Source organism: Denitromonas halophila (genome assembly GCF_007625155.1).
Classification (GTDB): domain Bacteria; phylum Pseudomonadota; class Gammaproteobacteria; order Burkholderiales; family Rhodocyclaceae; genus Nitrogeniibacter; species Nitrogeniibacter halophilus.
In genome coordinates, this window is sequence record NZ_VMNK01000001.1 from 55,301 (window position 1) to 112,971 (window position 57,671).

Consider the following 57,671-nt stretch of genomic DNA (forward strand, 5'->3'; position numbering starts at 1 on the left):
TATTGATGGCCGAAGGGCTCACGCGCGTATCGCTCACCGTCGATGGTGTCGAAGTGGTGGAGACGGCGCTGCGCGAAACCGACACCGGTCTGGAGATCGACCTCGGCGAGCGCGATACCGCGCTGGTCGAGGTGGTCACGCAGATCAATCCCTCGGCCAACACCGAGCTGTCGGGCCTGTATCACTCGGGCGGCGGGCTGTACACACAGTGCGAGGCGGAGGGTTTTCGCCGCATCACCTGCTTCCCCGACCGGCCGGATGTGATGGCGCGCTTCACCGTCACGCTGGAGGCCGACATGGCCGCTTTCCCGGTGCTGCTGTCGAACGGCAACCTGGTGGATTCGGGTGATCTGGATGGTGGCCGCCACTTTGCCATCTGGGAAGATCCCTTCCCCAAGCCGAGCTATCTGTTTGCGCTGGTGGCGGGCGATCTGGAGGTGCTCGAGCGTACCGAAAAGACCCGCTCTGGCCGCGAGGTGCTGCTGCAGGTGTGGGTGGAAGATGGCAATCTTGACCGCGCCGATCACGCCATGGATTCGTTGGTGCATTCGATGCGTTGGGACGAGAAGACCTTTGGTCTGGAACTCGATCTCGACCGCTACATGATCGTCGCCGTCAGCGACTTCAACATGGGCGCGATGGAGAACAAGGGCCTCAACATCTTCAACGCCAAGTTCGTCCTCGCCAAACCCGATACCGCCACCGATGTGGACTACGAGCACATCGAGAGCGTGGTCGCGCATGAATACTTCCACAACTGGACCGGCAACCGCGTCACCTGCCAGGACTGGTTCCAGCTCACGCTGAAAGAAGGCCTTACCGTCTTCCGCGACCAGCAGTTCTCCGCTGACATGCTGGCCGCCGCCGGGGGTGAGTCGGCACGCGCGGTCAAGCGCATCGAGGACGTACGCGTGCTGCGCACCGCCCAGTTCCCCGAAGACGCCGGCCCCATGGCGCATCCGATCCGGCCCGACCAGTATCAGGCCATCGACAATTTCTACACCGCGACGGTGTATGAGAAGGGCGCCGAGGTCATCCGCATGCTGCATACGCTGCTCGGCGCCGAAGGCTTCCGCAACGGCATGGATCTGTATTTCAGCTACCACGATGGTCAGGCCGTGACCTGCGACGACTTCGTCGAAGCCATGTCCGAAGCCAACGGCGTCGATCTCGACCAGTTCATGCGCTGGTACAGCCAGCGCGGCACGCCGCGTCTGCTGGCCGAGGGGCGCTACGACGCCGCCGCGCGTCAATACACGCTCACGCTCACCCAGCAGCGACCCGATGGCGACGAGGCGCTGCACATGCCGGTGGCGCTGGGCCTGATCGGCCCGGACGGCGCCGATCTGCCGCTGATGCTGGCGGGCGACACGGCCGCGAGCCCGACGACGCGCGTGGTCGAACTCAAAGACACCACCACCACGCTGGTGTTCGAGGGCGTTGCCGCCGAGCCCGTGCCCTCGCTGCTGCGCGGCTTCTCGGCGCCGGTCATTCTCGAGCTGGCCGAAGACGACCGCCGGCTGGCCTTCCGAATGGCCCACGATTCCGACCCCTTCAACCGCTGGGATGCCGCGCAGCGCTTCATGGTGCGCGTGGTGCTGGCGATGACGGTCGATGCCGCCAAGGGCGTGCTGCCGCAGGTGCCCGATGCCTTCATCACCGCTTTTGGCGCCTTGCTGCATAACGAAAAACTCGATGCGGCCTACCGCGCCGTCGCACTCACGCTGCCGGCCGAAGCCTATCTGCTCGAACAAATGACTCCGGCCGACCCGGTCGCGCTGCGCCGTGCGCTGATCGTGCTCATGCGCAGTATCGGCGAGCGGCTCGGTGACAGCTGGCTGGGACTGGACGCCCGCCTGTCCGTCGCGGGCGAATACCGCTATCACCCGACCGACGCCGGTCGACGTGCACTGCGCAACCTCGGTCAGCGCTATCTGTGCGCGGCAGGGGTGGCCAAAGGCGTTGAGCGGGCCTTGGCACGCGCCACCGGCGACGCGCACATGACCGATCGCTTCGGCGCGCTGGCCGCGCTGGTGCACAGCCCGGCCAGTGCCGAGGCGGCCACCGCGCTGGCCGACTTCGAGCGGCGTTTTGCCAAGGACGCGCTGGTGATGGACAAGTGGTTCGCCATTCAGGCCGGTGCCTGGCGCTGGATCGATTCGGCCGAGCCGGCGCTGGCGCGCATCGAGGCGCTGATGTCGCACCCGGCCTTCAGCCTGAGCAATCCGAACAAGATCTACGCCTTGTTTGGCGCCTACTTCCGCGCCAACCCGGCCGAGTTCCACCGCGCCGACGGCGCCGGCTACCGCTTCTGGGCCGATCGCATCCGCGACCTGAACAAGCGCAATCCGCAGGTCGCCTCGCGCATGGCGCGCGTGCTGGAAAACTGGCGGCGCTTCACCCCGGCGCAGCAGGCATTGGCCCGCGAGCAGATCGAGGCGCTGGTCGGCGAGAAGGACTTGTCGCCCGATGTGCGCGAGGTGCTGGAGAAGGCGCTCGGCAAGACCGACTGATCAGCGCGCGAGGGGCAGGGCGATGACGAAGCGGGTGTGCCCCGCGTGCGATTCGGCGGCGATGCTGCCGCCGTGCACGACGATGATCGAATGGGTGATCGCCAGGCCCAGCCCTGCGCCTTCGCTGGTGTGCTGCCTCGCCGGGTCGGCGCGGTAGAAGCGCTCGAACAGACGCCCGATCGCCTCGGGGCTTCGGGAGCAGAATGGGTCTTCAAACTATGGAGATGAACTGCGACATGTTTACTCCCAGCACGCCGATCTGGTTGCGTTCGTTCGGTGGTGATTGAGAAAGCGGTGATTGTCGATTTGATAGATCAGGCTGTCGATTCAACGATGAAGACCATCACGACCATCTCAATGAAGCTTTCGATCAGCGGCGTTCTGCGCGTCTTTAATTGCCTGGACTATGTCGTCGCGACCAACCAGGGCTGCCAATTCAAGCGCATTCAGTCCAGAGTCGTCGAGAGCATCGCATTTGCTCCCGCCAGAAACAATTACTTGTACGACATCGATATGGCCTTTGAATACAGCCCAGAACAGCGCAAAGTCGCCTTCGTGCGATCGAATGTCTGGATCTGCGCCTAGCTTAAGCAGTCGAGAAACGATGTCAGCATGTCCATTGAAGGCTGCCCAGAATAGTGGCGTCCAGCCGGAGACGTCTTGTAGGTCGATGTTCGCGCCATGGCTCAACAGTGCCTCGACCATTGTCCATTTTCGCCAATAGACTGCGTGGAACAACGCCGAGCAGCCTTGAGCGTCGCGATGCTGGTCTGGAGAGCCGAGTGAAAGCAGCTGCTGCAGCGCTTTCAAATCATCCATCTTGATGGCGTCAATCAATGGCTGTACTGAGGATGGAGGGTGTCGAGGTCTTTGCATATTGGTCATGTCGTCTGGCAGGGCCTTGCTCACGATTGCTTATTCGAAGAGGAAATGATGCCGTTCGTCATCCTTTTCTAGATACCCGATTGCGTGTCAGGAAGGTTGTAAAGGTGTGTCGCCTAGCGGCGTTGCGGCCTTCGTCGCCGATATGTTTTTCAGCCGAGTCGTAGGCCGGTGGTCCCCTCCTGCATGCAGGCGACCACCGGGAAAGACGTTACTTGAGAGCAAAGCGCGCCGTCAGCGTGGGCTTGCCCGGCACGGTCACAACGGCGACAAGCTTTGTTCCAGCGCCGACCTTGAAGGCCCCCCTGGCTTCAAGTTTCTCGCCTGCGGGCTTCAACTCGACTTCCTGCTTTTCGGCGCCAGAGAGGATCGTCAGTTTCCCGCTGCCATTGGCGACATCGACGGGTTTGCCGTGATCGCGCAGATGCAACTGAATGAGATCCGGCTGGGCTACGAGTTCCAGATCCACGTCCTTGACCTCGGTAACCACGCCACCGTGAAGGGCTTCGTGCTCGTGGCCATGGTCATGTTTGCCGGCGGCAATGGCTGAAAAGCTGGCGCACAGGGCTACCGCAACGATCAGTTTTGAAATCTTCATTTTTTCTCCTTTCGGGTTTCGTTGATGAGGCGTCGATGACGTTCAGAAAGCTTCGGCGTTGTGATCAGAGAGCAGGCGCTCGGCATCACGCCGACCGAAGAGCCAGAACATTACTGGGGTAAGGAAGGTGTCGAGCAGCGTCGAGCTGATAAGGCCCGAAAAGATAACCACCGCGACCGGGTGCAGGACCTCAGTACCTGGCCGTTCCGCTTCGAATAGCAACGGTGCCAGTGCAAACGCGGTCACGAGAGCGGTCATCAAGACTGGCGACAGGCGCTCCAACGAGCCGCGAACGATCATCTTGTGATCAAAACTCTCACCTTCGATACGCATCAGATTGATGTAATGGCTGACCTTCAGAATGCCGTTTCGCACCGATATGCCCGCCAGAGTGATGAAGCCGATCAATGCTGCAACCGACAGCGGTTGCCCCGAGATCCAAAGGCCGATCACGGCGCCGACGAGCGCGAGCGGAATGTTTGCCATGATCAGCGCTGAGAGGCGTACGGACTTGTAGCGGCTGAAGAGGACCACGAACATCAGCACCAGCGAAATCAGTGACAACAGGCCGACGAGTCTGGAGGCCTCTTCCTGTGCCTGGAACTGCCCACCTAGCGTGATGAAGTACCCCTCGGGCAATTTCATATCGGCCACGGTCGCACGAATATCCGCGACGACCTCCGACAGCGGACGCTGCTGGGCATTGGCCGACAACACGATACGGCGTTTGCCGTCGTCGCGGCTGATCTGATTGGGACCGTCGCCGTCTTCGATGGAGGCGAGCTTCGACAAGGGAACATGCCCCGTGGGCGTTTCCACAAGGATCTGCGCGAGTCCATCGACGGAGCGCGCAGATTCCGGCAGGCGCACGACCAGCGCGAAGCGCCTCCCGCCCTCTACGATCTGCGTCACCTTTTCGCCTTCGACCAGACTCTGTAGCGTAGCCAGGATTTGGGGCGCAGGGACGCCGTAGCGTGCTGCGGCCGCATAGTCGATGCGTACCTTGATCTGCGGCGCCAGCACTTGCTTCTCGATTTCGAGGTCAGCAAGCCCTGGAATGCTGGACAGGCGCGCCTGCAGGGCGTCGGCCTGCCCCCGAAGCGTATCGAGATCTTCTCCGAAAATCTTGATGGCAATTTGCGACCTCACGCCCGACAGCATGTGATCGATCCGGTGCGAGATCGGCTGTCCAATCGCGATTGCGGCCGGCATATTGACGAGTCGTGAGCGAATGTCGGCAGTGATCTCTCCCATTGAGCGAGTCATTTCGGACGTAGGAATGAGTCCAAGATCGAGCTCGCTGACGTGCACGCCTTCGGCATGTTCGTCCAGTTCCGCGCGTCCGCTGCGGCGTCCGACGTGGGTGACTTCAGGCACCTGCTTGACCAATACCTCGGCCTGTTGTGCGAGTGCGGTCGATTCGGCGAGCGTTACCCCGGGGTTGAGGCGCATGCCGATGAGCAGCGTCCCTTCATTGAATGGAGGCAAGAACGTTGTCGGGAAGAAAGGAACCGCCGCCGCTGCAACGAGAATGGCAGCCGCTCCCGCGGCCACTGCCGCTCTCGGCCTGTCGAGGACGGCCTGCAGGCCGTTACGATATCGCGCCTTGAGCCAGGCCAGAACACGGGTATCGCCATGCTCCAGGGACTTCATGCGTGGCAGCAGGTAAAACGACAACACGGGCGTTACCGTCACGGACACCACCAGTGAGGCGAGTGTCGACACGATGAACGCCACGCCCAGCGGCACAAAGAGCCTGCCTTCCATTCCGGGCAATGCGAACAGCGGCAAGAACACGAGGACGATGATCACGGTTGCGTACAGAATGGCCGAACGCACTTCCATGGTCGCGCTGGCAACCAGTTCGATCGGGTGTAGATGGTGCTCGGGATGCTTGACGCGATCTTCCTTCAGTCGCCGCAACACGTTCTCGACACCAACCACTGCATCGTCAACGAGCCCACCGATGGCAATTGCGAGCCCGCCAAGTGTCATTGTGTTGATTGACAGCCCGTGATACTTGAAAACCAGGGCGGTCATGAAAATCGATACCGGAATTGCCGTCAGCGCAATCACGGTCGGGCGAAGGGTTCCAAGGAAGAAAAACAGGATCGCCGCAACAAATACCGATGCACCAATGAGTTTGCCCTGTAGCGTGCTGATCGAGGCCTCAATGAAACTCGCTTGACGGAAGGTTACCTGTGGCGCCTCCATGCCCTCCGGCAACGACTTTCCCATTTCAGAGAGCGCAGTCTCGATGGAACGTGTCAGATGGATTGTGTCCGCTGTGGGTTGTTTCTGGATTCCCAGAATGACCGCGGGCTTTCCTTCGAAACCTGCGTCACCGCGCTTGATGGCGGGGGCAAAGGTAACCGACGCGATCTGCCTCAGCAGGATTGGTTGTCCCTCCTTTGCCGTAATTGCGAGGTTTTTCAGGTCGTCAAGATTTGAGGTGCGGCCGAGATTGCGGATCAAGTACTCGCGCCCGTTCAACTCGAGAAAGCCACCCGATGTGTTCGACGAAAAACCGCGTATTGCCGACTCGAGCTGATCAAGCGAAATTTCGAGTTCGGCCATCCTTCGAGTATCCGGCTGTACCTGGAACTGCCGAACTTCGCCTCCGATCGGAATGACCTGCGCGATGCCCGGGATGGCCATCAACCGCGGGCGGAGCACCCAGTCCGCGTACTCTCGCACCTGCATCGGTGACATCTTCATGGTGTCGATCGGGATCGCGATCTGCATGATCTCGCCCATGATCGAGCTGATCGGCCCCATCCGCGGAATCACGTCCGCTGGTAGTCCTTCCTCCATTGCGGAAAGCCGCTCGGATACCATCTGCCGGGCACGGAAAATTTCCGTGCTCCAATCAAACGTCACGTAAATGAACGACAGTCCTGAGCTAGAAATCGAGCGCACGGACTCTACCCCCGGAAGACCATTCATCGTTGTCTCGAGCGGGAAGGTGATGAGTTGCTCGACTTCCTCGGCAGCCATGCCGCCCGATTCGGTCATGATGGTCACGGTCGGTTTGTTCAGATCGGGGAATACATCCACTGGTGAGCGTGACAGCGTGAATGCGCCGTAGGCCATCAGCACGATACTCGCGATGATCACCAGCAGGCGGTTGCCCAGGCTGTTGTCTAATAGCCACTTGAACATCAGTTGGGTGCTCCGTTAGCGAATCTGGTTGATCAAGGTCGCAGCGCCGGTCGCGACGCGCTCGCCTGTGGCAAGGCCCGATGTCACCGCCACGGTGACGCCGTCGAGCGGAGCAACGGTGACGGTGCGCGGCTCGAATCGCTCGGCTGCGGTCTTGACCCAGACAATGGTCTGGTTTGCCGGATTCTTCAGCACCGATGCGGCGGGAACCCGGATGCCGGCAATCGTGCTGCGCGTTTGCACATAGACTTCGAGTGGCTGCCCCACCGCCAGCCGTTCGAGCGCTTCCCCCGTGGCGGCAAAAGACAGCGGTAGAGCCTGTTCTCGCAAGCGCCTTGCGGCACCTATGAACTCAAGTGGCACGCGCGATTCGCCAACCGCGATGCTCGCACCAGCAATGTCAGAGGTCATATCGGTGTCGTAGGCCAGTGCCTCGACCCGCATTCGTCGGGGGTCGACGATTTCGAAAATGAGCTCCCTCGCATCAACAACCTGTCCGGCGACGGCATTGCTTGACGCAATCGCCCCCGACACCGGGGCCACCAATGCATCACGGTTGCCGAGTCCGCCGCTGACTGCCTTGGCTCTTGCCGTCAGGCTCGCCAGTTCGCTCTCCGCCGCCTCGATCTCCTTTCGGGGAACGGTATCGGCAAGATCTTTCAGGCGTGCCAGGCGTTTTTCCGCAAGCGACCTTGTCGCCTTCAGTTCGGCGAGTTGGGCCACCTGGTTCGAGCGCTCAATGGGATCAACAGAGGGCACGACATACGCGAGCACGGTCCCCTTTGCTACGGTCTGTCCTGACACGGGCAGGCCGCCCGGTCCTGCTTCGAGTCGGCCGGCGACCAGCGCTTGTACCTTGCCGCCGGAGTTTGGATCCATGGCCACCCGCCCCGCGAGCGCCAAGGTACGTGGCAACTCGCCTGTCTCTGCAACAATCGTGCGTACCGCAATCTGGCGTTGAGCAGGCTTGGGGAGGAAAACACTGCCATCGGGCTGGCGCGCCGGGCCGTTCGTGTTGGCAGCAGCAGGCCCCTCGTCTCCATGGCTATGCCCCTCGCCTGCGAAGGTAGTCCACGAGGCGCTCGTCGCCGCCAGGAACAGTGTGAGCATCAGAATCTTCGACTTCATGCTGCACCCCCTGCCTGACCGTTGCGAACACTTCCCTTTCTCTGCGCGGCCCAGCCGATGAGTCCAATCGCGGCTACGCCGGCACCCAGCCACGGCGCGTAAGCCTTCCACTCGGGCGCGTCGGCTACCGCCAGCGTGCTGGCGTCGTCATCGTGCAGATCTAGTTCACCGACCAACAGATCGCTTTCCTGTCCGGCGATGACCGTTGCAGTTACGGCGACGACGCCGGAGTCGAGTTCCTGCTGAAGCGTGGCCTCGAATTCTCCGACGGCATGGTTTTCGACAGGGATGGAAACACCGCCGAGTTCGAGCGCCAGACTTGCGCCCTCGACCGGGCTGTTGTCGTCGAAGCGGTCAAGATACAGGGTGATCCTCTTGCCATTGACGATGCCGACGAGCTCAAAGAGTTCAGATGCCGCCGTAAATCTAGGCAGGGCGGGGCCGGCGGCGGGCGCGGGGGTCTCGCCATGATCATGTCCTTCGCCGGCCAAAGTGTGCGGCGAGGCGCTCGAGAGCAGGGCGGCAATGCACCATGCCATGACACTACTAAGTGCTTTCATTTCTAGGTTCCTGATATTCATTCTGGAAGAAGGCCCATTGCCTGACGCAAGGCGGAGATGGCCGCTGCAAATTCGATACGCGCGCTGGCGAGCTGGCGATCGGCTTCAGCAGCGTCCAGCTCTATACGCAGCCGGGTCGGCAAATCGACTTCACCTATACGGAATGCTTTCTGGAAAAATGCGCGCGACTCGCCGGCGAGTCGCGAACGATGCTCCGCTGCGGCGATTTGGGTTCGTGCCGATTTCACTCGACTGCGTGCAGTGTCGATGTCACTCAGTACGCGCTGCCGTTCAAGTGTCAGCTGTGCTTCTGCCTCAATTGCGTCGGCGCTTGCGGCTGCGATGCTTGCGCGGTTGCGGGAGTCAGAGCCAAAAGGAATGCGCACACCAAGCGTTACTGTTTGCTGCCATGCGTCACCAAATGCCCCGCGTTCCCGGGTTGTTGCGAGAGTCAGTTCAGGGTTGGCGCGACGCTGTGTGCTTGCAAGCGTTGCAGCTCGCCGCGCCACTTCGCTCCGATCCAACAGTTCTGAAACGACCGGGTGCTCAGCGTCAGGCAGCGGTGATTCCCTGCCTGCGGAAGGCTCCGGTTCAATAGATGTATTTCCAGGCGCTAGCTGGAGCGCGGTGCCGCCGGTGACTGCTCGCACCGTAAGCATGGCTGCGGCCAGTGCGCTCTCGGCTTCGGCCAAAGAGGCCTCCGCCCCCGCAAGCGCTCCGTCCGCCTGGTGCTGATCCGCACGTGCCAACTCGCCGGCCTTTACTCGTCGCGCGACGTCAGAAGCCAGATTGCGAAAATTCGTGAGGCGCTCACCGGCGAGGCCGGCGTCGATGGATGCGCGCTGCCAGTCCCAATACGCACTCCGTACGGCGTTGGCAGTACGCAGCTTCGCCGCAAGGCTGCGACTTGTGCTTGCACTGATTTCGGCCTCGGCAAGGGAGCCGGCAGCGGCTCGTTCCCCCGGAAGCCACAGAGGGACGGTTATGCCGACTTCGAACTCACGACTGCCTTCATTGCGATCGAGTTGGTCGGTCTTGCCTGCGAGTTCAATCGACAGGGGTTCGGCCGTCCAGCTATCGGCGCTTGATCGCCGGGCGTGACCGGCTTCCAGACGCATGTCTCCCGCCAGCGCTTCTGGCTGGCGGGCCCATGCAGCGTCGAATGCCTGCTTCAGCGTTGTCGAAGGCGTGGCGGCAGGCACGTTTTGCGCGCATGCCGCAGTGGCCGCCAACGCGAGCAACGCGCCTGGCAGCCAGGTAATGCGATTCTTGCTGTACATCCAATTCTCCGTAAGTGATAGGGCACGGAAAATCGGCAGGACGCGGTCTGATCACCGCTAGGGACGCACACCCCACCTCGGTGCGGAGGGGGATAAGTAGGACTCGTCGCGAATGCCCTGCCGATCAGGCAGGGCTCAGCCACTTGGGACGTTCGGGTTCCGTGGCGGGTGCGGTGGAGAGCAAGAGTGGCGGGAATGCAGCCTTCACGGCTGGACCGACTGATACGGTCGAATTCGCGCAGTTGGTGAGGGCCGCTGCGCAGGCTGAGTGGCAGAAGCCACAATCGAGGTGTTTCCCGCCGGGGGTTTCGTCAGAATCGCGCTCGCTGACTTGATGGCGGTGTTCGTGATGCCCGACATGATCCGCGGCAGTTCCTGACTCGTGCTGGCAATAGGCACTCATCGCCGCCCAACCGAGTTGTAGCGGCATGAAGACCAAGAAGAGAGTGACCAGCAAACGGCGCATGGGCGCGGATTGTAATATGAAAGTACCTAAAGAAAAACCCTGCTGCTCGGATGGCGCTGTCAGTGCGAGCGGGCTCGTTCGAGCGCGTCAAACAGATGCAATGGGATCTTGCGCGTAGCCCCATGCTGACAACAAAAGCTGGTGGCTCCAAGGTCGTGGTGGCCTGTGAGGCGACCCGGCTTGATCCAAGAAGCGAACCATGAATGCAGGTTTCTGAAAAATGGGAATTTCACCGATAGCCGGGGCGATTCAGCCTGATCATGCCCCAGCCGGCAGGGTGAGGGAGAAGGTGGTGTTGTCCGCCTGCGATTTGGCGGCGATGCTGCCGCCGTGCGCGACGATGATCGAATGGGTGATCGCCAGGCCCAGCCCGGCGCCTTCGCTGGTGTGCTGCCTCGCCGGGTCGGCGCGGTAGAAGCGCTCGAACAGACGCCCGATCGCCTCGGGGGGCAGCGCGTCGCCGGTGTTGTTCACTTGAATCTCGGCGGCGCCCGCCGTCATTGTCAGCTTCACCATGACGACGCTGCCGGCGGCGGCGTGGCGTACCGCGTTTGAGAGCAGGTTCGACAGGGCGCGGCGCAGCATCAGGCGATCACCGCTGGTGGATGCAGCCCCCTCGGCGATCAGCCGGATTGTCTTTTCCTCGGCCAGCGCGTCATAGAAATCGAACAGCGCATCGACCTCGACGCGCAGGTCGACCGTCTCGCGATTGGGAATCGCCAGGCCGTGATCCGCCTTGGCCAGAAACAACATGTCGGCAATCATCTTCGACAGGCGTTCGTACTCCTCGGCGTTGGAGGCGAGGATGTCCTGGTAATCCTCGGCGGTGCGCGCGCGCGACAGCGCCACCTGGGTCTGGGTCATCAGGTTGCTGATCGGCGTGCGCAATTCATGGGCGAGGTCCGATGAGAAGTCGGACAGCCGGGTGAAGGCTTCCTGCAAGCGCGCCAGCATGGCGTTGAGGCTCGCCACCAGCGCGTGCAACTCCTGCGGCATCTGCGCCTCGGGCAGCCGGGCGTCGAGGTGTTGCGCCGTGATGCTCGCGGTACGCGTGGCCATGATCGCCAGCGGTGCCAGCCCGCGACGCGCCGCCAGCCAGCCGAGCAGCCCACTGACCAGCGCCGCGCCGATGACGAAGGCCCACAGCGTGCGCGAGAAGGCCTCCATGAACTGGATGTGATGGGCAATGTCGATGGCCGCGGCCACGATCAATTCACGCCCGGGGTGATCGGGCAGGGTGATGCGGATCGACAGGCCGCGATAAACCGTCGACGCCTGCGTCCACACAAACGGACGGCTCGTGTCGGCGCCGGCGGTGACGATGGGTGCCATGGTTGGAAAGTGCGCGTCGCCGGCTTCGAACAGCGTGCTGCGATCATTGTCGAGCACGAGCACGGACATCGCCTCGTGGCCGATGAAGGTGTGCGAGAGCATCGGCGGCAGCGGCGTGGGCAGGCCGGCGCCGAGATGCTGCTGCACGGTGTGGGCGATCAGGCCGAGCTTGGCGGACAGGACATCGATGTCCTGCTCTTCGAAGTGGCGCTCCATGGCCGAGCCGATGACCAGTCCGAGCGCCAGCAGCACGGTGCTGGAGGCGACGGCGAACAGCAGCGTGAGCCGCGCGGTGAGCGAAATGCGCCCGCTCATGCCGCTTCGGGGGCTTCGAGGACATAGCCCATGCCGCGGACGGTGCGGATCAGCTTGGGCTCGAAGGGGTCGTCGACCTTGGCGCGCAGGCGGCGCACGGCGACCTCGATCACGTTGGTGTCGGAGTCGAAGTTCATGTCCCACACCTGTGAGGCAATCAGCGAACGCGGCAACACTTCGCCCTGGCGGCGCATCAGCAACTCAAGCAGGCTGAATTCCTTGGCGGTGAGGTCGATCCGCTTGCCGGCACGGGTGACGCGCCGGCGGAGCAGGTCGAGTTCGAGGTCGGCGGAGGTGAGGGCCGTGGGTTCCGTGCCGTTGCGCCCCCGACGGAACAGGGTGCGCACCCGCGCGAGCAGTTCGGCGAAGGCGAAGGGTTTGACGAGGTAGTCGTCGGCACCCAGTTCAAGTCCCTTGACGCGGTCCTCGACCTGATCGCGTGCGGTCAGGAACAGCACCGGCAGCTCGCGGCCACTGCGCCGCACCGTCTCAAGCACCTGCCAGCCGTCGAGCTTGGGCAACATCACATCGAGGATCACCAAGTCGTAGTCGCCGGTCAGCGCCAGATGCAGCCCGTCCATGCCGTCGCGCGCGAGGTCCACGACATAGCCCGACTCGGTGAGCCCCTGTTTCAGGTAGTCGCCTGTCTTGACTTCGTCTTCGACGATGAGAATGCGCACTGCACCGCTCCGCATGGGTTCGTGCCCATTTTGCCCGACAGGCGAGCGGTCGCGGAAAGATAACAAAGATGTAATCTGCCGGTCAGGTCCGGGTCGACCCGCGGGCATCAGGCTGGACGCCATGTTATCGCGTGGAAAAGTCCGATGAATCGATTTGTCATGGGTGCCCTCACGGCGCTCGCCGGTCTGGGTGTCGCCGGCGCTGGCATGGTGATGAGCGGTGCGGTCAGTGTCGCGGCCGACGAGCCGCACAGCGACACTGTGCTGGAGTTTTTCAACCTGGCGCGCTCGCGCGCCGTGGAAGCCAATGCCAGCGGGATCGAGGTGCCTGCGCTGGACGATGAGGCGCAGGTACGCCGTGGCGCAGGCAATTACGCCGCCATGTGCGCCAGTTGCCACTTGCGCCCGGGCAGCGGCCCCACCGAGTTGAGCGAGGGGCTGTATCCCGCGCCACCGAACCTCACTCTGGCCGCCACAGAGCCGGCGATTGCGTTCTGGACCATCAAGCACGGCATCAAGGCCTCGGGGATGCCGGCCTGGGGCAAGAGCATGGGTGACGCGCACATCTGGGACATGGTGGCCTTCCTGCAACGTATGCCGTCGATGAGCGCCGATGACTACATGGCCGTGGTGGCCGCGAGCGATGGCCACTCGCATGGTGGCGGCGAACACATGATGGATGAGCAGCCGGCGGCGGCCGCCGATGACGATCACCATCCGGTGGGGGATCACCACGGGACGGCGAACGTCGCCTCGCATCATGACGCGGCGCCCGAACCGGAAGCCGCCCCCACGCCTGCCCGGAAGACGCATGTCCACCCGGACGGCAAGTCGCACCAGCATTGAGGTCACGGCAGCGCGAAGATGACGGAAATGTCATCTTCGCGTCAGCCGCCCGACGGTGCCGGCGCACCATACTGCATGCCATTCAGGTTCAACCACCCCACTGGAGTCATCATGATGAAAACCCTGTCCGCTGCCATCGTCCTTTCGCTCGGCCTCGGCGTTGCCGCACCGGTTCTGGCCGGTTCGGGGCATGGCCACGGTGCCATGCCGATGGCGGAGCAGAAGGCGCAGATGTCGGACGGCGAGATCAAGAAGCTCGACGCCGCCGGTGGGCGCGTGACCATCAAGCACGGCCCGCTGCACAGCCTCGGCATGGGGGCCATGACCATGACCTTCCATGCCGAAGGCGCGATGCTCAAGGATCGCAAGCCGGGCGACAAGGTGCGTTTCATGGCCGAAGATCGCGACGGCAAGCTGACCGTCACCACGATGGAAACGGCCCAGTAACAGCCTTTGCGGGGTGCGCCGTCAGGCGCGCCCGCCCTGCGGTTCGAACTTCGGAGCTTTCATGTCCTCCACAAAACGGGTGCGCAAGCTGAGTGCTTTGCGTGGGCTGGCGTGCGCGCTGCTGTCCGCGACAAGTGTCTCGCTGCTGGCCGACGAAGCGCCGCTGGGCGGCAATCTGCCTGACTTGATCCAGTACGCGCTCACGCGCAGTCCGGCGCTGAGCGCCAGCGGATTCGAGGTCGAGGCGGCACAGGCGCGAGTCGAGCCGGCCGGCGCCTTGCCCGATCCGCGCTTCCAGCTCGAACTGATGGACGCCACCAATACCATGTCCGGGCGCGGCGCATCGCTGGTGCCGGGCGAAGTGGGGCAGACGCGCTACCGGGTGATCCAGCCGATTCCCTTTCCGGGCAAGCGTGATCTGCGCGCCGCGGTGGCCGAAGCCCGCGTGGGGCAGGCCGACGCGGAGCAGACCGGCACCCGTCTTGCTGTCGAGACGCAGGTCAAGACCGCATTCGCCCGCCACTACCAGGCGGCCGGGCAACGTCAGATTCTGGAAGGCACGCTGAGCCTGCTCGGCGCACTCGAGCCCATCGTGCTCACCCGTTACAGTGTGGGCCTGGTACCGCAACAGGACGCGATCCGGGTGCAGAGCGAGATCTCCGCCCTGCGCGTTGAACTACTCGAGGTCGAGCGGCGTGAGCGCGAGGCCGCCGCACGGATGAATGCCGCGCTGACCCGCCCGGCCGATGCCCCGCTGGCCGTGCCTGCCGCGCTCCCGGCGAGCCCTGAGCATTTGAACTTGGCACAGCTGCGCAGCCACCTGCGCGAGGCCTCGCCCGAGCTTGCCCGGCTGCGCGCCGGCCAACTTGCAGCCGGACATACGCGGGACCTGACCTATCGGGATCGCTACCCCGACATGGCGCTGGCGCTGACCAACAACCGCCCCCGCAGCGGCACGGACAGCTGGGACGTGATGCTCGAAGTGACGATTCCCTTCCAGCAATCAGCCCGACGCGCGCGTGAGCGCGAGGCCGAGCGCATGCAGGACGCGGCCGAGGCCCGCGTGGCGGCCGCTGAAGCGGCCCTCGAAGGACGCATCGGCGAGGCCTGGGCCGGCTTTGAAGCGAGCCGGAACAAGGCGCGCCTGTTGCGCCACACCCTGTTACCGCAGGCCGAGGCGGCCTATGCCGCGGCCGAGGCTGGCTATGAAACCGGCCGGGTGAATTTCAATACCGTGATCGAGGCCGAGCGGCAGATCCTGCGCACCCGCCTGGCCTTGCTCGATGCCGATGTCGACCGCTTCGTGCGGGTGATCGAACTGGAACAACTGACCGGAGCGCCCCTGTGAAACCCCTTTTTGTTCTGGCGCTTGTCGTCGCCGCCGCTGCGGGCGGCGCCTTTCTTGCCCAGCCCGGCCCGATGCCGCCGGTGCCCGAGGCCCATGCCGCGGCCGATGGCGACACACCCGCTGCGGGCGAGCGGAAGATTCTGTATTACCGCAACCCGATGGGCTTGCCCGACACCTCGCCGGAACCCAAGAAGGACTCGATGGGCATGGACTACATCCCGGTCTATGCCGACGACGCCCCCGATGACAGCGGTGCGGTGGCGGTGAGTCCGACGCGCCTGCAGACCCTGGGCGTGAAGACCGCGCGGGCGCAGGTGCAGACGCTCGACGCCGCGCTGCGGGCGGTCGGGCGGGTCGAGATCAACGAGCGCGCGATCCACGATGTGTCGCCGCGCTTCGAGGGCTGGATCGAGCGGCTGTATGTGAATGCCAGCGGCGATCCGGTGAAGCGTGGTCAGGCGCTGTTCTCGGTCTATAGCCCGGAGCTGGTGTCGGCGCGCAAGGAAGTCGAGATTGCCGAAAAGCTGGCCAAGGGGGCGGGCGCGTCCGACCCGGTCGCCCGCGACAGCGCGCAGCGGCTGCTCGGTGCGGCACGCGAGCGCCTGCGCCACTGGCAGGTGGCGGCCGGGGGTGGCAGTGCGAGCAACATCACCTTCAACTCGCCGGCCAATGGCGTGGTGCTCGAGAAAAAGGCCGTCGAAGGCATGCGCTTCGCGCCCGGCATGGCGATCTACCGGATTGCCGACCTGTCCAGCGTGTGGGTGATTGCCGATGTGTATGAACAGGATCTGGCGCGGGTGCGGGTCGGTCAGCCGGCCACGGTGCGGGTCGAGGCCTTTCCCGAACGCATTTTCGACGCCAAAGTGACCTATCTCTACCCGACCCTCAACGCCGCCACGCGAACCACGCCGGTGCGCCTGGAACTGGACAATCGCGACGGGCTCTTGCGTCCGGGGATGTTCTCGCATGTCGAGCTGGCCGACGGGGGCGCAAAGCCGCGGCTGACCGTGCCCCGGTCGGCGCTGATCGACACCGGCGAACGTCAGGTGGTGTTGCGGGTGGCGGGTGAGGGGCGCTTCACGCCGCAGCCGGTGCGGGTGGGCCAGCGCGGTCGTGATCACATCGAAATTCTCGAGGGCATCGCCGACGGCGACGAGGTGGTGGTGGCGGCCAACTTCCTGATCGACGCCGAGAGCAATCTCAAGGCGGCGCTGTCGGCCTTTGCCGCACCCGAGGCGGTCAAACCGGCGGCCAAGACTTATGAGGCGGTGGGTTCGATTGACGCGCTGGACGCCGCCGCGAACAGCGTGTCGATGAACCACGAACCGATTCCCGCCCTGCAATGGCCGGCCATGACCATGGATTTCGGCCTCGATTCGGCCGAGGTGGCCAAGGGCTTGCTGCCCGGCGAGCCGCTGCGCTTTACGTTTGAAGACCGGGGCGACGGCGAGTTCGTGATCATCAAGATGGACAAGGCCGATCCGGCCGCCGCCGCGCATAAGGGACACTGACATGCTCGATCGCCTCATCGACTGGTCGGCGCGCAATGTCTTCCTGGTGCTGCTGGCCACCGTCGCCGTGCTGGCCGGCGGCGTGTATGCGGTCAAGCAGACGCCACTCGACGCGCTGCCCGACCTGTCGGACGTGCAGGTCATCATCTACACGCCCTACGCTGGGCAGGCGCCCAAGGTGGTCGAAGACCAGGTCACCTACCCGCTCACTACGGCGATGCTGGCCGTGCCCAAGGCCAAGGTGGTGCGCGGTTTCTCGATGTTCGGCGCGTCGTATGTGTATGTGATCTTCGCCGACGGCACCGACATCTACTGGGCCCGCTCGCGCGTGCTGGAGTATTTGAGCTCGGTGCAGGGCAGCCTGCCCGAGGGGGTGTCGCCGCAGCTTGGGCCGGACGCCACCGGCGTGGGCTGGGTGTTCCAGTACGCGCTGACCGGCAAGGACCAGTCGCTGGCCGACCTGCGCAGCGTGCAGGACTGGTATGTGCGCTACCAGCTGACCAAGGCCGGCGGCGTCGCCGAGGTGGCCAGCGTGGGCGGCTTCGTCAAGGAGTACCAGGTCATCGTCGACCCGCATCGGCTGGCGAGCTACGGGATTCCGTTGGCGCGCGTCTCGCAGGTGATCCGTGAGTCGAACCGCGATGTCGGCGGCCGGGTGGTCGAACTGGCCGAGAAGGAATTCATGGTGCGCGGCCTGGGCTATCTGAAGGGCGTCGAGGACATCGAAACCCTGGTGCTCAAGGCCGACGGCGGCACGCCGGTGCTGGTGCGCGATGTGGCGCGGGTCGAACTCGTGCCAGCCGGGCGGCGCGGCATCACCGAACTGAACGGCGAGGGCGAGGTGGCCTCGGGCATCGTCATGGCGCGCTTCGGCCAGAACGCGCTGGACGTGATCGCCAACGTCAAGGCCAAGATCGAGGAACTCAAGCCCGGGCTGCCGGCCGGCACCGAGGTTGTGACGGTGTATGACCGCGCGCCCTTGATCGAGCGGGCCATCGCCAACCTGAAATGGACGCTGTTCGAGGAGAGCCTGATCGTCGCCGCCGTGTGCATCGTCTTCCTGATGCATGTGCGCAGCGCGCTGGTCGCCATTCTGACGCTGCCGATCGGTATCCTGGTCGCCTTCATCGCCATGCGCTCCATGGACATGGGCAGCAACATCATGAGCCTGGGCGGCATCGCCATCGCCATTGGTGCGATGGTCGATGCGGCCATCGTGATGATCGAGAACGCGCATAAACACCTGGAGCGATTGCCTGCCGACGCGCCCCAGCGCGAGCGTGGCGAGGCGATGATCCGCGCCTGCAAGGAAGTGGGGCCGGCGCTGTTCTTCTCGCTGCTGATCATCACCGTTTCCTTCCTGCCGGTGTTCACGCTGGAGGGGCAGGAGGGGCGGCTGTTCAGCCCGCTGGCCTTCACCAAGACCTTTGCCATGGCCGGCGCAGCCTTGCTGTCGGTCACGCTGGTGCCGGTGCTGATGCTGTTCTTCATTCGCGGGCGGATCATGCCCGAGCAGAAGAACCCGGTGAATCGCTTCCTGATCTGGGCCTACCGGCCGATCATCCAGTGGGTGATGCGCTTCAAATGGAGCACGCTGGTGCTGGCGCTGCTGGCCATGGCGGCGACCATCTACCCGGCCCGCCAGATCGGCTCCGAGTTCATGCCCACGCTCAACGAAGGCGCCATCTTTTACATGCCGGCCTCGCTGCCGGGCATGTCGGTGACCGAGGCGGCGCGCCTGCTGCAGACGACCAACCGCGTCATCAAAACCTTCCCCGAGGTCGAATCGGTGTATGGCAAGGCCGGTCGCGCCGCGAGCGCCACCGATCCGGCGCCGATGGAGATGTTCGAGACCGTCATCAACCTTAAGCCCGAGGCCGATTGGCGGCCGGGCATGACCGTCGACAAGCTCGTCGCCGAGATGGATGCCGCGCTCAAGTTTCCCGGTGTGGCCAACTCCTGGACCATGCCGATCAAGGCGCGCATCGACATGCTGTCGACCGGCATCCGCACGCCGGTGGGGGTCAAGGTGTTCGGCAAGGATCTGGCCGAGATCGAAAAGCTCGCGCGCCAGATCGAGCAGGCTGTCAAGGCGGTGCCCGGCACCACCAGCGCCTACGCCGAGCGCGTGACCGGCGGCTACTACCTCGACATCACCCCGCGCCGCGAGCAGCTGGCACGCTACGGCATTACGGTGGGCGACTTTCAGCAGGTGGTGGCAACCGCGCTGGGCGGTGTGCCGGTGAGCACCGCCGTCGAAGGCCTGGAGCGTTACAACATCACGGTGCGCTACCCGCGTGCGCTGCGCGACGATCCGCAGCGGATTGCCAACGAGGTGTTCGTGCCGAGCATGAACGGCATGATTCCCCTCGGCCAGCTCGCCGATGTCACGCTGCGCAACGGCCCGCCGGGCATCAAGACCGAGAACGCCTTGCTGGCCGCCTACGTCTTCGTGGATATCCGCGACCGCGACGTGGGCTCGTATGTGAAAGAAGCGCAGCAGGCGGTGGCCGACGCGGTCAGCTTCCCGCCGGGCTACTACGCCACCTGGTCGGGCCAGTTCGAATACATGGAGCGTGCCAAGTCCAAGCTGGCCGTGGTGGTGCCGCTCACGCTGGCGATCATCTTCGTGCTGCTGTATCTCAACTTCCGCCGCCTCACCGAGACGCTCATCGTCATGCTCTCCGTGCCGTTCGCGCTGGTCGGCGGCATCTGGCTGATGTGGTGGCTGGGCTACAACATGAGCGTGGCGGTGGCGGTAGGCTTCATCGCGCTGGCCGGCGTGGCGGCCGAGACCGGGGTGGTGATGCTGATCTACCTCGACCAGGCCTGGCAGGAAATCCGCGCCGAACGCGAGGCCGAGGGGCGTGCGGCGAGCGTGGCCGACCTGTATCACGCGATCATGGAAGGCGCGGTCGAGCGCGTGCGCCCGAAGATGATGACCGTGGTGGCCATCATGGCCGGCCTGCTGCCGATCATGTGGAGCACCGGCACCGGCTCCGAGGTGATGAGCCGTATCGCCGCGCCGATGGTTGGCGGCATGATCTCCTCGACCGTGCTCACGCTCGGCGTGATCCCGGCGCTGTATGCGTTGGTCAAACAGTGGCGCCTCAAGCGCGGGCTGGAGGCGCCGCCAAAGCCCGCACTGGCGCCCGCCGAGGCGGTTTGACCCTTCCTCAAACGGCCGCGTCATGCGGCCGTTTTTTCGTCAGCGGCGCTGACGACTTAGACATGACATCAAGGTCATCTACATTGCACAGGTGTCATGCGGAAGTCATCGTGGCGACGGCCGTCGGCCTCGATACTGTCCCTGCGGTTGAACGAAACCAACCGGACAACACTGACTGTAATGACAAGGAGCTTCACCATGAAAAACGCCATCCTCATCGCCACCCTGACCGGCCTCGTCAGCACTTCCGCTCTTGCGCTGGGCACCACCGGGCTTGAGAAATCCGTCCCGCTCGCCGATGGCCAGACGGTCCACATCTTTGAAAACGGGAAGATGGGCATGGAGGGACGCTACGGTCAGCCCGTCTTCATGGCGTCGGGTGCGTCGATGAAGGCAGCCGACGGGCGAGTGATCACGATGGTGGGGAACGAGACGGCGCGCGTCGGTTCTCTGCTGCAGACAACCCCGTAATTACGCGTGCTTCAGTGTCCACACGGGGGGCGGAGGCCCCCCGTGTTCATGTCAAAGATGTAATCGAGCCGTCACCAAACCGGCGGCTTGCGGTCGACAGACTGCTGACTCAGATTCCCGGGGATTCGCATATTTCCCGGCGGCCTATTTGAAGGAGCATGTATGTTCCCACTCCGGTTCCCCCCAATAAGGACGGTGGGCCCCAGCCGCCGCCGGTTCGTCCAGGGCCTTGCTGCCGGCGGCGTACTCGCCGCATGCTCGGGCCTCTCTTTGCCGGCATTTGCGCGAGAAAGGCACACCTCTGTCGGAGATGCTCCGGTCCTGAGCGGACGCGAGATTGCCCTTGTCGTGGATGAAACGCCGGTCAATTTCACTGGCAGCGTGCGCATGGCCACGACCATCAACGGATCGATTCCGGCGCCTACGCTGCGCCTGCGCGAAGGTGATGAAGTCACCATTCGCGTCACCAACCGCCTGCGCGTTCCGACCTCGATTCACTGGCACGGCATCATCCTGCCGTATCAGATGGATGGGGTGCCGGGCATCAGTTTCGCCGGCATCGCGCCGGGGGAGACCTTCACCTATCGCTTCAGGCTCGAGCAGGCCGGCACCTACTGGTACCACTCGCACTCCGGCATGCAGGAGCTGACCGGCATGTACGGCGCGCTCATCGTCGAACCGCGCGATGGAGAGCGGGTGCGCGCGGCGCGCGACTACGTGGTGCTACTGTCGGACTGGACCGACGAAGACCCGATGCATGTCTTCGCCAAGCTGAAGACGCAGAGCGACTACTACAACTACAACCAGCCGACGCTGGTCGATTTCTTCCGCGATGTGTCGGCGAGCGGCCTCAAGGCGGCGATCGACAAGCGCAAGATGTGGAACGAGATGCGCATGAGCCCGACCGATCTGGCCGATCTGTCCGGCGCGACGCTGACCTTCCTGATGAACGGCACCACCCCCGCCGGCAACTGGACCGGTTTGTTCCGCAAGGGTGAGCGGGTTCGCCTGCGCTTCATCAACGGGGCGGGCAACACGTTTTACGATGTGCGCATTCCCGGCCTCAAGATGGCCGTCATCCAGTCCGATGGCGTGGATGTCGAGCCGGTGACGGTGGACGAGTTCCGCTTCGGGCCCGGCGAGACCTATGACGTGCTCGTCGAGCCTAGGGACGACGCCTACACGCTCTTTGCCCAGGCGATGGACCGCAGCGGCTATGCGCGCGGCACGCTGGCGACGCGGGCCGGGCTGGAGGCGCCTGTGCCGGCGATGGACGCGGTCGAGTGGCTGACCATGGCCGACATGATGGGCGGCATGGGGACGATGGCGGGGATGGGGCACGGTACCGTGCCCGGTGCGATGAAAGGCATGGACCAGGGCGCGATGCCGATGCCGCACGGCATGGCGGGCATGAATCACGGCGCGATGGCCATGGATCACGGCCAGCATGCGATGAGCGACAACCCGCTTGATCGGCCAAGCCAGATCGTGCGGCATGCGCGCACCGAATACGGGCCGAGTACCGACATGCGTGTCGACATGCCGCGCACCAACCTCGACGACCCGGGCATTGGCCTGCGCAACAACGGGCGGCGCGTACTCACGCTGGCCGACCTGTCCACCGTTGGTGGTCCGATCGACCCGCGCGGCCCGGAGCGCGAGATCGAGCTGCACCTGACCGGCAACATGGAGCGCTACACCTGGTCGTTCGATGGCCTGGAGTTCGGCCAGTCGACGCCGGTACATCTGCGCTACGGCGAGCGGGTGCGCGTCATCCTGCACAACGACACCATGATGACGCACCCCATGCATCTGCACGGCATGTGGAGCGAGCTTGAAAACGCCGACGGTGAATTCCTCGTGCGGCGCCACACCATTCCGGTCCAGCCGGCGCAGCGCGTCAGCTTCCTGGTGACGGCCGACGCCCTCGGGCGTTGGGCCTGGCATTGTCACCTCATGTTCCACATGGACGCGGGCATGTTCCGCCAGGTGGTGGTGGCATGACGAAAACGACTTGCAGAGGAAACCCCATGAAGCGCTTGCCGGTGATCGCCCTCTCGCTTGCCGCGCTTGGCGCGGCCCCGTCGGCCGCCTTCGCCGCGGGGGCGCACGAAGGACACGACATGCCGGCCGCCGGCAAGCCGCAGATGCAGACCTCGGCGCCGTCCGCCGAGCCGACGGCAGCCATGGACCATGGCGGCATGAAGATGCAAGGTGGCCCCGCGCCGGCCGATGCGCGCGATCCCCATGGCTACGCCGGCGGATTCACGCTGGACGGCGGCCAATATGCGCTGGCCGGCCCGCGGCAACTGAGTCTGGCGGATGAACACAGCTTCGGCATGCTGCTGGTCGATCGGCTCGAACGGGTCGACACCCGCACGGCCACCTCCACAGCCTTCGATGCGCAGGCCTGGTTCGGACGCGACTACGACCGCTTCGTGGTCAAGGCCGAAGGCGACTACGCCGACGGTCGCCTCGAGGAGGCGCGTACCGAACTGCTCTGGGGGCACGCCGTTGTCAGCTACTGGGATGCGCAACTCGGGCTGCGCCACGACACTGGCGAAGGCCCGGATCGCACCTGGCTGGCGGTTGGCCTCCAGGGCCTGGCCCCGTACTGGTTCGAGCTGGATGCCACCGCCTACGTGGGGGCGGCGGGGCGAACGGCCCTGCGTGTCGAGGCGGAGTATGAGTTGCCGCTGACCCAGCGCCTCGTGCTTCAGCCGCGCGCCGAGTTCAACCTCTATGGCAAGAAGGACGAGGCCAACGGACTGGGCAGTGGGCTGACCGACGCTTCGATCGGAGTGCGCCTGCGCTACGAGATCTCGCGTCGGTTCGCGCCCTATGTGGGCGTGGCGTGGGGCAACAAATTCGGACAGACCGCCGACCTGGCCCGCGCCGAAGGTGCACCGACACATGAAACGCGCTGGGTGGTCGGCCTGCGGTTCTGGTTCTGATCAAAACAACGATGGTGTGCCCATGCCCCGTTCGTGGAGAGAGAAGATGAAGACAATGCTTGCCGTGATCGCCTTGAGCCTGGCGCCTGTCGCGGCCATGGCCGATGCCGAAGTGCACGCATCCGGCGTGCCCGGCGCGCCGGATGACATCGTTCAGGTCATCGACGTGTTGATGGACGACAGGCTGCATTTCTCGCCCGATACCGTCACGGTCAAGGCGGGCGAGACGGTCCGCTTCTTCGCCCGCAACACCGGCAGGATGAAGCATGAAATGGTGATCGGTTCGATGACCGATCTCACCTCTCATGCCGAGATGATGCGCAAATACCCTGGCATGGAGCATGAGGAGCCCAACATGATCACCCTCAAGCCGGGGCAGCGTGGCGGCATCGTGTGGAAGTTCGACACGCCGGGCAGTGTCTATTTTGCCTGCCTGGTCCCCGGGCATATGGAGGTCGGGATGATCGCCAAGGTCGTCGTGACCGAGTAATGCGCGATGTCGTCCAGGGGCCGAAGTGTCAGCGCGGGATGGCGGTTGCCGGCCCCGCGTCCGGCAGCGTGCACTTCATGACCACCATCCGCCGCCATCGGACCGAGCCGGGTGCCATGCATCGAGCAGACGACATTCTCGACCGCTTCTCGTGGGTTCATCGTGTTTCCTTGTTCACGAGATGTCGACGCGGCGCAGGCGCAAGGCGTTGGCAATGACGGATACCGACGACAGGCTCATGGCGGCCGCAGCGAAGATGGGGGAAATCAGGATGCCGAGGAAGGGGTAGAGCACCCCGGCGGCCACCGGGACACCGGCGGCGTTGTAGACCAGCGCGAAGAACAGGTTCTGGCGAATGTTGCGCATGGTGGCGACCGACAGCTTGCGCGCACGCACGATGCCCGTCAGGTCGCCCTTGACCAGTGTGAAGCCGGCACTTTCGATGGCCACGTCGGCCCCGGTTCCCATGGCAATGCCCACATCGGCCTGGGCCAGGGCGGGGGCATCATTGACCCCGTCGCCCGCCATCGCCACCCGCAGGCCGTCGGCCTGCAGCGCCTTGACGATGCGCGCCTTGTCGGCCGGCAGGACGTCGGCGCGGATCTCGTCGATGCCGAGCCGCGCGGCCACCGCCTTGGCCGTGCGTGCGTTGTCGCCAGTGGCCATGACGATGCGCAAGCCCTGCGCGTGCAATGCCTTGAGCGCCTGCGGCGTGCTGTCCTTGACCGGATCGGCCACGCAGACGAGGCCGGCGATGTCCTTGCCGATCAGCACGAACATCACGGTCTCGCCCTGATCGCAGCGGCGGTCGGCCTCGTCCATGTCGCGCCGGGCATCCACCCCGAGCTGTTCGAGCAATTTGGCATTGCCCAGCGCCACGGCGGTGCCGTCCACCGTGCCCGAGACGCCCTTGCCGGTAATCGCCTCGAAGGCCTCGGCCTTGGCCAGCGTGATGCCCCGGTCTTCGGCGCCGCTGACGATGGCCTCGGCCAGTGGATGTTCCGAACCCCGCTCCAGGCTGGCCGCGAGGCGCAGCACCTCGTTCTCGTCATGGTCGTGCGCCGCCAGCACCGCCACCAGCTTGGGCTTGCCCACGGTGAGCGTGCCGGTCTTGTCGACGATCAGCACGTCCACCTTGGCAAAACGCTCCAGCGCCTCGGCGTTCTTGATCAGCACACCCGCCTGTGCGCCGCGCCCCGTGGCTGTCATGATCGACATCGGCGTGGCCAGCCCGAGTGCGCAGGGGCAGGCGATGATCAGCACCGCGACGGCAGAGACCAGCGCATAGGCAAGTGCTGGTGCTGGGCCCCACGCTGCCCACGCGACGAAGGCGAGCACCGCGACGCCGACCACTGTCGGGACGAACTTGCCGGCCACCGAATCGGCGAGTTTCTGGATCGGAGCGCGCGAGCGCTGGGCGTTGGCGACCATGTCGACAATCTGCGACAGCAGCGTGTCGGCGCCGACTCGCCGGGCTTCGATGATGAGCGAACCGGTGCCGTTGAGCGTGGCGCCGGTGACCTCGTCGCCCTCGGTCTTCTCGACCGGCACGGGCTCGCCCGAGATCATCGACTCGTCGATTGACGAACGGCCTTCGAGCACGACACCGTCGACCGGCACCTTGTCGCCGGGGCGGACGCGCAGCCGGTCGCCCACGGCGATGTCGTCGAGCGGGATTTCTTCTTCCTGCCCGTCGGGACCGACCCGCCGTGCCGTCTTGGGGGCGAGATCGAGCAGGGCGCGGATGGCCGAGCCGGTGCGCTCGCGGGCACCAAGTTCCATCAACTGGCCGAGCAGCACCAGGACCACGATGACGGCGCCCGCCTCGAAGTACACCCCGACATGCCCTTGCGCATTCCGGAACCCGGCGGGGAAGATGCCTGGCACCAGCACGGCCGCCACGCTGAACAGGTAGGCGGATCCCACGCCGAGTGCGATCAGCGTGAACATGTTCAGGCTTCGGTTGAGCACCGACTTGACGCCGCGCGCGAAGAACGGCCAGCCGGCCCACAGGATCACCGGGGAACCCAGCAACAGCTCGGCCCACAGCGCTGCGCGCTCGCCGAGCATGTCCCGAAACACGCCGAGCCCGACGAGCGGGCCCATGGTCAGGATCAGCAGCGGGGCCGTCAATACGGCACCGACGCGGAAGCGGCGGCGAAAGTCGACCAGTTCGGGGTTCGTGCCCTCGTCGGCGGACGGTGGCACCCCCATCGGCTCCAGCGCCATGCCGCATTTCGGACATTCGCCCGGGGCGTCGCGCACGATCTCCGGGTGCATCGGGCAGGTGTACTTGGTGCCCTTGGGGGTCGGCTTGGCAGTCCGGTGCGCGCCGGCGAGGTAATGCGCCGGATCGGCTACGAACTTGTCATGGCAGGTGCTGGAGCAAAAATGATAGGTCTGCCCCTCGTGCCGGGCGGTCGGCTTGCCGGCATCGGGCGACACGGTCATGCCGCATACAGGGTCCGTTAGCGGTGTCTCCGCATGTGCGTGATGGGCGTCGGAGGGCGCCTTGCTGTGTTCATGACGGCAGGCGGTGCCATGGCTGTGATGTCCGTTCGGGGCGGAATCATGTGCGTTCATGGGGACGTTCCTCATTTCTCGGCGGATGCGTTTTGTGATGCTTGGAGGTCGGCGCGCCGGGCTTGGTTCGCCAACGCGGAGCAAAGGCGGGTGTTGTTGCCGCGTAGCGATTCCAGGCGTTGCCGAAGCGGGCAGAGGACTCGCGTTCTTCATGTCGGGCGAGCCGGATATAGACGAGCAGCAGAATCGGAAACATCACCAGCGTGACCAGCGTCGGCCACTGCAGCAAGAAGCCGATCATGATCAGCACGAAGGCCACATATTGCGGATGACGCACCCGGGCGTAGGGGCCGGTGGTGGCGAGCTGGCCGCTTGCCTGGGCGGTGTAGAGCACCCGCCAGGCCGCTGCGAGCAGCCAGAATCCACCGCCAATGAACACCGTCGAGAGCAGATGGAAGGGGCCGAAGTGCGGGTTCGTGCGCGACCCGAATATCATCTCCAGCAGGTGGCCAGCGTCGTGCGCCAGAAAATCGATTCCCGGAAAATGCTGTCCCAGCCAGCCGGAGAAGAGATAGATGGTGAGCGGGAAGCCGTACATCTCGGTGAACAGGGCAACGAGAAACGCGGAAAACATGCCAAACGTGCGCCAGTCGCGTGCGGTGCGTGGTTTGAAGAAGCTGAAGGCAAACAAGATGAAGATCGCAGCGTTGATCACGACCAGCGACCACAGCCCGTAAGCGGTATCGCTCATTTTTCGTCCCCGGCGTCCTTGCCGCCATGGCCGTGACCCCCGTGCATGAACACATGCATCAGCGGGCAGGCGAGGAGGAAAAGCCATGGCAACCCGCCGAGCAGGTGCACGCGGTGCTCGATGCCGAGCATGACCAGCGCAATGGCGGCAAAACCGCCGAAGACCCACCAAGTACGACGTGCGGGACTGCGAGGCCGGCGAGCGCCGTGCCGTGCGTTCGGATTCGCGGTGTCCATGGCGGTTCCTTGGGGGGCTGACGATGACTTCATTCTTCTCGGCCCCGGGCAACCGTGACATGACTTCTGGATGACAAAAATGTCATCTCCGTCTGCAGAGAAGTGGCGACGTCGTACGGCCCTGCCAGAAGGCTTTCCACCAGCGATCACTCGGAATTCATGTCGCAGCAGCAAGCGTGTGAACAGGAAAGCGCTGTCTGCGGCATCTTGCCAGGAGACACGAACGACCCATATGAAAGATGTCCGCGCTGGAAATCGATCCCGGCATCTCCCCATGACAGGATGGTCATCTTCCTTGCGCAAACGTCATGCCCAGGTCATCGGGCCGACGGAAGTCGGCATCGATACTGGCGCCGCGGTTGAACGACATCAACCGGAAAACTTAAACGCAAGGACAAGGAGCCGAACCATGAAAAACGTCATTCTTATCGCCGCCCTCGCTACTCTCGCCAGCACCTCGGCCATTGCCGTGGGCACGACCGGGCTCGACAAGTCCGTCGCGCTTGCCGACGGACAGACGGTGCACATCTTTGCCGACGGCAAGATGGGCATGGAGGGGCGCTACGGTCAGCCCGTCTTCATGCCGGCCGGGGCAACCATGAAAGCGGCAGATGGCCGTGCCATCACCATGGTGGGGAACGAGACGGCCCGTGTCGGCGCGCTGCTTCGGATCGCGCCGTAAGCGCCGGCGGATTCTCAGAAGCCAGGCGGCCGGATGGCCGCCTTTTTATTCATCCAGCCCGCTGCGCCGTCACGAAGATGACGGGAATGTCATTTTCGTGACAGGTCGGTGTTGGCGTGGGAGGACTAGTCTGGTGTTGAACTCGTCACAGGAGAGCCGTCATGAAAACGATCGCAGCAGTAGTTGTTGGTCTGGGCGTGTTGGTGTCGACGCCCATCCTGGCCGATGCGGCCCATCACCCGGATTCACCCCAAGCGAACGCGCAGATGCCGGGCGCGGACATGATGGCGGCGCGCATGGACATGATGCGCGCGCAGATCGACCGCATCGCCGGCGCAAAATCGGACGCCGAGCGGCAGGCCGCCATGGCCGAACATATGCAGACCATGCAGCAGACCATGGGGCAGGGCATGCCGATGGGTGCGTCCGGCTGCCCGATGATGCAGGGCGGAATGATGGGGAACAACATGATGGGTGACATGGGCCAGCGTATGCATCAGATGGAGCAGCGCATGGACATGATGCAGATGATGATGCAAAACATGGGGGGCGGGCGCAGCCCCATGGGCAAACCCGCCCAATAGCGTCAAGGGACGCAAGGCATGTCGAACGACGCGAAACCGAAGCGCTGGTGGCAGCGTTGGCATGACGCGCTGCGCGCCTGGATGACGGAGAACGCCCGCGCCCATGCGCGCGGGCGACCCCATGGCTGCTGTTCGGCTCCGCCGCCAGGTGCCGGCCGCCGCCATCGCTGACACAGGGAGAAAACAGGATGATCGAACGCGCGGCGGTTGTGGCGCTGGGCTTGATGATGGCGGGTACCGCCGTGGCGCAGGGCATGCAGGTGCCCAGTCCCTCGCCGGGGCTGATGCCCAACCCCACTATGGGCAAGCCTCTGTTCGAGAAGAACTGTGCCAGTTGCCATGGTGTGCAGCTTGACGGTAGCGACAAGGGGCCGCCGCTGGTGCATCGGATCTACGAGCCGTCGCATCATGGCGATATCGCATTCCAGCTGGCGGCAAAGAACGGGACGCGCGCGCACCATTGGCAGTTTGGCGACATGCTGCCCGTGCCGGGCGTGACGCCGGACGATGTGGCGCATATTACCGCCTACGTGCGGATGCACCAGCGCCGCGCTGGTATCCGCTGAGCCGCTTCGCGTCGAAACGGATCAGAGGAAGCGGTCGAGCAGTTTGCGCGAGTGCGCGTCGAGCGCCGGGAGGTGGCGGATCAGGTACTGGATGCCATGTTCGTCGGCAATCATCAGCATCTCATCGGGCAGGCGGCGAATGTTCTCTTCGCCGCGCAGCACGAACCGGGTGGGACCGCGGTCAGTGTCGACGTCCCAGGTGCTGGGCGTGGCAAAACTCGACACCGCTTTGAGCCGCTTGAGGACGGGCATGAAATCCCGTGCTGCCAGGGTTTCGTTGAGCAGCTGGCGGGTGGCTGGGTCGGTCTGGTTCAGATGGGTGATCCAGGCCAGTTCGTGACCCTCGGCGCTGAGCACCGAAATGCCTTCGTCGGGCGCGGCGATGGGGAAGGCGCGCACGACCTGAACATGGTCGTGGCGCTCGCCGGCGGCGTCGGTCAGGCTCAGATGCCCGAAGGCGTCGCGTGTCAGGGTGAAATCCATGGCGGGTGTCGTCATGTGCGTGCTCACTTGAGCGCCGGCTCGGCGGCGATGCCGGCGGTGTGGGCGCTTGGCATGGCGGGCGTGATGGTCGGCGTCAGTACTTCGCCTTCGACCTGGCGCTGTTGTGCTTCATACAGGCGCCAGTAGAATCCGCCGCGCTCGATCAGGGTGTCGTGATCGCCTTCTTCGACGATGCGGCCGCGGTCCATGACCACCAGGCGATTGGCCTTGCGCAGGGTGGACAGGCGGTGGGCGATGGCGATGGTGGTGCGGCCACGCACGAGGTTGTCGAGCGCCTTCTGGATTTCCTTCTCTGTCTCGGTATCCACCGAACTGGTGGCTTCGTCGAGGATCAGGATCTTCGGGTCGATGAGCAGTGCGCGGGCAATCGAGATGCGCTGGCGCTCGCCGCCGGACAGGCCCTGGCCGCGCTCGCCGACCAGCGAGTCGTAGCCCTGCGGCAGGCGCAGGATGAATTCATGGGCATGGGCGGCGCGGGCAGCGGCAACGATTTCGTCGCGGCTGGCATCGGGACGGCCATAGGCGATGTTCTCGGCGATGGTGCCGAAGAACAGGAAGGGCTCTTGCAGCACCAGGCCGATGTGCTGGCGGTATTCGGCCACCGGCACCGAGCGCACATCGGTGCCGTCGATGCGGATGGCGCCTTCGCTCACGTCGTAGAAGCGGCACATCAGGTTCACCAGCGTGCTCTTGCCCGAGCCGCTGTGGCCGACCAGGCCGACCATCTCGCCGGGCTGGATGACCAGATCGACATCGCGCAGCACGGCGCGGTTGCCGTAGCGGAAGCCGACATTGGCCAGGGTGATCTGCCCTTGCACGCCTTTGAGGTGCACCGGGTTGGTCGGCTCGGGGACGCTGGAGGCGTGGTCGAGAATGTCGAACACGCGCTTGGCGCCGGCGGCGGCTTTCTGGGTAACCGAGACGATCCGGCTCATGGAGTCGAGGCGGCCGTAGAAGCGTCCGATGTAGGCCAGGAAGGCGGTCAGCACGCCAACGGTGATGTCGTTGTTGGCCACTTGCCAGATACCGAAGGCCCACACCACGAGCAGACCGACTTCGGTGAGCAGCGCCACGGTCGGCGAGAACACCGACCACACGCGGTTGAGCTTGTCATTGGCTTCGAGGTTGACGCGGTTGGCTTCGCGGAAGCGCTGCGACTCGCGTTTTTCTTGTGCAAAGGCTTTGACCACGCGGATGCCGGGAATGGTGTCGGCCAGCACGCTGGTGATCTCGCCCCACACCCGGCCGGTCTTGTCGAAGCCGGTGCGCAGGCGGTCGCGCACGAGATGGATCAGCCAGGCAATGAAGGGCAGGGGCACCAGGGTGACCAGCGCCAACCATGGGTTGATCGAGGCGAGGATGATCGCGGTCATGATGATCATCAGCACGTCGGTGGCAAAGTCGAGCGCATGCAGCGAGAGGAACACGCAGATGCGGTCGGTCTCGGAGCTGATGCGCGCCATCAGGTCGCCGGTGCGCTTGTTGCCGAAGTATTCGAGCGATTGGCGCAGCAGGTGGTCGTAGGTGGTGGTGCGCAGGTCGGCACCGATGCGTTCCGAGAACAGCGCCAGGATGTAGGTGCGGGCCCATCCCAGACCCCAGGCCACCACCGCCGATCCGAGCAGCCCGCCGAGATAGAGCACGACCAGCGAGGTGTCGATCTGCTGACCGTTCTGATACGGAATCAGCACGTTGTCCATCAGTGGCATGGTCAGGTAAGGCGGCACCAGCGTGGCACCGGTGGCGGCCAGCGTGAGCAAAAAGCCGAGGAGCAACTGGCCTTTGTAGGGGCGGGCGAAGCGCCACAGACGAAACAGCGTCCAGGTTGAGGGCGGCTGGTCGATGCTGCCCGAGCAGGCTGGGCAGTCGTCTTCGTCGGGCGGCAGCGGGGCCTGGCATTGGGCGCACAGCACCGCCGGCACGGGCCCGGCCTCGCGGCCCTCGCGCAGGGCGTCGAGGACTTGGTCAAAGCGACGGCTGAAGCGCAGCGCGGCGGGATTCTGGGTGAGCGTGAAGCGCCAGATGGCCCGTCGGGCGGTGTCGTCCTGAAGCGTGAGGCTGCCGACACCGGCGTGGTCATGGGCGTGCAATTCAAACGTGGCGTCCAGCGGCCAGGCGGCAATCTGGCCGTCGGTGGCACAGGCGATCAATTGTCGGCCGGTGAGCACCAGCACCGAATCGCCGAAGCGCAGCGTGTCGTCGAGGTCGAGCGTCAGCCAGGCTTCGATGCTTTCATCGGGCGCAAGAGCGCTTTGCAGATAGGTGTGCCACGGAGCGGGCAGAGGCGGTGTCGAGGCGGTGTCGGCGGTGGCCATGGTGTTGGTCAACATGCAACGAGTGGCAGTGTGCAGCACTTGTGCTGCAGCGCGGGGCAGCGAACTATACGCCCTTGCTACAGCAAGGATTGAGCACTTTCAATTACTCACAAAAGAATATGTCGGTGGTGCCGTAAAATCGAGCGCTGCAGTCGCTATGATACGCGCCGGCTGCGTTGTGTTGCCGTCTGGCGATACTTCCTCAAACCCCGACATGGCGGACGTTTCTCCGACGATGACTAATCGAACCCTGCAAGTACTCCGTGTGCGTTATCTCGACGGCCCGAACATCTGGACGTACCGTCCGGTGATCGAGGCCTGGGTGGACATTCATGATCTGGAAGACGCGCCGTCGAATCTGATTCCCGGTTTGTACGAACGTCTGACAGCGTGGCTGCCCGGCCTGATCGAGCATCGTTGCGGCATTGGCGAGCGGGGCGGCTTTCTTGAGCGCCTGCGCGAAGGCACCTGGGCGGCGCATATTCTTGAGCACGTGGTGATCGAGCTGCACGGCATGGCCGGGGTGCCCGAAGGTTTTGGCAAAGCGCGCATGACGCCCGAGCGCGGCATTTACAAGGTGGCGTTCCGTTCGCGAACCGAAGTCATTGGCCGGGCCTGCCTCGACGTGGGCCTGCAATTACTGCAGGCGGCCATTGACGACGCAGCTTTCGATGTGGCAGCGGCGGTCGCGGATTTGCGCACGCAGGTCGATAAGCGCGCACTGGGGCCGAGCACGGCGTGCATTGTCGATGCTGCCTATGAGCGACGCATCCCGACGGTGCGCTTGACCGGTGGCAACCTGATTCAGATGGGTTACGGCGTGTGCCAGCGACGCATCTGGACGGCCGAAACCGATCGCACCAGCGCGATCGCCGAAGGCATTGCCAGCGACAAGGATCTGACCAAGCGACTGATTTCGGCCTGTGGCATTCCCGTGCCTGCCGGCGAGATCGTCGACTCTCCGGCAGCCGCCTGGGCGGCGGCGGAAGACATCGGCTTGCCGGTGGTGGTCAAACCCACCGACGGTAACCATGGCCGTGGCGTCTCGATGGCGCTCGATTCGCGCGAGGCCATTGAAGCGGCCTGGGCAGTGGCTGACAGCGAAGGCAGCGGCGTGATGGTCGAGCAGTTCATCGCGGGCGTGGAGCACCGTTTGCTGGTGGTCGGCGATCGCGTGGTGGCGGCCTGCCGGGGCGAAGAGGTGTGTGTTGTCGGCGACGGCGTGAGCACGGTCGAGGCCTTGATCGACAGCCAACTCAATACCGACCCGCGTCGCGGCAGTGACGAAGCGTTTCCGCTGGATGTGATTTCGCTGGATATTTGCCCGACCGTCGTGCTTGAGCTCGAACGGCAGGGATTCAATTGTGCGTCCGTGCCCGCCGCAGGCGAGCGCGTGCTCATTCAGCGCAATGCCAATTTCTCGGCGGATGTCACCGCGCAGGTGCATCCTGACGTTGCCGCCGATGCGGTGCTGGCGGTCAAGGTGATTGGTCTGGATATTGCCGGGGTCGATCTGGTGTGTTCGTCCATCGACCAACCCTTGCGTGCGCAGGGTGGCGCGGTGGTCGAAGTTAACGCGGGCCCCGGTTTGTTGATGCATTTGAAACCCGCCAGCGGTGAAGCACAGCCGGTGGGCGAGGCGATCGTGGCGCATCTTTTCCCTGAGGGCGACTCTGGTCGTGTGCCGGTGGTTGGTGTGAGCGGTGCCGAGGGGCGTGCGCAAATTGCGCATCTGGTGGCCTGGCTGCTGCAAAGCGATGGCCGTTACGTGGGCCTGGCCTGCGAGGATGGCTTGTGGATGGGTGGCCGTCTGGTGACCGATCGCAATGGCGCCAGTTGGGATTCGGGCCGTCGCGTGTTGATGAATCGCAACGTTGAAGCGGTGGTCATCGAGAATGGCCCGGTGGTCATTCTCGACGAAGGCATGCCGTATGACCGCTGCGCGGTGGGGGTGGTGACCACCGCCGGTGTGCCGTCGGCCCTGGCCGACTGGCATATCCAGGAAGACGCGCACTTGCGCAATGTGTGGCGCACCCAGGTTGACCTGGTGCTGCCGTCGGGCGCCGCGGTGCTCAACGCCGATGACACCATGGTGGCGGGGCTGGCCGAGCTGTGTGACGGTGCGGTGTGGTTCTACAGCACGCAGCGTGACTCGCCGGTCCTTGCGGCACATCTGGCTGCCGGCGGAGCGGGTGTGTGGCTGGCCGACGACGCCATTGTGGTCGGTCGCGCCGCTGATCACAAAGTCATCGGTCAGCGCTCAGCGCCGGGCATCGCCGTGCTGGACCCGCGCTGGGCCATTGCCGGCGTCGCGGCGGCACTGGCGGCCGGTCTGGCCGACGATTTGGTGCATGCCGCCCTGGATACCTATCGTGCGCCCGAGCGCGCCTGAGCACGCGTCAATAAAGGATTTACCTCATGGAAATAAATCGTCTGCGTGCCCTGCGCGGCCCGAACCTGTGGAGCCGCCTGACCAGCTTTGAAGCGCTGGTGCAGTGCGCTGATACCGAATTGTCGCTGGGCGATCTGCCCGGTTTTGAAGCGCGTTTGCGCGAGCGCTTCCCCACCATCGGTGCAATGCGGCCGGTGGGGCATCTGGGTGACATCTCGCTGGCGCATGTGCTCGGTTTTGCCGCGCTTGGCCTGCAAGCCGAAGCGGGCTGCCCGGTGTCCTTCGTGCGCTGCAATGCGACGGTCGAACGCGGCGTGTTTCAGGTCGTGGTCGAGTACACCGAAGAAGCCGTGGGTCGGCTGGCCTTCGAGTTTGCTGAACAGCTTGTGGCTGCCGCGCTGGCCGATGCGGCTTTTGACCTGGACGCTGCGGTGGCCCAGTTGCATGCGCTGGATGAGGACATCCGCCTCGGACCCAGCACGGGCTCGATCGTGCACACCGCGGTGGCGCGAGGCATTCCGTTCCGTCGCCTGACCGATGGTTCGCTGGTGCAGTTTGGCTGGGGCAGCAAGCAGCGCCGCATCCAGGCAGCCGAGGTCGACTCGACCTCGGCCATTGCCGAGTCGATCGCGCAGGACAAGGAGCTCACCAAGCAGTTGCTGCGCGCCGCCGGCGCACCGACGCCGGATGGCCGTCCGGTGACGGACGCCGATGATGCCTGGGCCGCCATGTGCGAAATTGGTGGTGCCGTGGTGGTCAAGCCGCAGGACGGCAACCAGGGCAAGGGCGTGACGGTCAATATCCTCACGCGCGACCACCTGAACGTGGCCTATCACGCGGCACGCGACTACAGCGACGCGGTGATGGTGGAGCGCTTCAGCCCCGGTCACGACTTCCGTTTGCTGGTGGTGGGCAACACGCTGGTAGCCGCCGCGCGACGCGATCCGCCGCATGTGATTGGTGACGGGGTGCATACCGTGCGCGAGTTGGTCGACATCGTGAACGCCGATCCGCGTCGGGGCGAGGGCCATGCCACCTCGCTCACCAAGATTCGCTTCGATGAAATCGCGATCGCCCGGCTGCAGCTCCAGGGCTACACGCCGGATGCTGTCCCGCCGCGCGGTGCGCGGGTGGTGTTGCGCAACAACGCCAACCTGTCGACCGGCGGCACCGCGACCGACGTGACCGACGACGTTCACCCCGAGGTCGCTGCACGGGCGATCGAAGCGGCGCAGATGATCGGGCTGGATATCTGCGGCGTTGACGTGGTGTGTGAAACGGTCGGCCAGCCGCTCGAGAAGCAGGGCGGCAGCATTGTTGAAGTCAACGCGGCGCCCGGTCTGCGCATGCACTTGTCGCCCAGTTTTGGCAAGGGGCGCGACGTCGGTCAGGCCGTGGTCGACATGCTCTATACCAATGGCGACAACGGCCGGATTCCGATCGTCGCGGTGACCGGCACCAACGGCAAGACCACCACCGTGAGGCTGATGGCACATCTGCTGACGCAGGCTGGCTATCGCACCGGTTTTACCGGCACGGAGGGCGTGCACGTCAATGGCCGCTGCACCGATACCGGTGACTGCAGCGGGCCGAAGAGTGCGCGCAATGTGCTGAGCCATCCCGAAGTGGATGCGGCGGTGCTCGAATGTGCGCGCGGCGGCATGCTGCGCGAGGGCCTGGGTTTCGACATGTGCGATGTGGCGATTGTGACCAACATCGGCGTGGGCGATCACCTGGGTCTGAATTACATCAACTCGGTCGAGGAGTTGTCGGTCCTCAAGCGGGTGATTGTCCAGAACGTGGCGCCCACGGGCACCGCGGTGCTCAATGCCTGCGATCCGCATACCGTGGCGATGGCGCCGTTCAGCCCCGGCAAGGTGGTGTTTTTTGCCAGTCAGGCGGATGCGCCGGCGGCCGCCTTGCATCGGGCACAAGGGCATTGCGTCGTGGTGCGCGAGGGCGACGATTTGTGTGCCGTGGAAGGCGAGGTGGTGCATCGGCTGTCACTGGCGCGGGTGCCGCTCACCCTGGCCGGGGCGATTCCCTTCCAGGTCGAGAATGTGATGGCGGTGATGGCCGCGGCGTGGTCGCTGGGTGTTGACTGGGCGGTGATCGACCGTGCGCTCGAAACCTTCGAGAGCACTGCACAGTCGGCGCCGGGGCGTTTCAACGTGTTCCGCCATCGCGGCGCGACGGTGATTGCCGACTATGGCCACAACCCCGACGCCATTGCGGCATTGGTGCGTGCGGTCGAGGCGATGCCGGGCAAGCGGCGCAGCGTGGTGATCAGCGGCGCGGGCGACCGTCGCGATGACGACATCAGCGCGCAGACCCGCATGCTGGGCGATGCCTTTGATGATGTGATTCTTTACGAAGACGCCTGCCAGCGCGGTCGCGCCGATGGCGAGGTGTTGCGCTTGCTGCGCGAGGGTCTGGCCTCGGCAACGCGTACCTCGCGGGTCGATGAAATCTATGGCGAGTTTCTGGCCATTGACGCGGCGCTTGAGCGACTTGAGGCCGACGATCTGTGCCTGATCCTGATCGACCAGGTGGACGCGGCGCTGGCGCATATCGGGCAACGGGTGGCGGCTGGCTGAGCGCGCTGCCGGGCGGGGCGTGACAGCTTTGTTGCGCGCCGCTCCTCAGAGAATCGGATCGGAGGCCTGGGCAGCGGCGGCTTGCCAGCGCGCCCGCCAGACCTCGGCCGGCTCGGGCTTGCCAAACATGTAGCCTTGCAACACGTCGCAGCGGTGGGTGGCCAGAAAGTGGCGCTGTCCCTCGGTTTCGACTCCCTCGGCAACGACCTTGAGCCCCATGCTGTGCGCCAGTGCCAGCGTGGCGGCGCTGATCGCGGCGTCGTTGGGGTCGGTCTCGATGTCGCGCACAAAACTGCGGTCGAGCTTGAGCGTCTGGATCGGCAGGCGTTTGAGATAGGCCAGCGACGAGTACCCCGTACCAAAGTCATCGATCGCGAGCAGCACTCCCGACTCGCGCAGACCGTGAAGCTGCGCAATGGCATGCTCCGGGTTGGCCATGGCCGTTGTTTCGGTGATTTCGAGTTCCAGGTCGCCCCGGTCGAGCCGGTGCCGTTTCAGGGTGGATTGCACCTGCGCGATCAGGTTTGGCGAGCGTAGCTGGCAGGCCGACAGATTGACCGCCATGCGGCTGACATGCATGCCGCCTTGCCGCCATTCGGCGAGTTGCCGACAGGCTTCGTCCAGCACCCAGGCACCGATCGCTTCGATCATGCCGGTTTCTTCAGCAATCGGAATGAAACGCATCGGCGGCACGAGGCCTCGGGTAGGGTGCTGCCAGCGAATCAGGGCTTCGACCGCGCACAGTTGTTGGCTTTGGGTTTCGACCTGGGGCTGGTAGTGCAGTACGAATTGCTGGTTGTCCAGCGCGGTGCGCAGCTCGGTCTCGAGCGTCATGCGTTCGGCAGCGGCAGCATTCATGGCCGCGGTGAAGAACTGGACGTTGTTGCGGCCTTGCTCTTTGGCGTGATACATGGCCGTGTCGGCGTTTTTCATCAGGCTGTCGGTGTCGCGGCCGTCGTCCGGAAAGACCGCAACACCGATGCTGGGGCTCGAATGCAGTGGTGTGTTTTCGAGCACATACGGGCGGGCGAGTGATTCGCGAATATCGCGGGCGACCGAGAGCGCGTCCACCGGTGCGCCGAGTGAGGTGGTCACGACAACAAACTCGTCGCCGCCCAGACGCGCCACAATGTCACTTTCGCGCACGCAGTCGCGCAACCGGTTGGCGACTTCCTGCAGCAGCTTGTCGCCCACATGGTGGCCGAGGGTGTCGTTGATCAGCTTGAAGCGATCCATGTCGATGAACATCACCGCCAGATGGCGTCCGTCGCGGCGCGTGGCGTGGATGGCTTGCTTGAGGCGATGTTCCAGACTGTAGCGGTTGATCAGGCCGGTCAGATCGTCATGGTGGGCGAGGTAGGCGATGCGCTCTTCGGCGGCCTTGCGATCGCTGATGTCGGTAAAGCTGGCCATGTAATGGGCGATTTCGCCCGCGTCGTTGCGGATGACGGAGATGGCCGCCCATTTGGGATAGGTGCTGCCGTCCTTGCGCCGGTCGACCAGCTCGCCCTGCCAGAACCCGGTGTCTTGCAAGGCGAGCCACATGTCGCGGTAAGTCTCGGGCGAGGTGGTGCCAGAGGCGAGGATCTTGGGGTTCTTGCCGAGCACTTCGTCCTGTGAATAGCCGGTGAGCTCGGTAAATGCAGGATTCACCGCAACGATGTTGTTGCGAATGTCAGAAATGACAATCGCCTCGCCGCTGCGTTCGAAAATGTTGGCGTACAGGTGCAGACTGTGTTCGGCGCGTTTGCGTTCGGAAATGTCGTGGATGAGCGCGACGCGTTCGGTGCGTGTGGCGGTTTGCATGCGCTCGGTCCACATGACGCAATCCAGGGTGCGTCCATCGTGTGTGCGGTGTTGGTATTCCCCAGACATGCGGCCTGAGGGCGTGCGCTCGATTGCCTTGATCAGCCGCGGTACGTCGTGCACCGGATGCAGGTCGAGCAGTGTCATGGAGAGGAACTCGGCGCGGCTGAAGCCATAGTGGGCAACGGCAGCATCATTGACGTCGAGAAAATGCAGGCTGTTTTCGTCGAACAAACACATGGGTTGCGGACTGTTGGCAAAGAGCAGGCGGTAGCGCTCCTCGCTTTGTCGCACCGCTTCCTCAACATGACGCCGTTCGGTGATGTCCCGCACAAACCCGAACAGACGGCCGCCCGCAATGGGCCAGTGGCTGACGGTGATTTCCACCGGAATCTTTTTGCCGGACTTGTGTTGGTACTCGGTCACGATCAGCCCGCCACCGCCGGCCACGATTTCGCGTATCTGGGCGAGAAGCTCTTGAGCACTTTTTCCTGTATCGAGGTTGCTCAGGCGCAGCGTGAGCAGTTCGGCGCGCGCGTAGCCGAGCAGGCGTTCGCAGGCGCGGTTGACGTCGACAATCTTGCCGTCCATGTCGAGCGCCCAGAAGGCATCGGCCGAGGTGGCGGTGACGGCGCGGAATTCCGCTTCGCGTTGGGCGATGTTCACCTGCATGGCCGTAAAGGCTTCGCCGAGGCCGCTCAGTTCGCTGCCGCTCAAGTCAGGCAGCGGCGTGTCGTAGCGCCCGTGCGCCATCGCTTCGCCGACGTGAGCCAGTTGCGCGAGCGGCACAAAGGTGCGTCGGATCATCCACACCAGCAACCCGGCGACGAGCAAGGAGCCGATGCCGACACCGATGACGGCCTTGCTTTGCGACCGGGCCAAGCCTTCGGTGATCACGCGTTCCGGGAGCGCGTAGATGAGTGTGAGTGAGGGTTGCGCGGGGCCAACGCGGATCGTGCTGCCGATGGCCAGCATCGAACCGACCGGTGTGTCGATGAGCGAAGCTTTGGCGCGGGTCACCTCATGGGGCGTCACGCCCAGACCCGGGAATTGCTGCATCCAGGTGTCGCGAGACGCGCTGTTGGGTGCCCCGATGGCTGGCGCACCCGGCGGGTACAGGTAGTGTCCATCGCTGTCGGCAAGATAGGCGTCAACACGGTCGGGCAGGTTGTTGAGTACGGCCTCGGTGAGTTGGGCGAAGGCGACGTCGACGACCAAAATGCCAAAGACCTCTCCGCTCGGGGTGATGACGGTCGTGGCCGCTTGCAGAAAACGGGGTGCCGGTGTGTCGTTTGCGGTGCCAATTTCATCGAGACTGATCCGGGAGAGTAATACCTCGCCCGGTGTGAGCATTGCCGCGCTTTTCAGGAAGTGCGCATCGATGTTGTGCGGGTGTTCTTCGGCCGGCAGGATCACGATGGCGCCGCCACGGCGCTCAACGCGAACCTGCTCTTGAAAATTACCACCAGTCGATAGCAGGCGGATTGTCAGATAGTTGGGATTGCCTTCTGCATAGCGCGACATGACCAGCTCAAGTCGTTGGCGCCAGTCAGTCAGGCTGTCGCCCGTGACGGGGTCCAGATTCTTGTTGTCTAGCGCACGGGCGATGCCGGAAATCGGTGGCAGTCCGGCCAGGAATGCGACGCTGCTGCGAATGTCGGTGATATTGCCGCGGAGCGCTTCGCCGTTGTACTCAAGCGTTTTGCTCAACGCGGTGTGGTGGCTGCTCATGAGCCGCGCGTGTTGGTCGCTGGCAATGAGTTGCACCAGCCCGAGTGCGGCCAGCATGATCAGGGCGACCGCGCCGAAGGCAATCCGCGCACTGAGCGGAATCGAACGAAATGGAAGCGACCGACGCATGGTGTCCAGAAGGCGTCCTCGGTAAGTGCGTTGTGGCACGGGTGTGCTGAGGCGTGAAAAAAGGCTTGGGCCTTTGGTGTGTGAACGGTAGTAAAGGCGCTGGGCTTTAGCGTGGTGAGGACGGTCGGTCGGTGAAACCTGTGCGGACGATTACCCCGGCGTCCGGTGTCCTTGCCCGCGTTTGGCCGTGTCAGAGCGGCCAGTTGACGACCACAAAGAGTTGGCGGCCGTCTTGAAGGAGCCGGCTTTGCCGGTGATCCAGCGAGGCGGGTTCGGCATAGCGCTTATCGAGCAGATTGCTTGCCAGCACGCTCAGGCTGGCGCCTCCGGGCAGATGGCGGCTGACGAGGTTGACGTTGAGGAGGGTGCGTCCGCCCGTGTGGCCACCGTTGAGCGTGTCGCGCCGGCTCTCGTATTGCACTTCGACCCCCGACTTCAGCTTGGGTGTCCAGTGGCTGAGCCAGTTGGCTTTGATCATGTGACGGGGAACGTTGGTCAGTGATTTTCCGGTGCCCTCGTCGCGGCTGTGTTGCCAGGTGTAGCTCAGCCGGAGGCGGTCGCCGTTGACCCGCGCCAGCTCGCCCTCAAGCTCAAACCCCTGTGCGGTCGCGGGCGACTGGTTCTGGAAGCTCACGGTGTCGTCGTTTGGGTCGGTCTGGCTGCCGATGAGATCGGATATCCGGTAACGAAACGCTGAACCGGACAGGTGGAGGCCGTCGGCTTGATACTCATATACCGCTTCGACAGTGCGTATGGTCTCGGGCTTGAGATTCGGATTGGCAGTGTTGAAGCCGGCAATGGCGTAGTAGCGCTCGTAGGCCGTCGGGGCACGGCTGGCGCTGCCGTAGAGCAATTTGAGCGTGGTGGTGTCGCTGTATCGATGGATCAGGCCCAGGCGAGGATGCGCGGTGACATTACCGGTCCATTGGCGATCCCAGCGCAGGCCGAGGTTGAACTGCCAGCGTGGCGCGAAAGCGAATTCGTCTTCAATGAACAGGCCCCAGCGTCGGCCCTGGCGCTGATCGTTCAGATACTCGACATAGGGGGCGACGTCGGCGTTGCCTTGGTCGATCTGAGCGTCATAGAAGAATTCACCCCAGGCGCGGAGCGTGTGCTGATCCGTTACGCGCTTGATCCACTGCCCTTCGAGGCCGAATCGCTGCCCCTGCGCGCTGTCTTCGGTCAGGGTCACGGGCGGGTAGTCGTAGGGGTAGTAGCCGACGTAGTCGTACTGGTTGTAGGTGGCCTGAATGCTCGCGGTGCTGCTGTCCGAGGGCGTGAATTCACGCGCAGCCGACAGCATCAGGTAATCATCTTCAGTGCGGCTGCGTCGGTCGTTGAACAGCTGATCGAAGGCCCCGGTGGGGACGCTCTTGGTGCGCTGGCTGGCGATGAGCTGGAGTCGCCATTGGTCGACCAGAAGCTTGGCGAGCAGGCGGTTGCGTGCTTCGCCGTCGAGGTTTTCGGCGCGTCCGAAGTTGGTTTGCGGGCTGTCGAATTCGGGGTAGTCGTGAGTGGCGCCGCTCGAGCGCGTGCGGCTCGCTGACAGCAGCAGGCGAGCGTTGGCGCTCAGACTCTGATCCAGCGTGACCTGGCCGCCGGTGTGCCCTTCGCTGCCCGCTTCGAGGCGAATATTCTTGTTGCTGCCGGGCACTGGGTCTCGGGTCACCACGTTGATGACGCCCAGCAGCGCGTTGTTGCCATAGGCCGCGGAACCCGGCCCGGGCAAGAATTCGACGCGTTTGATCAGGGACATGTCGACCGGGAAGGCGCCGCCGATTGACCCCTGGCTATATACCGGGTCGGCCAGACGCACGCCGTCGACCAGGATCATGACCCGGGTGTTGTAGTCGCCGGGGCGTGCGAAACCGCGTGCGCCCAGGTAGTGGTAATTGCGATCGTATGTTGTGTACAGGCCGCGCATGCTTCGCAATACATCGGCCAGCGTGCGGTAGCCGTAGGCTTCGATCTGTTGCGCGGTGACGATGGTGACGCGCGAGGGCGCGTGGATCCGTTGTTGCGGAAAGCGTCCCGAGTCAACGACGGTTTCGAGTTGTACGAGCGTGTCGATGTCGGCGTCGAACAAGGTGTCGCTGGCGGCGGGCGCCGCCAGTGCCGACAGACTGCCCAGCATCACGCTGATGACAAGGGCGGACCGGCGGACGCGGCGCGGCGTGAGCAAGTGACGCATGGGCGACGAGCCTTTTGATCGGGTGCAGGCATAGCTTTCAGCTTGCCTGCGACGATGGCAGCGGGCGCGATCCGGCGCGCCGATGAAACATATCGCTAGTAATAACGACGCGCGTCACTGGAACTTGAGTGATCGAAACGGTGCGTGGGCTTGCTGCGTCAGCGGTAGACGGCGTTGATGCATCGGGTTGAGGCGCGCTCTCGAAAAGAAAAGGGGCGGTCCGTGAGGACCGCCCCTGTGACTAATGGCCTCGCTGATTAAGCGGCGGCTTTCGTCTCGCCTTTCACGAAGAAACTGGCGATGTAGACCAACAGACCGATCAGGAAGAACACGCCTGCAACTTCACGCATCCAGTAGAACAGGCTGATCTGGTCCTGAGCTGCCATGAACGCGATCGGCGTGTCGCTGAAGCGCTGCAGCCAGACTTGCACGATACCTGCGGCGGTCAGGAACAGCGTGATGAAGACCATCGAAACGGTCATCAGCCAGAAGCTCCACATTTCCATCACTTGCGCCTTGGCACTGTTGGCAGCACGGCCACGCAGGATCGGCATGGCGTAGCTGATGATGCACAGCACGACCATGGCGTAGGCGCCGTAGAAGGCCATGTGGCCGTGAGCCGCGGTGATTTGCGTGCCGTGGGTGTAGTAGTTCACTGGTGCCAGGGTGTGCAGGAAGCCCCACACGCCAGCGCCCAGGAAGGCCATCACGCCCGTACCGAGGGCCCACAGGGTGGCAGCCTTGTTCGGATGGTCGCGGCGACGGCGGTTCACCATGTTGAAGGCGAACACGGTCATGGCGAAGAAGGGGATCGGCTCCAGTGCGGAGAAGATCGAACCCCACCACTGCCAGTACTCAGGCGTACCAATCCAGAAGTAGTGGTGACCCGTACCAATGATGCCGCTGACCAGTGCCAGGGTGATGATGACATACAGCCACTTCTCGATCACTTCGCGGTCGACACCCGTCACCTTGATCAGCACGAAGGCCAGCAACGCGCCGAGGATCAGTTCCCAAACGCCTTCCACCCAGAGGTGAACAACCCACCACCAGAAGAACTTGTCCAGCACGAGGTTGTGCGGGTTGTAGAAGGAGAACAGGAAGAAGATCGCCAGACCCCACAGACCCAGCAGCAGTACCAGGCCGATGGACGTCTTGCGGCCCTTGAGCATGGTCATGGAGAGGTTGAAGAGGAAGGCAAGGGCGACAACCACAATGCCAATCTTCGTGACGAGCGGCTGTTCAAGGAACTCCCGACCCATGGTGGCGAGGATGTCGTTGCCGGTCATCTTGGCTAGCGTGGCGTAGGGCACCGTGAGGTAACCGACGATGGTTAGCGCACCGGCGACCAGGAAGATCCAGAACATGGCGATGGCCAGTTTTGGCGAGTACAGCTCGGTCTCGGTTTCTTCCGGAATCATGAAGTACGCTGCACCCATGAAACCGAACAGCAGCCACACGATGAGCAGATTGGTGTGCACCATCCGAGCAACGTTAAACGGAATTTCAGGGAACAGAAAATCACCGACCACATACTGCAGGCCCATGATCAGGCCGAACAGGATTTGCCCGGTAAATAGCGCGATGGCCGCAATGAAATACGGCTTCGCGACGGCCTGGGATTTGTATTGCATGTTAAATCTCCTCAGATTTCGTCAGATAGCCGGAATCAGCCTTCGATGTTTGGCGGCCAGTTGGCAGTGTTGATTTCGGAGCTGTACTTCAGGAACGCCACGAGATCATCCAACTCCTTGTCGGTGAATCCGAAGTTCGGCATTTGGCGACGTCCGGGGGCCCCGGTGGGCATCGCTTGAATCCAGGCCTTGATGAACTCAGGGCCGCGGCGAGGGTACACATTGCCCAGCTCCGGTGCAAAGTAAGCACCTTCGCCCAGCAGCGAGTGACAGCCGATGCAGTTGTTGACTTCCCACAGTTTCTTGCCGTTGATCACTGATTCGGTCAAGTTGGCGCGGTTGTCGCGTTTTGGTAGTTCCTTCATTGTGTCGAAGGACAGCGCGAGAAACAGGAGGACGAAAAATACTGTTCCCCCGTAAAAGATGTTTCGCGCCATGGATTTGGTAAATGTACCGCTCATGGAGCCTCCCCATTGGATATCGCTGTACAGCACAGCTTGGGGCGCATGGTGCGCGTACGGCCGGCGCGCGGCATTGATACGAGTCAACTTGATGGGGGATAAGCCGCGGGTGAAATGCCCCCAAAACCCCTGTGGTTATGCGTGCTTTGCCGATATTGGCTATCCCTGGAAACTGGTTTTTCGGGCGGCTGGGAGCAGGGGGCGCCTGAAATGCAAACGGCCCGCCAAGCGGGCCGTAGGGTCCAGCGTGCGCGTCTTAACTGGCGATGTCGCCCGAAATGTAGCTCGAGAGGTGCTGAATGGTTGCTTCGTGTTCGGCAATGACAGATTTGACCACGTCGCCAATGGTGATGATGCCGCAAATCTTTCCGTGATCAACGACCGGCAGATGGCGGAAGCGGTTCTGCGTCATGATCGACATGACTTCGTCGATAGTGTGCGAGGGCGTGATGGTGCATACGTTCGGCGTCATCAGGTCCTTGATCAGGGCGTCCTTGGACGACAGCCCCTTGAGGGCGACCTTGCGGGCATAGTCGCGCTCGGTGAAGATCCCGACCAGACTGCTTTCCTGAAGCACCAGCACGGCGCCAATGTCGCGTTCGGCCATCTGGGTCAGCGCTTCAAGGACGGTGGCATTCGGCGTGACGGCATGGGCATGGGCGCCCTTGATTTCAAGCACCTGCTTCACGGTTGTGGTCATCGTGTCTTATCCCTCTTGAAATTGGTCTGATGCACTCGGTGCGGCTGCATTGTTTAGGAAGTGCATTGCGGATTCCCCGGCACCTGAGACCGTAAGATTGTTACGAATCGGTCAAACGCGCAAGTGCTGGCGGGCGCAAAAGCGCTTCAGGCGTGTTGCCCGGCGGTTTCCGAGCGCATTTCGGTGATGGCAAACACCACCTGTTCGGCGAGGCGTTCCGCTTCAAGCGGATCGTAGTCCTTGTGATAGCGCATCTGGGTGCTGAGTCGGGTCATGACCATGTGGCGGTCGGGGGTGATGCCCTGGTTTTCGAGGCACTGCCGGGCGCAGGCCAGGTGGCAGCCGTCGAGCACCATGATCGGACGCCCTGAGCGGGCGATACGCAGGACGTGACTGATGCCGGCAGCGATGCCCGTCACGCAGGCCATCTCGGCCAGACCCATTCGGTCCAGCTTGACGGCCAGATAATTGGTTATCTGAGCGGCATTTGAGCATCCCGAACAAGCGTAGACCAGCGGGCGCTCCGGATGGCTGACACGTAACATCATGGGCACGATTCCGGCAAAAAAGCGGCGTCGAGAAGCCGACGCCTGAATCGTGCCTGAGTCTGACCCGGTAGGGGCTGACTCAGGTCAAACGTATGCGATTGGCGTTCAGATCTCCAGGTTGTCGATGAGTCGGGTGGCGCCAAGCCGCGCGGCGGCGAGCACGACCAGCCCGTCGCTGGGTGTCTGCGGCACTTGCAGGTCGCTCTGACGGCGAACCGAGATGTAGTCGGGCTGCCAGCGGTTGGCGGCCAGCTCGCTCATGGCGGCGCGCTCGAGCGTGTCGAAATGCGTATCGCCACCGCGGATCGCATCGCGAATGCGCGACAGACAGCGGTAGATCCGGCTGGCTTCACTACGTTCGTCTGGCGACAGATAGCGATTGCGCGACGAGAGCGCCAGGCCGTCATCGGCACGCACGGTTTCGCCCGGCAGCACGTCAACCGGGATCGCCAGCTGGTTCACCATGTTCCGCAGCACCATGAGCTGTTGATAGTCTTTTTTGCCAAACAGGGCGACATCGGGCTGGACGATGTTGAGCAGTTTCAGCACCACTGTTGCCACACCGCGGAAATGGCCCGGCCGGAAGCTGCCTTCCAGCGTGGCGACTTGCGCCGGGTCGGGGTCTACGTGGTAGGTCTGGCGAGTGGGGTACATCACCGACTCGTTGGGCGTGAACAGGTGGGCCACGCCGGCCGCTTCGAGTTTTTCGCAATCGGCATCCAGCGTGCGCGGGTATTTGTCGAAGTCGTCCTTCGGGCCGAACTGCAGGCGATTGACGAAAATGCTCGCAATCACCTCGTCGGCGTGTTCGCCCGCCTGGCGCATGAGGGTGATATGCCCTTCGTGAAGATTGCCCATGGTGGGCACGAGGGCGACCCGGCTGGCGGCACGGCGCGCAGCGCGCAGGCTTTCGACGGTGGTGTGAATCTGCATGCGGGTTCCTGGTTCCGGATCAGTAGCAGTGTTCGGGGGCAGGGAAGCGTGCGCTGCGCACGTCGTCGACATAGCGGGTGACCGCTGCGTCGATACTGGTAGCGCCTTCCATGAAGTTCTTGGCGAAACGGGCTTTGTGGCCGGGAAAAACGCCGATCAGATCGTGCAGTACGAGCACCTGGCCGTCGCAATCGACGCCGGCACCGATGCCGATGGTGGCCATGGAGTGCAGGCTGCGCGTGACGTGGGCGGCGACCGTGGCTGGCACCATTTCCATTACCATGAGCGCCGCGCCGGCCTGTTCGAGTGCCGTGGCGTCCGCCATCAGGCGTGCCGCGCCCTCGTCGGTGCGTCCCTGGACGCGATAGCCGCCCAGCTGGTTCACTGATTGCGGAGTGAGGCCGATGTGGGCACAGACCGGTACGCCGCGTTCGACCAGAAAGCGCACGGTATCGGCCATGAATTCGCCGCCTTCGAGCTTGACCATCTGAGCGCCCGCGGCCATCAGACGTGCCGCGTTGCGCATGGCCTGTTCGCGGTTTTCGTGATAGCTGCCAAAAGGCATGTCGGAGACGATAAAGGGCCGCGTACAGCCGCGAACGACGCATTCGGTGTGATAGACCATGTGCTCCATGGACACCGGCAGGGTCGATTTCTGGCCCTGCAGGACGTTGCCCAGCGAGTCGCCGATCAGGATGATGTCGACGCCGCAGCGCTCGAGCAGCGCGGCAAAGCTTGCGTCATAGCCGGTGAGCATGACGATCTTCTCGCCGTCGGCGCGCATCTTGCCGAGCGTGGTCAGCGTGACGGGTTTCTGGTTCTGTAGATAGCTCATTGGGGGCCTTCCTCTGTCTCGGCGCGCAGTAAACCGCAAGCTGTTGCATCGCACAAGCGGTTTTGCACAAATGTAACCGTATCGGGGGGCGGAATCAGGCGGCGTAGCCGAAGAATTCCCGGTAGCTGCGCATGGCGCGCAGGCGTTCGATCAGCAGTTCGAAGTCATCTGCCTGATCGACGGGATTGAGAATTTCGGCGTCCACGATGAATAGCGGACAGGCGTCGTATTGATAAAAAAACTTGGCGTAGCGCTCGGCCACGCGCTCGAGGTAATGCGCGGTAATCGCGCGTTCGGCCTCGACGCCGCGGCGGCCGATGCGCTCGATCAGCGTGTCCGGCTTGGCTTGCAGGTAAATCACCAGATCGGGTTTGGGGGTGGGGGCAGGCACCACGAGGTCGTAGGTGCGGCGGTAGAGCGCGAATTCTTCGGGGTCGAGGTTCAACTCGGCGAACAAGGGGTCTTTGTCGAGCACGAAGTCGGAGACCACTCGTCGGCCGGCAACGTCTTCGCCCACCAGGCGTTTGAGCGCATCGACGCGTTGATACAGGAAAGACAGCTGGGTGGGCAGCGCCCAGCGGCTCATGTCCTGGTAAAACCTCGGCAGAAAGCTGTTGAGCTCGGGCTGTTCGAGGATCAGATCGGCTTCGAGTCGATGGGCCAGGCGGCGGGCGAGGGAGGTTTTTCCTGCGCCAATAGGGCCTTCCACAACGATGTACTTGGCTTTGTCGAGCATGCTTGTTGGGGCCCGCGGAAAAGTTCAGAGGGTGGCCGATCGCATCGGCCGAGACATCTTAGGTCGCGCGCGGCAGCGGCGCAATCACCTGGTCGGCCACCGAGGCGAGTTGTTGCTTGACGCCACCGATGCCGGGGATATCCAGCGTGGGCGCGAGTTCGGCCAGCGGAACCAGCACGAAGGCACGTTGATGCATGCGCGGATGTGGCACCTGGAGGCCGGGCAAGGCGATTTGCTGATCGCCGTAGAGCAGCAGATCCAGATCGAGGGTGCGTGGCGCCATGGCGAATTCGCGGGTGCGTCCGTGCCTGGCTTCGATGTCCATCAGCGCCACCAGCAGTGCCATGGGTGAGAGGCGGGTGTCGATCTGGGCGACCGCGTTGATGTAATCGGGCTGGCCACTGACGCCCATGGGCGCGGTGCGGTAGTTGCTGGAGCGGGCGATCAGGCGCGTGTCGGGCAGGGTGGCGAGCGCCGAACAGGCGTCGGCGATGGCCGCGACCGGGTCGCCGAGATTGGCGCCCAGCCCGATGAATGCTTTGACGGACGAAATGGGCTGGGGTGTCATGCGTCGGCGCTGCCACCTGACGGCTTGCGCCGGCGGCGGCGACGCTTGCGGGGGGCGCCCGGCTCCGGTTCGGTCAGCATGCCCTCGCGGGTGTTGCCGCCGGCGTGCGCGAACTCGTTCCACCACTCGACCTGTGCCATGTCGATTTCGCCCGAAATGGCGCGCAGACGCAGGAAGTCCCAGCCGGCGCGGTAGCGCGGCTGCTCAAGCAGGCGGAAGGGGGCTTTGCCGGCGCGCTTCTCGAAACGCGGCTGCAGCGCCCAGATATCCTTGATGTCGCCCGCGATGCGGCGGGTAATGGCGAGTTTCTCGCCCTGTACACTGAGCACCTCATCCATGGCCTCGAACAGCGCCGGGTGGGTGTGTTCGCCGCGGGCCTTGCGAGCCTCCCAGTTGGCCAGCACTTCATGCCAGAGCAGGGTTGCGAACAGGAAGCCGGGTGAGACCGGTTTGCCCTCGCGCACACGCTCGTCGGTGTTTTCGAGCGAGGCCCAGACGAAGCGCTCGCCCATGGGTTGCTCGAGGATTACGTCGAGCAACGGCAGCAGGCCGTGGTGCAGACCTTCTTCGCGCAGTTGCTTGAGGCATTTGACGGCATGGCCCGACAGCAGCAGCTTGAGCATTTCGTCAAACAAGCGGGCGGCGGGCACGTTGTCCATCAAGGACGCCATCTCGCGGATGGGGCGGCTGGCGGCTGGGTCGATGGTCAGGCCCAGCTTGGCGCCGAGGCGCACCGCGCGCAGCATGCGCACCGGGTCTTCGCGGTAGCGCACCTTCGGGTCGCCGATCATGCGCAGGGTTTTTTGCTGCAGGTCGGCCACGCCGTGGTGGTAGTCGAGAATCTGTTCGGTGGTCGGGTCGTAATACAGCGCGTTGACGGTGAAGTCGCGGCGCAGGGCGTCTTCTTCCTGCGAGCCAAAGACGTTGTCGTGCAGGATGCGGCCGTGTTCGTCGGTCGAGCTGGCGTCCGCTTCGCGGGCGGAGCGGAAGGTGGACACTTCCATCATCTCGGCGCCGATCATGACGTGCACAATCTTGAAGCGGCGACCGATGATGCGCGAGCGCCGGAACAGGCGGCGGACTTCTTCGGGTGTGGCGTTGGTGGCGATGTCGAAATCTTTGGGCGTCAGGTCGGCAAGCAGGTCGCGGACGGCGCCGCCGACGATAAAGCCTTTGAAGCCGGCGTCTTGCAATGCGGCGCAGACTTTGCGCGCAGCGGGCGAGACACGCTCGATCGGAATGCCGTGGATCTCGGCAGGAATCAGGGCCGGGCCGTCGGTGGGGCCAGGTGCGGCGCGGCGGAAGACCTTGCGCAGCAGTTTACGGATCATTATTGGGGTCGATGTCTTAGAAGTTAAGCGGGCGATGATACCGCAGCGGCGGGTGTCGGCCTATGTTCGTGTTAGCGAAGGCTGATGATTGGCCAGGCGTGCAGGCGGGCGTGTTCACGCAGTGTGTCGTCCGGATCGACCGCCACCGGCTGGCTGACGCGGGCGAGCAGCGGCAAATCGTTGTGCGAGTCGCTGTAGAACCAGCTCTGGTCGAAGCTGCCCATGTGCAGGCCCAACGATTCAAGCCAGGCTTCAACCCGCTCGATTTTGCCCGCCTTGAATGCCGGCATGCCGCGCGGCTTGCCGGTGAAGGCGCCATTTTCTTGTGCCGGAATGGTGGCGACCAGGTGCGGAATGTCGAAGGCGCGGGTGATCGGGCCAGTGACGAAGCTATTGGTGGCGGTGACGACGGCCATCAGCGCGCCCTCGGCGCGATGCTTGTCGACCAGTGCGCGGGCCTGGGTAGTCATCATCGGGCGGATGGCGACGTCCATGAATTCGGCGTGCCAGGCGTCGAGTTGGGCGCGTTTGTGCCGGGCCAGCGGGGCGAGCTGGAAGTCGAGGAACTCGAAAATATCGAGCGTACCGGCCTTGTATTGCTCGTAAAAGGTGACGTTCTTGGTTTCATAGACTTCGCGGTCGAGCACGCCCTTGCCGATGAGGAATTCGGCCCAGGCGAAGTCAGAGTCGCCGGCCAGCAGGGTGTTGTCGAGGTCGAAAAGAACGAGATCCATGGGGTGTCCGTGTCAGATGTCGAGGCCCGACTGCAGCATCTCGCGCAGCAAGGGCAGGGTAATGGCGCGTTTGCGCTCGAAGGAGGCGCGGTCGAGCGCGTCGAGCGTGCTGAGCAGGCTGGGCATGTCGCGCCGGCCATGACGCATCAGATAGGTGACGACGTCGCCGTCGATGCGCAGGCCGCGCTGCGTTGCCAGGGTGCTGAGAATGGCGGAACGGGCGGCGTCGGTCAGCGGCTGAATCTCGAAGCCCAGACACTGTCCGATGCGGGTGCGCAGGTCTTCGCGCAGGCTGAGTGCGCGTGGCGGCAGATCGCCGGCCAGCAGCAGGGTCTGGCCATTCTCGCGCGCCCGGTTGAAGGCATTGAACAGTGCGATGGCGGCGTCGTTGCCGAGGTGGTTGATGTCGTCGATCGCCAGCAGTGCCGGGCTGCCTGGCAAGGTGTTGCCGACTTCGCGGGCGTTCAGGTAGGCGCCCTGACATGCGTCGCAGGCCGCCCGCAGCAGATGGCTGCGGCCGGTGGCTGGGGCGCCCCACAAATACAGATGCCCCATGCCCTGGCCCTGCACGGTGGCTTGCAAGGCGGCGATCAGCGCGGCGTTGTCGCCGGCGAAGTAATTCTCCAGCGTCGGTGGGGCGTCGAGCCGGATGTCGAGCACAAGCTGCTTCATGCCGTGCCGTCCTCCGGGGGGTCGTCGCCGCGATACACATGGCTGGCAAAGTAGGCGGTGCGCAATTCGCGCAGGCCAACCAGCAATGCCGCGCTGGCGGGCAGGGCAACCAGCACGCCGACAAAGCCGAACAGCTCGCCAAAGGCCATCAGAGCGAAGATGACCGCCAGTGGATGCAGGCCGATGCGCTCGCCCACCAGATAGGGCGTGAGCAGAAAACTCTCAACCAGTTGGCCAATCGCATAGACGATGGCTACACCGATAATCGGCGGCCAGCCGGCGTTTTGCAGCAGCGCCGAGAGCAGCGCCAGCACGAGGCCAGTGCTGAAGCCGACAAAGGGCACGAACACCAGCAGGCCGGTGATGACGCCGACCGGCAGCGCAAAACGCAGCCCGGCCAGCCACAGGCCAATGCTGTAGAACACCGCCAGCAGCAGCATGACCGACAGCTGGCCGCGCAGGAATTCGGACATCACCTTGTCGATGTCGCCCATGATCCGGCTGCTGGTCGCGATCATGGGGCGCGGAATGATCGCGCGCACGCCCTCGACGATATGCGGCCATTCCTGCAGCAGGTAGAACATCACCATCGGAATCAGCAGCACGGTGGCAAAAAAGCCGACCACCGCGGCACCGCCCGTGGTGGCCTTTTTGAGCAGGCCGGGCAGGATGTCCTGCGCCGAGCTCCAGTTTTCGGCGATCCATTGGCGGATGGACGCCGCGTCGAGTTGCAGCGTGATGTCGAACTGCTCCTTGAGCAGTGGCAGCACGCGCTGGTTGAGCATGTCGACCAGGTCGGGCAGGTGAGTGACCAGGGTGACCGCCTCGCGATACACCATCGGCACCAGGATCAAGATCAGCAAGGACAGCATCAGCCCTTGCAGCACAATCACCAGCAGCACGGCGGCGGCACGCGGCAGGCGGCGAGCGACCATCCAGTTGACGGCCGGATCGCTGATATAGGCAAGCACAGCGGCGATGGCGAAGGGCGCCAGAATCGGCGACAGCAGCCAGAGCAGCACGAGCAGGGCAACACCGACACCGATCCAGGTGGCGGTTTGCATTTGGCGGGCACGGAGCGAGAACATTCGATGTAAAATGCGGGGTTTGGTACGGGGCCCGACGGGTTCGCCGGGAGAATTGCCCGTACTGTAGTCGCAAGCGTGTGCGGGCTCAAGCGCGCCGCCATGCCAGCGCCATCGATTTTGGAGAGTGACCACCTTGACCGCCCTGACTTATCGCGACGCCGGCGTCGACATCGTGGCCGGCGATGCCCTCGTCGATCGCATCAAACCCCTGGCCAAACGCACCATGCGCCCCGAAGTGCTCGGCAGCATCGGCGGCTTTGGCGCCTTGTTCGAGCTGACCGGTAAATACAAGGAGCCGGTGCTGGTGTCAGGCACCGATGGCGTGGGCACCAAGCTCAAGCTGGCCTTCCAGCTCAACAAACACGACACCGTCGGCCAGGATCTGGTCGCCATGAGCGTGAACGACATTCTCGTGCAGGGCGCCGAGCCGCTGTTCTTTCTCGACTACTTTGCCTGCGGCAAGCTCGATGTCGACACCGCGGCCGACGTGGTTGGCGGCATCGCCCGCGGCTGCGAACTGTCGGGTTGCGCCCTGATTGGCGGTGAAACTGCCGAGATGCCCGGCATGTATCCGGCCGGCGAATACGACCTTGCCGGCTTTGCCGTCGGTGGCGTCGAAAAGGCCGAGATCATCACCGGCAAGACCATCGCCGCGGGCGACATCGTGCTCGGGCTGGCCTCCAGCGGTGCGCACTCCAATGGCTACTCGCTGATCCGCAAGGTGATCGAGCTGACTCAGCCGAATCTCGACGCCGACTTCCACGGCCGCTCGCTGCGCGACGTGGTGATGGAGCCGACCCGCATCTATGTCAAGCCGCTGCTGGCGCTGATGAAGGCACATGCCGGTATGGTCAAGGGCATGGCCCACATCACCGGCGGCGGCTTGCTCGAGAACGTGCCGCGCGTGCTGCCCGAAGGCCTGACCGCCGAGCTGCGTTCCGACGCCTGGCAAATGCCGCCGCTGTTCCAGTGGCTGCAGGGCGCCGGCAACATTGCAGCCAACGAGATGTACCGTACCTTCAACTGCGGCATCGGCATGGTGGTGGTGGTTGCCAAGGAAAATGCAGCGACCGCGGCTGAGCATTTGCGGGCGGCTGGCGAAACTGTATTTGAACTCGGGCACATCCGCGCCAGCGCCGGCGGCGAAGCGCCGACGGTGGTTTGCTGAGTGGCAGGCAAGGCAGCATATAAAACCCCGGGCGCGCCGGGGTTTTGTTTTTGGGCGTCATAATCCCCGCTTGAATATACTGCGGCGAGCAACTCCCATGGCCCACCGGGGTCGGAGGGGAAGGTTGCCTGCGGAGCAGGACAGAGAATCGGTGAGCAGAAGATGCGTTTGACAAGCAAGGTGGTCTTGATCGGGACGTTGGCGCTGGGCGTCGCTGGTAGCGTAGTGGCCCAGAATGGCGACGCCGGCAAGGCCGGCCCCCAGGCGACCGCGGTCGAGGCGCAGCCCGTGGCACGACTGAGCCTTGGCGACGAAGTCAGCGCCGTGGGGACGCTGCGTTCGTCCGAGTCGGTGGTGCTTCGCCCGGAGACGGCGGGGCGCATCGCCAAAATCGGTTTTGTCGAAGGTCGCCCGGTCAAGCGCGGCGACATGCTCATTGGCCTCGACGCCTCGGTGCAGGCCGCCGAGCTGGCGCAGGCTCGTGCTGGCTTGTCGCTCGCACAGGCCAACTTCCGGCGAACCGAAGACCTCTTCAATCGAAAATTTGTCAGCCAGCGCGCGCTCGACGAAGCCCGTGCCGGGTTGCGCGTGGCCGAAGCGGCGGACCAGGCGGCGGCGGCGCGTCTGGCACGCATGACGGTGCGCGCGCCCTTCGACGGCATCGTGGGCATCCGCAAAGTGAGCATTGGCGATTACGTCAAGGAGGGCGCCGACCTGGTCAACCTCGAAGCCATCGACATGCTCAAGGTCGACTTCCGCCTGCCCGAGCGTCACATTGGCAGTCTGGCCCCCGGCCAGCGGCTGACCGTGTCGGCCGACGCGCTGGGCACGACGCCATTTCCAGCGACGGTCACGGCGATTGACCCACTGATCGATGCCGAAGGCCGGGCGATTCGCCTGCAAGCCACGCTGGACAACCGCGAAGGCAAGCTGCGCCCCGGCATGTTTGCTCGTGTGCGCTTGAGTCTGGGTGAAGCGCAGTCGGTGCTGGTGGTGCCCGAACAGGCGCTGGTGCCCACGGCCGAAGGCCAGTTCGTGTTTCGCATCGTCGAGGGCAAGGCGCAGCGCACCTCGGTGCAGGTCGGGCGGCGCCAGGGCACCTCGGTCGAGATCACCGACGGCCTGCCTGAAGGCGCCGAGGTGGTCACCGCCGGCCAGATCAAGTTGCGCGACGGTGCGCCGGTGCGCGCGGTTGCACCGGCTGCGCGCTAAGGCACGCTTGCCATGATCCTCTCTGATATCTGCGTTCGCCGGCCGGTCTTTGCCACGGTGTTGTCGCTGGTGCTGATTCTCGTCGGCCTGGTGTCCTTCACGCGCCTGACGGTGCGCGAGTATCCGAAAATTGATGAGCCGGTGGTGACGGTCAGCACGCGCTACAGCGGTGCGAGCCCGGCGATCATGGAGTCGCAGGTCACCAAACCGCTGGAAGATTCGCTCGCTGGTATCGAGGGCGTTGATGTGCTCACCTCGATCAGCCGGCAGGAGTCCAGCCAGATCTCGGTGCGCTTTCGCCTCGAACGCGACCCCGACAGCGCCGCCGCCGATGTGCGCGACCGCGTCTCGCGGGTGCGCCGCCGCCTGCCGGATGACGTGGACGATCCGGTCATTTCCAAGGTCGAGGCCGACGCCAGCCCGATCATCTATCTCGCCTTTTCGTCCGACCGCCATTCGCCGCTGGATGTGACCGATGTGGCCAGTCGCATCGTCAAGCCGCGCCTGCAGACGCTGCCTGGGGCGGCCGATGTACGGGTGTTTGGCGACCGCGAGTACGCCATGCGCATCTGGCTCGACCGCGATCGGTTGTCGGCCTACGGGCTGACGGTGCAGGACGTCGAAGCGGCCCTGCGTGCGCAGAACGTCGAGGTGCCGGCCGGCCTGATCGAAAGCCAGTCGCGCGAGTTTGCCGTGGTGGCGCGCACCGATTTGAGCGAAGTCGGCCAGTTCGAACAGGTGGTGGTGCGCGCGCCGATTGGCGCCGATGGCTATCCGGTTCGGCTGCGTGATGTGGGCCGGGTCGAGGTGGCGGCCGCGTCCGAGCGCACCTCGGCACACTTCAATGGCAAGCCGGCCGTGGCGCTGGGCCTCATCAAGCAGGCCACCGCCAACCCGCTCGATCTGTCCAAAGCCCTGCGCGAAGAGCTGCCGCGCATCTCCGAAGGCCTGCCCGAGGGCATGACCGTCACCATCGCCAATGACTACACGGTGTTCATCGACCGCTCGATCCGCGCGGTGTTCATGACCATCGGCGAAGCCGTGTTGCTGGTGCTGGCCATCATCTTCTTCTTTCTGCGCAACTGGCGCGCCACCCTGGTGCCGCTGGTCACCATCCCGGTGTCGCTGATCGGCGCCTTTACGCTGATGCTGGTGATGGGTTTCTCCATCAACACGCTTACCTTGCTGGCGCTGGTGCTGGCCGTGGGGTTGGTGGTGGACGACGCCATCGTGGTGCTCGAAAACATTCACCGCCACCTCGAAATGGGCAAGACCCGCTTCCAGGCCGCGCTCGACGGTGCGAAGGAAATCGGCTTTGCCGTGGTGGCCATGACGCTCACGCTCGCCGCGGTGTACGCACCGGTGGCCTTCATGACCGGTCGCACCGGCAAGCTGTTCATCGAATTTGCGCTCACGCTCGCCGGCGCCGTGATCGTCTCCGGCTTCGTCGCACTCAGCCTGTCGCCGATGATGTGCTCCAAGCTGCTCAAGCACGAGACCGGCCACGGCCGTGTTTACAACGCCATCGAAGCCGTACTGCTGGGCATGACCAACGGGTATCGTCGCATCCTGGGGGGCACGCTCAAGGCGCGCTGGCTGGTGCTGCTGGTGTTCGCGGCGGTGGTTGGTGCCTCGGGCTGGTTGCTCAACACGCTCAAGTCAGAACTCTCGCCGGTTGAAGACCGCGGCTTCATCATTGGTGTGTTCAGTGGCCCCGAAGGCGCCACCATCGACTACATGGACCGCTACACTCGCCAGCTCGAAGCGCTCTACGCCGATACGCCGGACATCACCCGCTATTTCGTGGTCTCGGGCAGCCCCACCGTGTCGCAAGGCATCTCTTTTGGCGGCCTCAAGGATTGGTCCGAGCGCAGCACGCTGTCGCCGCAGAT

At 64.0% G+C, this 57,671-nt stretch carries 45 protein-coding genes and 1 pseudogene (2 of these 46 running past the window's edge); 18 read left to right on the forward strand and 28 right to left on the reverse strand.

The window, feature by feature from the left end; translation table 11 throughout:
* Positions 1–2,513, forward strand: partial view of an aminopeptidase N gene (gene pepN / locus FHP91_RS00300; protein WP_144307713.1) — the 3' portion only. The gene continues 154 nt to the left of window position 1, outside the view; only the last 2,513 of its 2,667 coding nucleotides appear in the window; the start codon falls outside the window, past its left edge; its stop codon occupies positions 2,511–2,513.
* Here the strand turns inward: pepN and FHP91_RS00305 are convergent.
* The 9 genes and pseudogenes from FHP91_RS00305 to FHP91_RS00345 form a co-directional block, all read right to left on the reverse strand.
* Positions 2,514–2,702: pseudogene (locus FHP91_RS00305) on the reverse strand (ATP-binding protein); the annotation flags it as partial.
* A gap of 165 nt (positions 2,703–2,867) precedes the next feature.
* Positions 2,868–3,422, reverse strand: a complete 555-nt coding sequence (locus tag FHP91_RS00310) for an ankyrin repeat domain-containing protein (RefSeq protein ID WP_144307714.1) — start codon at positions 3,420–3,422, stop codon at positions 2,868–2,870.
* A gap of 184 nt (positions 3,423–3,606) precedes the next feature.
* A complete protein-coding gene (locus tag FHP91_RS00315; RefSeq protein WP_144179659.1) occupies positions 3,607–3,993 on the reverse strand; it encodes a hypothetical protein in 387 nt (128 codons plus the stop codon).
* A 42-nt stretch (positions 3,994–4,035) separates the two neighbouring features.
* Complete coding sequence (locus FHP91_RS00320; RefSeq protein WP_144307715.1) at positions 4,036–7,155, reverse strand: efflux RND transporter permease subunit; 3,120 nt, start codon at positions 7,153–7,155, stop codon at positions 4,036–4,038.
* Positions 7,156–7,170: 15 nt separating this feature from the next.
* Positions 7,171–8,283, reverse strand: coding sequence for an efflux RND transporter periplasmic adaptor subunit (locus FHP91_RS00325; RefSeq protein ID WP_144307716.1), 1,113 nt, complete (start codon positions 8,281–8,283; stop codon positions 7,171–7,173).
* Entirely contained in the window at positions 8,280–8,843 is a 564-nt protein-coding gene (locus FHP91_RS00330) for a hypothetical protein (RefSeq protein ID WP_144179656.1), read from the reverse strand. Before FHP91_RS00330 ends, FHP91_RS00325 begins: the two co-directional genes overlap by 4 nt.
* Before the next feature lie 17 nt (positions 8,844–8,860).
* Positions 8,861–10,123: a TolC family protein gene (locus FHP91_RS00335; RefSeq protein WP_144179655.1), complete on the reverse strand. Its 1,263-nt coding sequence runs from the start codon at positions 10,121–10,123 to the stop codon at positions 8,861–8,863.
* A 724-nt stretch (positions 10,124–10,847) separates the two neighbouring features.
* Entirely contained in the window at positions 10,848–12,236 is a 1,389-nt protein-coding gene (locus FHP91_RS00340) for a heavy metal sensor histidine kinase (RefSeq protein WP_144307717.1), read from the reverse strand.
* Positions 12,233–12,916, reverse strand: coding sequence for a heavy metal response regulator transcription factor (locus tag FHP91_RS00345; protein WP_144307718.1), 684 nt, complete (start codon positions 12,914–12,916; stop codon positions 12,233–12,235). Before FHP91_RS00345 ends, FHP91_RS00340 begins: the two co-directional genes overlap by 4 nt.
* A gap of 144 nt (positions 12,917–13,060) precedes the next feature.
* Here FHP91_RS00345 and FHP91_RS00350 point away from each other — a divergent pair, with 144 nt between their 5' ends.
* The 9 genes from FHP91_RS00350 to FHP91_RS00390 all read left to right on the forward strand — a co-directional run bounded on the left by FHP91_RS00350 (position 13,061) and on the right by FHP91_RS00390 (position 24,152).
* Positions 13,061–13,762, forward strand: a complete 702-nt coding sequence (locus FHP91_RS00350) for a c-type cytochrome (RefSeq protein ID WP_144307719.1) — start codon at positions 13,061–13,063, stop codon at positions 13,760–13,762.
* A 111-nt stretch (positions 13,763–13,873) separates the two neighbouring features.
* Positions 13,874–14,209 (forward strand): copper-binding protein, encoded by a 336-nt coding sequence (locus tag FHP91_RS00355; protein ID WP_246116173.1) that lies wholly within the window; start codon positions 13,874–13,876, stop codon positions 14,207–14,209.
* 61 nt (positions 14,210–14,270) lie between these two features.
* Complete coding sequence (locus tag FHP91_RS00360) at positions 14,271–15,557, forward strand: TolC family protein (RefSeq protein ID WP_144307721.1); 1,287 nt, start codon at positions 14,271–14,273, stop codon at positions 15,555–15,557.
* 71 nt (positions 15,558–15,628) lie between these two features.
* Positions 15,629–17,068, forward strand: a complete 1,440-nt coding sequence (locus FHP91_RS00365; RefSeq protein WP_144307794.1) for an efflux RND transporter periplasmic adaptor subunit — start codon at positions 15,629–15,631, stop codon at positions 17,066–17,068.
* A 1-nt stretch (position 17,069) separates the two neighbouring features.
* The gene (locus FHP91_RS00370; RefSeq protein WP_144307722.1) at positions 17,070–20,237 is read left to right on the forward strand and encodes an efflux RND transporter permease subunit; all 3,168 of its coding nucleotides are present in this window, start codon (positions 17,070–17,072) and stop codon (positions 20,235–20,237) included.
* A gap of 198 nt (positions 20,238–20,435) precedes the next feature.
* Positions 20,436–20,708, forward strand: coding sequence for a CopK family periplasmic copper-binding protein (locus FHP91_RS00375; protein WP_186301393.1), 273 nt, complete (start codon positions 20,436–20,438; stop codon positions 20,706–20,708).
* Between the two features lie 162 nt (positions 20,709–20,870).
* Positions 20,871–22,712 carry a copper resistance system multicopper oxidase gene (locus FHP91_RS00380; protein ID WP_144307724.1) on the forward strand — a complete coding sequence of 614 codons (1,842 nt, stop codon included), beginning with the start codon at positions 20,871–20,873 and terminating at the stop codon, positions 22,710–22,712.
* 26 nt (positions 22,713–22,738) lie between these two features.
* Complete coding sequence (locus FHP91_RS00385; protein WP_246116175.1) at positions 22,739–23,662, forward strand: copper resistance protein B; 924 nt, start codon at positions 22,739–22,741, stop codon at positions 23,660–23,662.
* A 46-nt stretch (positions 23,663–23,708) separates the two neighbouring features.
* The gene (locus FHP91_RS00390) at positions 23,709–24,152 is read left to right on the forward strand and encodes a cupredoxin domain-containing protein (protein ID WP_144307726.1); all 444 of its coding nucleotides are present in this window, start codon (positions 23,709–23,711) and stop codon (positions 24,150–24,152) included.
* A 174-nt stretch (positions 24,153–24,326) separates the two neighbouring features.
* Here FHP91_RS00390 and FHP91_RS00395 read toward each other — a convergent pair whose 3' ends face one another.
* Genes FHP91_RS00395 through FHP91_RS00405 form a run of 3 tightly spaced genes read right to left on the reverse strand, consistent with a single transcriptional unit; the run spans position 24,327 to position 27,662 of the window.
* Positions 24,327–26,735, reverse strand: coding sequence for a heavy metal translocating P-type ATPase (locus FHP91_RS00395; RefSeq protein WP_246116176.1), 2,409 nt, complete (start codon positions 26,733–26,735; stop codon positions 24,327–24,329).
* A complete protein-coding gene (locus tag FHP91_RS00400; protein WP_144307728.1) occupies positions 26,722–27,426 on the reverse strand; it encodes a methyltransferase family protein in 705 nt (234 codons plus the stop codon). Before FHP91_RS00400 ends, FHP91_RS00395 begins: the two co-directional genes overlap by 14 nt.
* Positions 27,423–27,662, reverse strand: coding sequence for a DUF2933 domain-containing protein (locus FHP91_RS00405; protein ID WP_144307729.1), 240 nt, complete (start codon positions 27,660–27,662; stop codon positions 27,423–27,425). The genes FHP91_RS00400 and FHP91_RS00405 overlap by 4 nt, the downstream gene beginning before the upstream one ends.
* Before the next feature lie 409 nt (positions 27,663–28,071).
* On the opposite strand from FHP91_RS00405, the gene FHP91_RS21050 reads away from it, so the two are divergent.
* The 3 genes from FHP91_RS21050 to FHP91_RS00420 all read left to right on the forward strand — a co-directional run bounded on the left by FHP91_RS21050 (position 28,072) and on the right by FHP91_RS00420 (position 29,494).
* Positions 28,072–28,344, forward strand: a complete 273-nt coding sequence (locus FHP91_RS21050; RefSeq protein WP_186301394.1) for a CopK family periplasmic copper-binding protein — start codon at positions 28,072–28,074, stop codon at positions 28,342–28,344.
* 161 nt (positions 28,345–28,505) lie between these two features.
* Positions 28,506–28,928 carry a hypothetical protein gene (locus FHP91_RS00415; RefSeq protein WP_144307731.1) on the forward strand — a complete coding sequence of 141 codons (423 nt, stop codon included), beginning with the start codon at positions 28,506–28,508 and terminating at the stop codon, positions 28,926–28,928.
* Positions 28,929–29,116: 188 nt separating this feature from the next.
* Positions 29,117–29,494 (forward strand): c-type cytochrome, encoded by a 378-nt coding sequence (locus tag FHP91_RS00420; protein WP_144307732.1) that lies wholly within the window; start codon positions 29,117–29,119, stop codon positions 29,492–29,494.
* Between the two features lie 21 nt (positions 29,495–29,515).
* On the opposite strand, the gene FHP91_RS00425 is transcribed toward FHP91_RS00420, so the two are convergent.
* Together FHP91_RS00425 and FHP91_RS00430 are read right to left on the reverse strand one after the other, a co-directional pair.
* The gene (locus FHP91_RS00425; RefSeq protein WP_186301395.1) at positions 29,516–29,992 is read right to left on the reverse strand and encodes a cyanophycin metabolism-associated DUF1854 family protein; all 477 of its coding nucleotides are present in this window, start codon (positions 29,990–29,992) and stop codon (positions 29,516–29,518) included.
* 8 nt (positions 29,993–30,000) lie between these two features.
* On the reverse strand, positions 30,001–32,328 hold the full coding sequence (locus FHP91_RS00430) for a cyanophycin metabolism-associated ABC transporter (RefSeq protein ID WP_144307734.1): 2,328 nt from the start codon (positions 32,326–32,328) through the stop codon (positions 30,001–30,003).
* Between the two features lie 220 nt (positions 32,329–32,548).
* On the opposite strand from FHP91_RS00430, the gene FHP91_RS00435 reads away from it, so the two are divergent.
* Positions 32,549–34,705, forward strand: coding sequence for a cyanophycin synthetase (locus FHP91_RS00435; RefSeq protein WP_144172462.1), 2,157 nt, complete (start codon positions 32,549–32,551; stop codon positions 34,703–34,705).
* Positions 34,706–34,731: 26 nt separating this feature from the next.
* On the forward strand, positions 34,732–37,302 hold the full coding sequence (gene cphA, locus FHP91_RS00440; RefSeq protein ID WP_144307735.1) for a cyanophycin synthetase: 2,571 nt from the start codon (positions 34,732–34,734) through the stop codon (positions 37,300–37,302).
* 45 nt (positions 37,303–37,347) lie between these two features.
* On the opposite strand, the gene FHP91_RS00445 is transcribed toward cphA, so the two are convergent.
* From FHP91_RS00445 to FHP91_RS00510, 14 genes are all read right to left on the reverse strand, one after another.
* Positions 37,348–40,968 carry an EAL domain-containing protein gene (locus FHP91_RS00445; protein ID WP_144307736.1) on the reverse strand — a complete coding sequence of 1,207 codons (3,621 nt, stop codon included), beginning with the start codon at positions 40,966–40,968 and terminating at the stop codon, positions 37,348–37,350.
* Between the two features lie 190 nt (positions 40,969–41,158).
* Positions 41,159–43,159, reverse strand: coding sequence for a TonB-dependent receptor plug domain-containing protein (locus FHP91_RS00450; protein WP_144307737.1), 2,001 nt, complete (start codon positions 43,157–43,159; stop codon positions 41,159–41,161).
* A gap of 257 nt (positions 43,160–43,416) precedes the next feature.
* On the reverse strand, positions 43,417–44,793 hold the full coding sequence (locus FHP91_RS00455; RefSeq protein ID WP_144172476.1) for a cbb3-type cytochrome c oxidase subunit I: 1,377 nt from the start codon (positions 44,791–44,793) through the stop codon (positions 43,417–43,419).
* A gap of 35 nt (positions 44,794–44,828) precedes the next feature.
* Entirely contained in the window at positions 44,829–45,254 is a 426-nt protein-coding gene (locus FHP91_RS00460) for a c-type cytochrome (RefSeq protein ID WP_144307738.1), read from the reverse strand.
* Positions 45,255–45,510: 256 nt separating this feature from the next.
* Entirely contained in the window at positions 45,511–45,954 is a 444-nt protein-coding gene (locus FHP91_RS00465) for a CBS domain-containing protein (RefSeq protein WP_144307739.1), read from the reverse strand.
* Positions 45,955–46,100: 146 nt separating this feature from the next.
* A complete protein-coding gene (locus tag FHP91_RS00470; protein WP_222105065.1) occupies positions 46,101–46,502 on the reverse strand; it encodes a putative zinc-binding protein in 402 nt (133 codons plus the stop codon).
* A 105-nt stretch (positions 46,503–46,607) separates the two neighbouring features.
* Positions 46,608–47,435 carry a pantoate--beta-alanine ligase gene (gene panC, locus FHP91_RS00475; protein ID WP_144307740.1) on the reverse strand — a complete coding sequence of 276 codons (828 nt, stop codon included), beginning with the start codon at positions 47,433–47,435 and terminating at the stop codon, positions 46,608–46,610.
* Between the two features lie 19 nt (positions 47,436–47,454).
* The gene (panB, locus tag FHP91_RS00480; RefSeq protein WP_144307741.1) at positions 47,455–48,270 is read right to left on the reverse strand and encodes a 3-methyl-2-oxobutanoate hydroxymethyltransferase; all 816 of its coding nucleotides are present in this window, start codon (positions 48,268–48,270) and stop codon (positions 47,455–47,457) included.
* 94 nt (positions 48,271–48,364) lie between these two features.
* A complete protein-coding gene (locus FHP91_RS00485) occupies positions 48,365–49,006 on the reverse strand; it encodes a deoxynucleoside kinase (RefSeq protein WP_144307742.1) in 642 nt (213 codons plus the stop codon).
* 58 nt (positions 49,007–49,064) lie between these two features.
* Positions 49,065–49,574: a 2-amino-4-hydroxy-6-hydroxymethyldihydropteridine diphosphokinase gene (gene folK / locus FHP91_RS00490; RefSeq protein WP_144307743.1), complete on the reverse strand. Its 510-nt coding sequence runs from the start codon at positions 49,572–49,574 to the stop codon at positions 49,065–49,067.
* Positions 49,571–50,905: a polynucleotide adenylyltransferase PcnB gene (pcnB, locus tag FHP91_RS00495; RefSeq protein WP_144307744.1), complete on the reverse strand. Its 1,335-nt coding sequence runs from the start codon at positions 50,903–50,905 to the stop codon at positions 49,571–49,573. Before pcnB ends, folK begins: the two co-directional genes overlap by 4 nt.
* Positions 50,906–50,976: 71 nt before the next feature.
* The gene (locus FHP91_RS00500) at positions 50,977–51,639 is read right to left on the reverse strand and encodes a histidinol-phosphatase (RefSeq protein WP_144307745.1); all 663 of its coding nucleotides are present in this window, start codon (positions 51,637–51,639) and stop codon (positions 50,977–50,979) included.
* A 12-nt stretch (positions 51,640–51,651) separates the two neighbouring features.
* A complete protein-coding gene (gene hda / locus FHP91_RS00505) occupies positions 51,652–52,311 on the reverse strand; it encodes a DnaA regulatory inactivator Hda (RefSeq protein WP_144307746.1) in 660 nt (219 codons plus the stop codon).
* Positions 52,308–53,399 (reverse strand): AI-2E family transporter, encoded by a 1,092-nt coding sequence (locus FHP91_RS00510; RefSeq protein WP_144172511.1) that lies wholly within the window; start codon positions 53,397–53,399, stop codon positions 52,308–52,310. Before FHP91_RS00510 ends, hda begins: the two co-directional genes overlap by 4 nt.
* Before the next feature lie 124 nt (positions 53,400–53,523).
* Here FHP91_RS00510 and purM point away from each other — a divergent pair, with 124 nt between their 5' ends.
* From purM to FHP91_RS00525, 3 genes are all read left to right on the forward strand, one after another.
* Positions 53,524–54,567 (forward strand): phosphoribosylformylglycinamidine cyclo-ligase, encoded by a 1,044-nt coding sequence (gene purM, locus FHP91_RS00515; RefSeq protein ID WP_144307747.1) that lies wholly within the window; start codon positions 53,524–53,526, stop codon positions 54,565–54,567.
* 162 nt (positions 54,568–54,729) lie between these two features.
* Positions 54,730–55,779, forward strand: a complete 1,050-nt coding sequence (locus FHP91_RS00520) for an efflux RND transporter periplasmic adaptor subunit (protein WP_186301396.1) — start codon at positions 54,730–54,732, stop codon at positions 55,777–55,779.
* Between the two features lie 12 nt (positions 55,780–55,791).
* Positions 55,792–57,671 carry the 5' portion of an efflux RND transporter permease subunit gene (locus tag FHP91_RS00525; RefSeq protein WP_144307748.1) on the forward strand. 1,198 nt of this gene lie beyond the right edge of the window, so only the first 1,880 of its 3,078 coding nucleotides appear in the window; it begins with the start codon at positions 55,792–55,794; its stop codon lies beyond the right edge, outside the window.

What these genes read in the sequence shown, in the direction of transcription:
- FHP91_RS00315 (WP_144179659.1), bottom strand. Translation starts at nt 3,993, where the DNA reads ATGAAGATTTCAAAACTGATCGTTGCGGTAGCCCTGTGCGCCAGCTTT.
- FHP91_RS00320 (WP_144307715.1), bottom strand. Translation starts at nt 7,155, where the DNA reads ATGTTCAAGTGGCTATTAGACAACAGCCTGGGCAACCGCCTGCTGGTG.
- FHP91_RS00325 (WP_144307716.1), bottom strand. Translation starts at nt 8,283, where the DNA reads ATGAAGTCGAAGATTCTGATGCTCACACTGTTCCTGGCGGCGACGAGC.
- FHP91_RS00330 (WP_144179656.1), bottom strand. Translation starts at nt 8,843, where the DNA reads ATGAAAGCACTTAGTAGTGTCATGGCATGGTGCATTGCCGCCCTGCTC.
- FHP91_RS00335 (WP_144179655.1), bottom strand. Translation starts at nt 10,123, where the DNA reads ATGTACAGCAAGAATCGCATTACCTGGCTGCCAGGCGCGTTGCTCGCG.
- FHP91_RS00340 (WP_144307717.1), bottom strand. Translation starts at nt 12,236, where the DNA reads ATGAGCGGGCGCATTTCGCTCACCGCGCGGCTCACGCTGCTGTTCGCC.
- FHP91_RS00350 (WP_144307719.1), top strand. Translation starts at nt 13,061, where the DNA reads ATGAATCGATTTGTCATGGGTGCCCTCACGGCGCTCGCCGGTCTGGGT.
- FHP91_RS00355 (WP_246116173.1), top strand. Translation starts at nt 13,874, where the DNA reads ATGATGAAAACCCTGTCCGCTGCCATCGTCCTTTCGCTCGGCCTCGGC.
- FHP91_RS00360 (WP_144307721.1), top strand. Translation starts at nt 14,271, where the DNA reads ATGTCCTCCACAAAACGGGTGCGCAAGCTGAGTGCTTTGCGTGGGCTG.
- FHP91_RS00365 (WP_144307794.1), top strand. Translation starts at nt 15,629, where the DNA reads ATGCCGCCGGTGCCCGAGGCCCATGCCGCGGCCGATGGCGACACACCC.
- FHP91_RS00370 (WP_144307722.1), top strand. Translation starts at nt 17,070, where the DNA reads ATGCTCGATCGCCTCATCGACTGGTCGGCGCGCAATGTCTTCCTGGTG.
- FHP91_RS00375 (WP_186301393.1), top strand. Translation starts at nt 20,436, where the DNA reads ATGAAAAACGCCATCCTCATCGCCACCCTGACCGGCCTCGTCAGCACT.
- FHP91_RS00380 (WP_144307724.1), top strand. Translation starts at nt 20,871, where the DNA reads ATGTTCCCACTCCGGTTCCCCCCAATAAGGACGGTGGGCCCCAGCCGC.
- FHP91_RS00385 (WP_246116175.1), top strand. Translation starts at nt 22,739, where the DNA reads ATGAAGCGCTTGCCGGTGATCGCCCTCTCGCTTGCCGCGCTTGGCGCG.
- FHP91_RS00390 (WP_144307726.1), top strand. Translation starts at nt 23,709, where the DNA reads ATGAAGACAATGCTTGCCGTGATCGCCTTGAGCCTGGCGCCTGTCGCG.
- FHP91_RS00395 (WP_246116176.1), bottom strand. Translation starts at nt 26,735, where the DNA reads ATGAACGCACATGATTCCGCCCCGAACGGACATCACAGCCATGGCACC.
- FHP91_RS00400 (WP_144307728.1), bottom strand. Translation starts at nt 27,426, where the DNA reads ATGAGCGATACCGCTTACGGGCTGTGGTCGCTGGTCGTGATCAACGCT.
- FHP91_RS00405 (WP_144307729.1), bottom strand. Translation starts at nt 27,662, where the DNA reads ATGGACACCGCGAATCCGAACGCACGGCACGGCGCTCGCCGGCCTCGC.
- FHP91_RS21050 (WP_186301394.1), top strand. Translation starts at nt 28,072, where the DNA reads ATGAAAAACGTCATTCTTATCGCCGCCCTCGCTACTCTCGCCAGCACC.
- FHP91_RS00415 (WP_144307731.1), top strand. Translation starts at nt 28,506, where the DNA reads ATGAAAACGATCGCAGCAGTAGTTGTTGGTCTGGGCGTGTTGGTGTCG.
- FHP91_RS00420 (WP_144307732.1), top strand. Translation starts at nt 29,117, where the DNA reads ATGATCGAACGCGCGGCGGTTGTGGCGCTGGGCTTGATGATGGCGGGT.
- FHP91_RS00425 (WP_186301395.1), bottom strand. Translation starts at nt 29,992, where the DNA reads ATGACGACACCCGCCATGGATTTCACCCTGACACGCGACGCCTTCGGG.
- FHP91_RS00430 (WP_144307734.1), bottom strand. Translation starts at nt 32,328, where the DNA reads ATGTTGACCAACACCATGGCCACCGCCGACACCGCCTCGACACCGCCT.
- FHP91_RS00435 (WP_144172462.1), top strand. Translation starts at nt 32,549, where the DNA reads ATGACTAATCGAACCCTGCAAGTACTCCGTGTGCGTTATCTCGACGGC.
- cphA (WP_144307735.1), top strand. Translation starts at nt 34,732, where the DNA reads ATGGAAATAAATCGTCTGCGTGCCCTGCGCGGCCCGAACCTGTGGAGC.
- FHP91_RS00445 (WP_144307736.1), bottom strand. Translation starts at nt 40,968, where the DNA reads ATGCGTCGGTCGCTTCCATTTCGTTCGATTCCGCTCAGTGCGCGGATT.
- FHP91_RS00450 (WP_144307737.1), bottom strand. Translation starts at nt 43,159, where the DNA reads ATGCGTCACTTGCTCACGCCGCGCCGCGTCCGCCGGTCCGCCCTTGTC.
- FHP91_RS00455 (WP_144172476.1), bottom strand. Translation starts at nt 44,793, where the DNA reads ATGCAATACAAATCCCAGGCCGTCGCGAAGCCGTATTTCATTGCGGCC.
- FHP91_RS00460 (WP_144307738.1), bottom strand. Translation starts at nt 45,254, where the DNA reads ATGAGCGGTACATTTACCAAATCCATGGCGCGAAACATCTTTTACGGG.
- FHP91_RS00465 (WP_144307739.1), bottom strand. Translation starts at nt 45,954, where the DNA reads ATGACCACAACCGTGAAGCAGGTGCTTGAAATCAAGGGCGCCCATGCC.
- FHP91_RS00470 (WP_222105065.1), bottom strand. Translation starts at nt 46,502, where the DNA reads ATGATGTTACGTGTCAGCCATCCGGAGCGCCCGCTGGTCTACGCTTGT.
- panC (WP_144307740.1), bottom strand. Translation starts at nt 47,435, where the DNA reads ATGCAGATTCACACCACCGTCGAAAGCCTGCGCGCTGCGCGCCGTGCC.
- panB (WP_144307741.1), bottom strand. Translation starts at nt 48,270, where the DNA reads ATGAGCTATCTACAGAACCAGAAACCCGTCACGCTGACCACGCTCGGC.
- FHP91_RS00485 (WP_144307742.1), bottom strand. Translation starts at nt 49,006, where the DNA reads ATGCTCGACAAAGCCAAGTACATCGTTGTGGAAGGCCCTATTGGCGCA.
- folK (WP_144307743.1), bottom strand. Translation starts at nt 49,574, where the DNA reads ATGACACCCCAGCCCATTTCGTCCGTCAAAGCATTCATCGGGCTGGGC.
- pcnB (WP_144307744.1), bottom strand. Translation starts at nt 50,905, where the DNA reads ATGATCCGTAAACTGCTGCGCAAGGTCTTCCGCCGCGCCGCACCTGGC.
- FHP91_RS00500 (WP_144307745.1), bottom strand. Translation starts at nt 51,639, where the DNA reads ATGGATCTCGTTCTTTTCGACCTCGACAACACCCTGCTGGCCGGCGAC.
- hda (WP_144307746.1), bottom strand. Translation starts at nt 52,311, where the DNA reads ATGAAGCAGCTTGTGCTCGACATCCGGCTCGACGCCCCACCGACGCTG.
- FHP91_RS00510 (WP_144172511.1), bottom strand. Translation starts at nt 53,399, where the DNA reads ATGTTCTCGCTCCGTGCCCGCCAAATGCAAACCGCCACCTGGATCGGT.
- FHP91_RS00520 (WP_186301396.1), top strand. Translation starts at nt 54,730, where the DNA reads ATGCGTTTGACAAGCAAGGTGGTCTTGATCGGGACGTTGGCGCTGGGC.